This window comes from Laspinema olomoucense D3b (genome assembly GCF_025370785.1).
GTDB lineage: Bacteria > Cyanobacteriota > Cyanobacteriia > Cyanobacteriales > Laspinemataceae > Laspinema > Laspinema olomoucense.
Genome location: NZ_JAMXFA010000030.1, coordinates 1 through 57,671, shown reverse-complemented (window position 1 = coordinate 57,671; position 57,671 = coordinate 1). Strand labels below are relative to the sequence as shown.

Annotated in this window: 47 protein-coding genes and 1 pseudogene (1 of these 48 running past the window's edge); 27 read left to right on the top strand and 21 right to left on the bottom strand. The window is 47.6% G+C overall.

Annotated features, from left to right (window positions below; all coding sequences use genetic code 11):
* Nucleotides 1-377, top strand: partial view of a tetratricopeptide repeat protein gene (locus NG792_RS20115; protein WP_261236566.1) — the 3' portion only. 493 nt of this gene lie to the left of the window's left edge; the window shows 377 of its 870 coding nt (coding positions 494-870); the start codon falls outside the window, past its left edge; the stop codon is at nt 375-377.
* A 99-nt stretch (nt 378-476) separates the two neighbouring features.
* On the opposite strand, the gene NG792_RS20110 is transcribed toward NG792_RS20115, so the two are convergent.
* Nucleotides 477-881: a response regulator gene (locus NG792_RS20110; RefSeq protein WP_261236565.1), complete on the bottom strand. Its 405-nt coding sequence runs from the start codon at nt 879-881 to the stop codon at nt 477-479.
* Nucleotides 882-1,054: 173 nt separating this feature from the next.
* Between NG792_RS20110 and NG792_RS20105 the strand changes: the two genes are divergently transcribed.
* Together NG792_RS20105 and NG792_RS20100 are read left to right on the top strand one after the other, a co-directional pair.
* Nucleotides 1,055-3,655, top strand: coding sequence for a DNA gyrase/topoisomerase IV subunit A (locus NG792_RS20105; protein ID WP_261236564.1), 2,601 nt, complete (start codon nt 1,055-1,057; stop codon nt 3,653-3,655).
* A 141-nt stretch (nt 3,656-3,796) separates the two neighbouring features.
* Complete coding sequence (locus NG792_RS20100; RefSeq protein WP_261200379.1) at nt 3,797-4,144, top strand: hypothetical protein; 348 nt, start codon at nt 3,797-3,799, stop codon at nt 4,142-4,144.
* A 127-nt stretch (nt 4,145-4,271) separates the two neighbouring features.
* On the opposite strand, the gene NG792_RS20095 is transcribed toward NG792_RS20100, so the two are convergent.
* The 3 genes from NG792_RS20095 to NG792_RS20085 all read right to left on the bottom strand — a co-directional run bounded on the left by NG792_RS20095 (nt 4,272) and on the right by NG792_RS20085 (nt 6,512).
* Nucleotides 4,272-4,547 carry a ubiquitin-like small modifier protein 1 gene (locus NG792_RS20095; RefSeq protein ID WP_261236563.1) on the bottom strand — a complete coding sequence of 92 codons (276 nt, stop codon included), beginning with the start codon at nt 4,545-4,547 and terminating at the stop codon, nt 4,272-4,274.
* A 123-nt stretch (nt 4,548-4,670) separates the two neighbouring features.
* Nucleotides 4,671-5,990, bottom strand: coding sequence for a threonine synthase (gene thrC / locus NG792_RS20090; RefSeq protein WP_261236562.1), 1,320 nt, complete (start codon nt 5,988-5,990; stop codon nt 4,671-4,673).
* 261 nt (nt 5,991-6,251) lie between these two features.
* The gene (locus NG792_RS20085; protein WP_261200381.1) at nt 6,252-6,512 is read right to left on the bottom strand and encodes a MoaD/ThiS family protein; all 261 of its coding nucleotides are present in this window, start codon (nt 6,510-6,512) and stop codon (nt 6,252-6,254) included.
* A gap of 124 nt (nt 6,513-6,636) precedes the next feature.
* Between NG792_RS20085 and NG792_RS20080 the strand changes: the two genes are divergently transcribed.
* From NG792_RS20080 to NG792_RS20065, 4 genes and pseudogenes are all read left to right on the top strand, one after another.
* Nucleotides 6,637-7,215 (top strand): plasmid pRiA4b ORF-3 family protein, encoded by a 579-nt coding sequence (locus NG792_RS20080; protein WP_261236561.1) that lies wholly within the window; start codon nt 6,637-6,639, stop codon nt 7,213-7,215.
* A 250-nt stretch (nt 7,216-7,465) separates the two neighbouring features.
* On the top strand, nt 7,466-7,786 hold the full coding sequence (locus tag NG792_RS20075) for a DUF4258 domain-containing protein (protein WP_261236560.1): 321 nt from the start codon (nt 7,466-7,468) through the stop codon (nt 7,784-7,786).
* Nucleotides 7,777-7,995, top strand: coding sequence for a DUF2283 domain-containing protein (locus NG792_RS20070; protein WP_261200384.1), 219 nt, complete (start codon nt 7,777-7,779; stop codon nt 7,993-7,995). Before NG792_RS20075 ends, NG792_RS20070 begins: the two co-directional genes overlap by 10 nt.
* 65 nt (nt 7,996-8,060) lie before the next feature.
* Nucleotides 8,061-8,387 (top strand): annotated as a pseudogene (locus NG792_RS20065) (DUF2887 domain-containing protein); the annotation flags it as partial.
* 217 nt (nt 8,388-8,604) lie between these two features.
* On the opposite strand, the gene NG792_RS20060 reads toward NG792_RS20065, so the two are convergent.
* The 9 genes from NG792_RS20060 to NG792_RS20020 form a co-directional block, all read right to left on the bottom strand.
* Nucleotides 8,605-14,556 (bottom strand): WD40 repeat domain-containing protein, encoded by a 5,952-nt coding sequence (locus NG792_RS20060; RefSeq protein ID WP_261236559.1) that lies wholly within the window; start codon nt 14,554-14,556, stop codon nt 8,605-8,607.
* A gap of 148 nt (nt 14,557-14,704) precedes the next feature.
* Nucleotides 14,705-15,358 (bottom strand): Uma2 family endonuclease, encoded by a 654-nt coding sequence (locus NG792_RS20055; protein WP_261236558.1) that lies wholly within the window; start codon nt 15,356-15,358, stop codon nt 14,705-14,707.
* Between the two features lie 24 nt (nt 15,359-15,382).
* The gene (locus NG792_RS20050) at nt 15,383-16,036 is read right to left on the bottom strand and encodes a Uma2 family endonuclease (protein ID WP_261236557.1); all 654 of its coding nucleotides are present in this window, start codon (nt 16,034-16,036) and stop codon (nt 15,383-15,385) included.
* Nucleotides 16,036-16,650, bottom strand: a complete 615-nt coding sequence (locus NG792_RS20045) for a J domain-containing protein (protein WP_261236556.1) — start codon at nt 16,648-16,650, stop codon at nt 16,036-16,038. Before NG792_RS20045 ends, NG792_RS20050 begins: the two co-directional genes overlap by 1 nt.
* Nucleotides 16,651-16,798: 148 nt before the next feature.
* Nucleotides 16,799-17,392 (bottom strand): ATP-dependent Clp protease proteolytic subunit, encoded by a 594-nt coding sequence (locus NG792_RS20040; RefSeq protein WP_261200324.1) that lies wholly within the window; start codon nt 17,390-17,392, stop codon nt 16,799-16,801.
* 77 nt (nt 17,393-17,469) lie between these two features.
* Entirely contained in the window at nt 17,470-18,123 is a 654-nt protein-coding gene (locus NG792_RS20035) for an ATP-dependent Clp protease proteolytic subunit (protein ID WP_261200323.1), read from the bottom strand.
* Between the two features lie 276 nt (nt 18,124-18,399).
* Nucleotides 18,400-19,440 carry a GTPase ObgE gene (gene obgE / locus NG792_RS20030; protein WP_261200322.1) on the bottom strand — a complete coding sequence of 347 codons (1,041 nt, stop codon included), beginning with the start codon at nt 19,438-19,440 and terminating at the stop codon, nt 18,400-18,402.
* A gap of 91 nt (nt 19,441-19,531) precedes the next feature.
* Nucleotides 19,532-20,251: a Mo-dependent nitrogenase C-terminal domain-containing protein gene (locus NG792_RS20025; protein ID WP_261236555.1), complete on the bottom strand. Its 720-nt coding sequence runs from the start codon at nt 20,249-20,251 to the stop codon at nt 19,532-19,534.
* Between the two features lie 175 nt (nt 20,252-20,426).
* The gene (locus NG792_RS20020; RefSeq protein ID WP_254567253.1) at nt 20,427-20,726 is read right to left on the bottom strand and encodes a 30S ribosomal protein PSRP-3; all 300 of its coding nucleotides are present in this window, start codon (nt 20,724-20,726) and stop codon (nt 20,427-20,429) included.
* Nucleotides 20,727-20,892: 166 nt separating this feature from the next.
* Between NG792_RS20020 and NG792_RS20015 the strand changes: the two genes are divergently transcribed.
* Together NG792_RS20015 and NG792_RS20010 are read left to right on the top strand one after the other, a co-directional pair.
* Entirely contained in the window at nt 20,893-21,045 is a 153-nt protein-coding gene (locus NG792_RS20015) for a hypothetical protein (RefSeq protein ID WP_261236554.1), read from the top strand.
* Nucleotides 21,005-21,814 (top strand): TIGR01548 family HAD-type hydrolase, encoded by an 810-nt coding sequence (locus NG792_RS20010; RefSeq protein ID WP_261236553.1) that lies wholly within the window; start codon nt 21,005-21,007, stop codon nt 21,812-21,814. The genes NG792_RS20015 and NG792_RS20010 overlap by 41 nt, the downstream gene beginning before the upstream one ends.
* A gap of 162 nt (nt 21,815-21,976) precedes the next feature.
* On the opposite strand, the gene NG792_RS20005 is transcribed toward NG792_RS20010, so the two are convergent.
* Both NG792_RS20005 and ruvB read right to left on the bottom strand, forming a co-directional pair.
* Nucleotides 21,977-22,840 (bottom strand): tetratricopeptide repeat protein, encoded by an 864-nt coding sequence (locus tag NG792_RS20005; RefSeq protein WP_261200319.1) that lies wholly within the window; start codon nt 22,838-22,840, stop codon nt 21,977-21,979.
* Between the two features lie 126 nt (nt 22,841-22,966).
* Nucleotides 22,967-24,079: a Holliday junction branch migration DNA helicase RuvB gene (gene ruvB / locus NG792_RS20000; protein WP_261200318.1), complete on the bottom strand. Its 1,113-nt coding sequence runs from the start codon at nt 24,077-24,079 to the stop codon at nt 22,967-22,969.
* 73 nt (nt 24,080-24,152) lie between these two features.
* Here ruvB and NG792_RS19995 point away from each other — a divergent pair, with 73 nt between their 5' ends.
* The 9 genes from NG792_RS19995 to NG792_RS19955 all read left to right on the top strand — a co-directional run bounded on the left by NG792_RS19995 (nt 24,153) and on the right by NG792_RS19955 (nt 35,296).
* Nucleotides 24,153-24,689 (top strand): sll1618 family protein, encoded by a 537-nt coding sequence (locus NG792_RS19995; RefSeq protein WP_261236552.1) that lies wholly within the window; start codon nt 24,153-24,155, stop codon nt 24,687-24,689.
* A gap of 474 nt (nt 24,690-25,163) precedes the next feature.
* Nucleotides 25,164-25,979, top strand: coding sequence for an ABC transporter permease (locus NG792_RS19990; RefSeq protein WP_261236584.1), 816 nt, complete (start codon nt 25,164-25,166; stop codon nt 25,977-25,979).
* 192 nt (nt 25,980-26,171) lie between these two features.
* Nucleotides 26,172-27,578 (top strand): ABC transporter ATP-binding protein, encoded by a 1,407-nt coding sequence (locus NG792_RS19985; RefSeq protein ID WP_261200316.1) that lies wholly within the window; start codon nt 26,172-26,174, stop codon nt 27,576-27,578.
* 137 nt (nt 27,579-27,715) lie between these two features.
* Nucleotides 27,716-28,762: a sulfotransferase family protein gene (locus NG792_RS19980; RefSeq protein WP_261236551.1), complete on the top strand. Its 1,047-nt coding sequence runs from the start codon at nt 27,716-27,718 to the stop codon at nt 28,760-28,762.
* Between the two features lie 12 nt (nt 28,763-28,774).
* The gene (locus tag NG792_RS19975) at nt 28,775-30,160 is read left to right on the top strand and encodes a glycosyltransferase family 2 protein (RefSeq protein ID WP_261236550.1); all 1,386 of its coding nucleotides are present in this window, start codon (nt 28,775-28,777) and stop codon (nt 30,158-30,160) included.
* A 137-nt stretch (nt 30,161-30,297) separates the two neighbouring features.
* The gene (locus NG792_RS19970) at nt 30,298-32,175 is read left to right on the top strand and encodes a glycosyltransferase family 2 protein (RefSeq protein ID WP_261200313.1); all 1,878 of its coding nucleotides are present in this window, start codon (nt 30,298-30,300) and stop codon (nt 32,173-32,175) included.
* A 192-nt stretch (nt 32,176-32,367) separates the two neighbouring features.
* Nucleotides 32,368-33,114, top strand: a complete 747-nt coding sequence (locus NG792_RS19965) for a sulfotransferase domain-containing protein (protein ID WP_261236549.1) — start codon at nt 32,368-32,370, stop codon at nt 33,112-33,114.
* Nucleotides 33,115-33,201: 87 nt separating this feature from the next.
* Nucleotides 33,202-33,945, top strand: coding sequence for a class I SAM-dependent methyltransferase (locus tag NG792_RS19960; protein ID WP_261200311.1), 744 nt, complete (start codon nt 33,202-33,204; stop codon nt 33,943-33,945).
* Between the two features lie 103 nt (nt 33,946-34,048).
* Nucleotides 34,049-35,296 carry a glycosyltransferase family 4 protein gene (locus tag NG792_RS19955; protein WP_261236548.1) on the top strand — a complete coding sequence of 416 codons (1,248 nt, stop codon included), beginning with the start codon at nt 34,049-34,051 and terminating at the stop codon, nt 35,294-35,296.
* Between the two features lie 90 nt (nt 35,297-35,386).
* Here NG792_RS19955 and NG792_RS19950 read toward each other — a convergent pair whose 3' ends face one another.
* From NG792_RS19950 to recN, 5 genes are all read right to left on the bottom strand, one after another.
* Entirely contained in the window at nt 35,387-37,495 is a 2,109-nt protein-coding gene (locus NG792_RS19950; protein ID WP_261236547.1) for an ABC1 kinase family protein, read from the bottom strand.
* Nucleotides 37,496-37,523: 28 nt separating this feature from the next.
* Nucleotides 37,524-37,670, bottom strand: coding sequence for a hypothetical protein (locus NG792_RS19945; RefSeq protein ID WP_261200308.1), 147 nt, complete (start codon nt 37,668-37,670; stop codon nt 37,524-37,526).
* 94 nt (nt 37,671-37,764) lie between these two features.
* Complete coding sequence (locus NG792_RS19940; RefSeq protein WP_261200307.1) at nt 37,765-38,607, bottom strand: adenylate/guanylate cyclase domain-containing protein; 843 nt, start codon at nt 38,605-38,607, stop codon at nt 37,765-37,767.
* Between the two features lie 121 nt (nt 38,608-38,728).
* On the bottom strand, nt 38,729-41,404 hold the full coding sequence (locus NG792_RS19935; RefSeq protein ID WP_261200306.1) for a GAF domain-containing protein: 2,676 nt from the start codon (nt 41,402-41,404) through the stop codon (nt 38,729-38,731).
* A 692-nt stretch (nt 41,405-42,096) separates the two neighbouring features.
* Nucleotides 42,097-43,908: a DNA repair protein RecN gene (gene recN / locus NG792_RS19930; protein ID WP_261236546.1), complete on the bottom strand. Its 1,812-nt coding sequence runs from the start codon at nt 43,906-43,908 to the stop codon at nt 42,097-42,099.
* A 233-nt stretch (nt 43,909-44,141) separates the two neighbouring features.
* On the opposite strand from recN, the gene NG792_RS19925 reads away from it, so the two are divergent.
* From NG792_RS19925 to NG792_RS19890, 8 genes are all read left to right on the top strand, one after another.
* The gene (locus tag NG792_RS19925) at nt 44,142-44,333 is read left to right on the top strand and encodes a TLTLP motif-containing protein (protein WP_261200304.1); all 192 of its coding nucleotides are present in this window, start codon (nt 44,142-44,144) and stop codon (nt 44,331-44,333) included.
* A gap of 436 nt (nt 44,334-44,769) precedes the next feature.
* A complete protein-coding gene (locus NG792_RS19920; protein WP_261200329.1) occupies nt 44,770-45,285 on the top strand; it encodes an inorganic diphosphatase in 516 nt (171 codons plus the stop codon).
* Between the two features lie 369 nt (nt 45,286-45,654).
* Entirely contained in the window at nt 45,655-46,044 is a 390-nt protein-coding gene (gene panD, locus NG792_RS19915; RefSeq protein WP_261200303.1) for an aspartate 1-decarboxylase, read from the top strand.
* Nucleotides 46,045-46,145: 101 nt separating this feature from the next.
* On the top strand, nt 46,146-46,997 hold the full coding sequence (locus tag NG792_RS19910; protein ID WP_261200302.1) for an MBL fold metallo-hydrolase: 852 nt from the start codon (nt 46,146-46,148) through the stop codon (nt 46,995-46,997).
* Between the two features lie 289 nt (nt 46,998-47,286).
* Entirely contained in the window at nt 47,287-48,081 is a 795-nt protein-coding gene (locus NG792_RS19905; protein WP_261236545.1) for a pentapeptide repeat-containing protein, read from the top strand.
* 127 nt (nt 48,082-48,208) lie between these two features.
* Complete coding sequence (locus tag NG792_RS19900) at nt 48,209-48,391, top strand: SAM-dependent methyltransferase (protein WP_261200300.1); 183 nt, start codon at nt 48,209-48,211, stop codon at nt 48,389-48,391.
* A 153-nt stretch (nt 48,392-48,544) separates the two neighbouring features.
* A complete protein-coding gene (locus NG792_RS19895; protein ID WP_261200299.1) occupies nt 48,545-53,839 on the top strand; it encodes an AAA family ATPase in 5,295 nt (1,764 codons plus the stop codon).
* Nucleotides 53,836-53,961: a hypothetical protein gene (locus tag NG792_RS19890; protein ID WP_261200298.1), complete on the top strand. Its 126-nt coding sequence runs from the start codon at nt 53,836-53,838 to the stop codon at nt 53,959-53,961. The genes NG792_RS19895 and NG792_RS19890 overlap by 4 nt, the downstream gene beginning before the upstream one ends.
* A gap of 85 nt (nt 53,962-54,046) precedes the next feature.
* Here the strand turns inward: NG792_RS19890 and NG792_RS19885 are convergent, their stop codons facing one another.
* Entirely contained in the window at nt 54,047-56,038 is a 1,992-nt protein-coding gene (locus NG792_RS19885) for an alkaline phosphatase D family protein (RefSeq protein WP_494337303.1), read from the bottom strand.
* A gap of 175 nt (nt 56,039-56,213) precedes the next feature.
* Here NG792_RS19885 and NG792_RS19880 point away from each other — a divergent pair, with 175 nt between their 5' ends.
* Nucleotides 56,214-57,623, top strand: coding sequence for an IS5 family transposase (locus NG792_RS19880; protein ID WP_261236543.1), 1,410 nt, complete (start codon nt 56,214-56,216; stop codon nt 57,621-57,623).
* The last annotated feature ends 48 nt before the right edge of the window (nt 57,624-57,671 follow it).

The window sequence follows — 57,671 nt, the reverse complement described above, 5'->3', positions numbered from 1 at the left end:
CGATCGCCCAATATGAACGCGCTGTTGCCCAGGATGAAACCTTTTGGCCTGCTATTAACAATATCGGCTTAGTCGAATATGAACAAGGGAATGCGACTGCGGCGATCAAGCAGTGGGAAACAGCCCTCAGCATCGACTCTGAAGCTGCGGAACCCATGATGGCGATCGCTGTTGCCATGTACGCTCAAGGGAATCAAGAAAAGGGTCTAGCCCTCGGAGAAGCGGCATTGCGGATTGATCCGCGTTATGGGGAAGTGGACTTTCTGCTGGAAAACCTCTGGGGTAGTCGCCTTGTGGAAGATACCAAAAAATTCTTGGAAACTCCCCGCATTCAAGCTACCCTCGCGCAATTGGATCCCACGCCATCCAGCCCTTAATCCTGGACTGGATTGCCTAAACGTGGAAGGATAAAGGCTCAAGGATGAAAATCACCCCATCAATCTATCTCCCATCCCTGAGACCCTATCCTTCATCCTTCATCCCTCATCTTTGGGCAGTAGGGCCGCAATCTGGTCAACGAACTCCTGATGATCTACCACAGGTTTAGAAATGTAGCCATCGGCCCCACTTTGTTCGAGAAAAGCTTCCTTGTCCCCCGCCATCGCGTGTGCCGTTACCAAAATAATCGGCAAATAGGACGTTTTGGGGTCAGCTTTGAGCATTTGAGTAATTTTGATGCCATCCACTGCCTTGCCTTGGTAAACGCTGCGCGACAGGGACACATCCATTAAAATCACATCCGCCTCACCGGCTTGGGCAATTTGCATCACCTCTTCCACATTTTCGGTATGCTTGACATTGAGGCCACCCCGCTTGGTGAGGATTTTAGAGAAAACCCTAGCGTTGACCAGATCGTCCTCCACAATTAGAACGGTTCTCATATCCCTTTCCTTTTCATTTAATCAATCGGATGCGCTTGATCGTCAGACTGTCAGAAATGATAGTACGCTGACAAAGTGTCCTCCGATCTTCTTCTCTTCGCTAACGATAGCGTTATTGAGCGCAAAAAAGCAGGACACTGTTGGAAGTTGGTTTGGTTTAAGGAACGAAACTCATGGCTAAACAATTGAACCTACTGTCTACTGGACAGGTTATCCCGACTGCTTTGCACGTCGAAATGCAACAGTCCTACCTTGAATATGCCATGAGTGTGATCGTGGGGAGAGCGTTGCCCGACGTCCGAGATGGCTTAAAGCCCGTCCACCGGCGGATCATGTACGCGATGCACGAATTGGGATTATCTCCCGATCGCCCTTATCGGAAATGTGCTCGGGTGGTTGGGGATGTCCTTGGTAAATATCACCCCCACGGCGATCAATCCGTTTATGACGCGATGGTCCGGATGATCCAGGACTTTTCCAGTCGGTATCCCCTCCTCGCGGGTCATGGCAATTTTGGTTCGGTAGATAACGACCCGCCTGCGGCAATGCGTTACACGGAAACGCGCCTTGCCGAAATTGGCAGCGATGCCATGCTTCAGGAAATCGGCGAAGCGACGGTTGATTTTATCGGAAATTTTGATAATTCCCAGCAAGAACCGATCGTTTTACCGGCACAATTACCCATGCTACTGCTGAATGGCAGTTCCGGAATTGCTGTGGGTATGGCAACCAATGTCCCTCCCCACAATTTAGGGGAGGTGGTGGATGCACTGGTTGCTTTGATTGATAATCCGGATTTGTCCGATGAGAAATTATTTACCCTGATTCCCGGTCCCGATTTCCCCACTGGCGGGGAAATTATTGACACGGAAGGCATTCGATCGGCTTACACCACGGGACGGGGAATTATCCCGTTGCGCGGGGTGGCAAGGGTGGAGGAAATCCAAGGGGGACGTGGCAAACATCGGCGTCAGGCGATCGTGGTGACGGAGTTGCCGTATCAGGTGAATAAATCCGCCTGGATTGAAAAAATCGCGGAGTTGGTCAATCATGGGCGGTTAGAGGGAATTTCCGATCTGCGCGATGAGAGCGATCGCGAGGGGATTCGCGTTGTCATTGAACTCAAACGGGAAACAAATCCCGAAGTGGTTCTGCAACATCTCTACCACCAAACCGCACTGCAAAATAATTTCGGTGCGATTCTGTTGGCACTGGTGGAGGCACAACCGCGCCAGTTATCCCTACGGCAAATGTTGCAGGAGTTCCTAACCTTCCGGGAACAGACGCTGAATCGTCTTTACACTCATGAACTGGAACGCACCCAGCAGCGTTTGGAGATTGTCGAAGGATTACTCAAGGCGCTGAACAACTTAGATGCACTCATTGAGATTTTGCGGAATGCGCCGGATGGCACCACGGCAAAAGCAGAATTGCAAAGCGAGTTAGAACTCACGGAGAACCAAGCGGATGCAATTTTAGGGATGCCGATGCGCCGGATCACGGGGTTGGAACGGCAAAAATTGCAGGATGAACGGGATCAGCTAAATACCCGTAGGGAGGAGTTGGAACGGTTACTGGGCGATCGCCGGGAATTGCTCAAAGGGTTGAAGAAAGAGTTGCGATCGCTCAAAAAGAAATATGGCGACCCTAGGCGGACCCGGATTTACAGTGTCTCGCGGGATCATGAGACAGTGCTGGTGGCAACTCCTGAATCTGGGGAAGAAACCAGCAAAACTAAATCCCGCAAAGGCAAAACCACAGCGATTCCCGAAGAAGTTGCGCCTTCTCTGCCGCTGTTTGCTACACCCCCAGAACCGGAAGAAACGGTTTTGGAGTTTACTCGACGCGGGTATGTGCAACGGTTATCTCCTTCGACTTATGAGCGTCAGCAACAGAAACAGGAGGAAAATTCCGAGATTCAAACCCTAGAAGCGGGTGCGGATTTTGTGGTAGAAACCCATGTTGCGTTTACGGATCAGGATGTGCTGATTTTGACCCGGGATGGGAAGGGATTCTCGATTAAAGTTGGGGATATTCCGGCGAATAAACGAGGCGCGAAGAAAACGCCGTTCGTGAGTTTGTTTCCGCCTGCGGTACATGGGAATCCTGATGCGATCGCCACGCAGTTTATCCTTTCAGATTATCCTGAAACTTTGGATTTAATCTTCTTGACGGAACGGGGGAGAATTAAACGCTTACCCCTGTCAGAATTTGCCAATTTGACGGCGCGAGGATTAACAGCAGTTAAACTAAAAGAGGGAGATGCTTTAGCTTATGCCAATTTAGCGACAGTGGGACAAGATATTGCGATCGCCACTTCTGGGGGACGACTACTCCGATTTGCGATCGATGATGACAATCTGCCGATTACCAGTCGCGCCTCTATGCCACAGCAAGCATTGCGCTTAGGCAAGGGTGAGAATTTGGTGGGATGTGTCGCACTCAGTCAGAGTGAGAAACTCTTGCTGGTGTCTAAATTGGGATATGGGAAACGCTTGCCGATGGATTTAGTGCGACTGGCGAAACCGGGGGATTTGGGTACTCAGTCGATGACGTTTAAAAATAAAACCGATGGGTTAGTGGGAATGGTGGCGGCGCTTCCGGATGCCGAGTTAAAGTTACTCACCAGTAGCGATCGCTTCTTGCGGTTGCCGGTAAACTCAGTCAAATCCAAGCGCAAAGATGACGCAGGCGATCGGTTAATCAAACTCGAACCCAAAGAAACCCTCGTTTACCTGAGTGTTTCCTCTCCCGAAGCGGAACAATATGTCTAAGGGATTGCCAGACAACAAGTTCTGGAAAATTCCCTCTTGTGGGGTGCATCAGTAGAATAATGGATGCCTGAAAGCAATCAGTTACTTTGCTGATGCCCCTTTATCCTCCGACTCCTTTAATTATTTTCAGGCGGTAACCGTATGAAACTCAATTTAACGGACGATACATTACAAGTTGAATTAAATTTTTGGGAGCAATTCTGGTCATTCAGCTTTAAGAAAATTTTGACAATTCCCCTCAGTCATATTGTCCAGGTTTCCCCTGCTGAACCCACAAGTAATTGGGCCCAAGTGCGCGCACCGGGAACGTTTTTACCCGGTGTGATTAAAGCTGGAACCTACTACAATTCTGAAGGAAAAGAGTTTTGGTATGCTACCCCCGGAAAAGATTATCTCACTGTAGAGTTACGAGATGAACCCTTTAAGCGGATAGTTTTAACAATAGATAATGCCTGGGATTGGGTAAATCGAATTCAGGGAGAAATTTAGGGTAACCGGCGGGGGTTTCACAACCCCGCCAATAAAAACCCGCACCCTAAAGGGTGGGGCTATACAGACAAAGCCCGCCTGCGCGGGCTATATAGAGAAAACCGAATTGTTACAACCAGATTTGGTATTAACCACCGGCAACAGCGGGGACAATGCTGACTTCATCCCCTTCATTGAGAGGCGTATCAGTCCCCTCTAAAAAGCGGATATCTTCTTCATTAACATAGACATTCAAAAAGCGGCGAAGTTGTCCTTTTTCATCACAAAGACGCTCTTTAATACCGGGACAGTTAGCCTCTAGGGAGTCTAACAATTCCGCAACATTACTACCACTGCAATCAACAGTAGCCTTATCATTGGTAAACTTCTGGAGAGGAGTCGGGATTAAAACTTTAACGGACATAGTTCGTAAGTAGAGAGGATAGGGGAGATGGGGGAGATGGGGGAGATGGGGGAGACTGTTCGTAGTAACGACTTCAGTCGTTTCCGGATGTTCATCCCCCATTCCCACAACATCAAACCCATGTTAAACTAAAACTTGCTGCCATTCTAGGCGATCGAGGGTGCGAGAACGCTCTAATGCCCGCTCAAAACTCTCTAATTTCGGCTCAATGGTCAGGGGTTCACCGATGTAACCCTGAACCGCTTCCTGGGTTTTTAAGCCATTCCCAGTAATATAAACCACCGTTGTTTCATCCGGGTCAATTTTTCCGGCTTCTAGGGATTTCTTCAAAACAGCGATCGTAGTCCCGCCAGCGGTTTCGGTAAATATTCCTTCGGTTTCTGCCAGCAGCTTCATCCCTTCAATGATTTCTGCATCGCTAACAGATTCGATATTGCCATTGGTTTTGTGAGCAATTTCTAAGGCATAAACTCCATCAGCAGGATTCCCGATCGCAATGGATTTCGCTACGGTATTCGGTTTAACTGGCTTAATAAAATCCCGTCCTTCGTGGAAAGCAGCGGCGATCGGGGAACAACCCTCCGCCTGTGCACCTGTAAACCGGACCGCTTTCTCGTCAACCAATCCGACTTGAATAAACTCTTGAAATCCTTTATAAATCTTCGTAAACAGAGAACCAGAGGCTAACGGCGCAACAATGCGATCGGGCAATTGCCAACCCAATTGTTCTGCTACTTCATAAGCCAGGGTTTTAGACCCTTCAGAATAATAAGGACGGAGGTTAATATTAACAAAACCCCATCCATGAGTATTGGCGACTTCCGAACAGAGGCGGTTTACTTGGTCATAATTCCCTTTAACAGACATCAGGGTGGGATTATAGATGAGGGTTCCCAACACCTTGCCAGCTTCCAAATCCGAGGGAATAAACACACAACAATCTAAGCCCGCATAAGCGGCGATCGCAGCCGTAGAGTTCGCCAAATTCCCGGTACTTGCACAGGAAACCGTCGTAAACCCAAGTTCCTTCGCCCGAGTCAACGCCACCGAAACCACCCGATCCTTAAAGCTAAGGGTCGGCATATTCACTGCATCATTTTTAATATAAAGATTTTTCATCCCCAGACGACGCGCCAAACGGTTTGACTTCACCAAAGGAGTCATCCCCGTTCCCACATCAATTGGGTTATCTGTCATCACCGGCAAAAAGGGACGATAACGCCAAATCGAATTAGGACCCGCCTGAATCGATTCCCGAGTCACCTGACGGCGAATTTCATCATAATTATATTTAACTTCCAGGGGTCCAAAACACAATTCACAGACATGAATCGCCTTAGTTTCGTACTCCGCACCACATTCTTTACATTTCAGTTGCTCAAACGTGGCCCCCTTAAGCGGGGTGTCATGACTATGGTTGTGCAATTCTGTCGCCTGGATCATGGTTCAAACCTCTGGACTCTCTATAAATAGGGGCTTGGAAGTCACCTTCCCTCATCTGTTGGGACGATACTAACACAGAGAAAAATACTCGTCAACCAATCCCGACTTTTTTTGTCGGGATTTGTCATGGGTCATTGGTTAGAAACCGGGTTTCTTCACAAAATCTCTAGCAATCAGCAACAAATCTGGGCTAGAAACCCGGTTTCTTGTCCTTGAGTTCTAAAACTCTCCCAAGGACAAATGACCAAGGACAAATGACCATCACCCCCCACTTACCGGCGGAATCAACACCACTTCATCCCCAGCTTGTAAGGGAGTCTGGGGGTCAACGAAATCGAGATTAATTCCAAAGCGGGTGATATCGCGCCAGCAGTCGAGTTCCGGGTGTTCAGCAATCAGGCGATCGCGCACTGCCACCACCGGAGTCCCCGGAGGAAATTCCAGCACTAACTCAGGAACGCCATAAGCTTCTTGATAAGCAGCAAATAGTTTTACCGTAACGGCGATCGTTGGTTCAGACATGGTAAAAAAAACACAAGAGGGCTAACTCTAATAAAATACCCTGAACTTGTTAAAGTGACTCAATTCACTTATGATCATGAAACCTAAGAGTTTTTAGACTCCTGATGTTTATCGCCTATTTAAAATGCCAACTCGAAAAAAACCTCAATACATCTATCAACTGAAAATCACCCTCAGCGACATCAAACCCCCAATTTGGCGGCGATTGCAAGTAAGCAGCGATTACACCCTGGCAGATTTACATGAAGTGATTCAAGTCGCAATGGGTTGGGGTAATTGCCATCTCCATTCATTTAACATTGACGGGGAAGAGTATGGAATGCCAATGGATGATGATTTCGGCTTTAGTGACATGAAAATCAAAAATGAAACCCGGGTCAAACTGAGCAAAATCATCCCCGGAGAAAAGTTTAAATTCTCATACCTTTACGACTTCGGCGACTCCTGGGAGCATCAAATCCTCGTCGAGAAAGTCCTGCCACCGGATCCGGATGCCACCTATCCAATCTGCATCAAAGCCAAAAGAGCCTGTCCCCCTGACGACTGTGGCGGTCCTTGGGGATATCCAGATTTCCTAGAAGCAGTCCAAGATAAAAACCATCCGGACCATGAAGAAATGCTCGACTGGGTAGGGGGTTCTTTTGACCCCGAAGAAGTCAATCTGGAGCAGATAAACGCCCAGTTCGAGCAATATTTCAAATAACCTGAATCGTCTCCCCAGCTAAGAAATTGTTACAGGGTTGAAGAAGCAGGACCAGAAACCGGGGTTTTTGAAACAATATCGAGTAATTACCAATCGATTCAAGTCAGAAACCCGGTTTCTCATCTTATCTACTTAATAATGCTCTACTAACAGATTAAACTCGGAGGTTGAGTCTCCCGTCCACTTAACTATTTCGCCGGGTATAAGAAAATTTGACGAGAGTCAAAGGAGAGGGAAGTCGTTAACTAGCGTGAGTTCACTGCTTATGGAGAGATTAACCGACTATCAGGGGCGTGAGGTACGGCTAACTGATGAACGCTTGGCCCACATTTTACTGCATCCGGAAATGGCGAATATGGAAAAAGAGATCGCCGTAACCTTACGAAACCCCGAAGCCGTTCGGAAATCGCGGAACGATGAAAATGCTTGGTTAAACTACCGCTACTATCTAGGAACGAAGGTCGGGGACAAGTGGCTGTGTGTAGTGGTAAAATATACAGAAGCAGACGCTTTTATTGTTACAGCTTATTTAACGGACAAACAGAAGAAAGGAGAACAAGTATGGCCCTAAATTTGAGGATTTGGTATGATAAAGAAGCTGATTTTTTAGAAGTTATTTTTTCCGATAAAGCCGGTTATATGCGAGAAACGGATAACGATTGCATTATGGAACGGGTAGATGAAGAGGGGAATATTCTAGGATTTTCTGTGATGCAGGTAAGTCATTTATCAACTGAAAAACCACTGATTGCAGAGTTAGTAGGAAAAGTCCAGGGTTGAGGGAGTCTATCCCTGACGGAGATTTATGAAACAAACCCGGTTTCTCACCCCCCACAAGTGCAGCAACAGAAAGAGCGAAACAATTAATTGCGCGCTCTGAATCTCAAATCACCTCGGACGAGGTGCGACGGCAGTTTATCGAGTTAATAGAAACCATCATTGTCTACAAATTACCGCAAAAAAGCTGGGAGGAAATTGAAGCTATGCTGGGATTGAGTGAGTTAAGACAAACCCAAGTCTATCAAGAAGCCTTTAGCGAAGGCAAGATTGAATCGATTCCGAAAATGATTCAGAAAGGAATTAGCCTGGAAGACATTGCCAATATTTTAGACTTACCGTTAGAAACAGTTCAGCAAAACATCCCCGATTCTGAAGGAAAATCCTCAACTTAATGGAATTCCGAGGCAACAATCAGTTGTTCACAAGTGTACGGGTCTTCGCCATTGACGGGGACCCGAATCCTGATGCAATGATTCTGCCCGGGCACTCCAAAAACTGAATGTTCAGGGTAATCTAATTTTTATCAGGAGCCTGAGTGACTGGAAAACTTTAATGGACCCAGATTGAGAATATTAAATCTTGAGTGAGGGTGCATAATCACCCCGTTTCTCACACCCCCTCCAACCGCAAAAAAAGTACCTGTCCCGACTCTTCACCCGCCACCACTGTCACTCCATCCGGTGCAACGGCACAGGAACGGAATTTACTCACGCCACTAAAACTCGCTACCACCTCTCCTGTTGCCAAATCCCAGAGTTTTAGGGTCCTATCCCAGGATGCGGAAACCACTTGTTGGCCGTCGGGAGTGATGGCGACTGCGGTTACCCCCGAACCATGCCCGGTGAGGGTGACCACCGAGGACCCGGTGTCCAAATCCCATAGCTTCACGGTTCCATCCTTGGATGCAGAAACGACTTGTTTGCCCTCGGGAGTGATGACGACGGCGGTTACCCAGTTACTATGGCCCGTGAGGGTCGCCACTTCCTCTCCCGTTACCAAATCCCACAGTTTCAGGGTGTTATCCCTTGATGCGGAAACCGCTTGTTTGCCGTCCGGGGTAATGGCGACTGCATTTACCCAGTTACTATGGCCGGTGAGGGTCGCCACTTTCTCTCCCGTTGTTAAATCCCAAAGTTTCAGAGTGTTATCCCCGGATGCGGAAACCGCTTGTTTACCGTCCGGGGTGATGGCGACTGCATTTACCGAGTTACCATGCCCAGTAAGGGTAGCCACTTCCTCTCCCCTTGGCAAATTCCACAGTTTCAGGGTGTTATCCCGGGATGCGGAAACCGCTTGTTTGCCGTCTGGGGTGATGGTGACTGCTTCTACCCAGTTACTATGCCCAGAGAAGGTTGCCAGTTCCTCTCCCGTCGCCAAATCCCACAGTTTCAGGGTCTTATCCAAGGATGCGGAAACCGCTCGTTTGCCGTCCGGGGTAATAGCGACTGCATTTACCGAGTTACTATGCCCGGTGGGGGTCCGCAACAATAGCCCGCCTGCGGGGGTCAGACATGGAATTACCGGGCGAAACCCGAGTTTTCCCTGATAATTTTTTGCCTCAATGGTAACCTTACTAGAAAGACAGATTTCTTCGTTAAGTAGTGCAGTAACTTCCACTTCGCATGGGGTGTCCCCAGCAGTGAAACTACCATTTTCAATGCTGCCACCGGAGGAAGATTTCCACTTAACGTTAGTCTCTATTTCTATCTCTATCTCGTTAATCTGCTGATCTAACCCGATGACTGTAAAAATTTGTTTTTGCCCGGGTTGGAGGATTACGGATTCTGGGTTGAGCTTGAATTCTCTTAAAACAGGAATTACAGTCACTTCGACTGAATCAGTAATGATTTCAATTCCCTGATTAAGACAAATCTGAGCTACTCCCCTCAAAATCCAAGATAGTAAACGAGCTATTTGTTTAACAAACCACTGTTGCACCCAAAGATTGAGGTCAGTGGCAATAAGTAGTTCCGGGTCAGGATTCGGGTCATTCTCTTGGGTTATAAATTCCTCCCCTACTAAATCTTGCACCCAATCTAAAGAGAGCAACCAAGATATAACTATCAGATATAAACCCAACCTCGCTATCTTTAACCGCTGCTGCGATTTGGTTTCTCGGGTGACAGTAGCAGTTACTAAAAATTTTCCCTTGGCATCATGATCGGCTGTGAATTTGCCATGTTCATCAATCTCGCCACCTGTCGAATCCCAGTCTATTTTTCCCGTCTCTATCTCATCTCCATACTGGTCAAACCCCTTCACCGTAAAAAGATAAATTTCCTCGGGTTTCAGTTGTATCGGTGATTGAGGCTGTATTTCTAAAGTTTTTAACACGGGAAGCAAGGTTACTTGCACGGATTCAGTCAGGGTTCTTCTCCCGCAGGTTCCCGTTGCCTTAATCTCTACTTCTCGTTTTTTATAATTTCCAATGAAAACACCGTTTCGGTCAATTTTTCCGCCTTGGCTACATTCCCATTTAATACTTTGAAGTTCAATTGGCGCTCCAGTCTGGTCAAATCCCTTAACCGTAAATGCTTTTTCTTCTTGAGGTTCGACAGAAATTGAATGGTGCGGATGAATTTCCAGTCTTTTCAAGACAGAAACCACAGTCACCTCGACCGATTCGGTGCGCTTGGCTTGGGTTTCAGTGACTGTCACTGTATAGGTACCCTTAGCCTTGGAGTCAGGGATAAACATATTCCCTTGCATACTACAGCCGGTGCAACTCCATTCCACAGGTCCTATCTCGATTTCTTCACCGCGCTGATCTAAACCCTCAACTGTAAAGCATGGCCGGTCATCGGGTGTAATCTGATAGCCTGAAGATGGTGAAATCACCAGGTTTGTTAATCGCGGTGGTTCAATTACGTTAATTGTGATAGAGTCTGAAACCCCTTTTTCTCTAGCTGTAATGGTAACTGCTTCTTCGACGTGACCCGCGTAAAAGATTCGATTAGGTTTATCAAGCTTACCCCCGCCTTTAACTGCCCAATCGATTTGTCTCGGTTCTCTTGGATTGTTAAAGTTATCCAAGCCTCTGACGGTCAACTTGACGGAATTGCCAAACTCTACAGTTGTCAGGGACGCTGTTAATATTAATTTCTCAAGTTTTTCAACAAAAACAACAGCCTCAACCTGACAATCTCTCCCTCTTGCAGTGACTATAACTTCTCCGCCATTTTCGCCAGGGGTAAATTTACATTCATTATTGCCTTGCTTGTAGATACTTCCGTCCGTTGCTTCCCACCGCACCTCTGGTAAAGGGATGATTTCTTGCTGATGCTGGTCCAATCCCTTGACTTGGAACGTACAAGATTCGTAAGGTTCCAGCCGGACCTGCTCAGGGAAAATAGTTAATCTTCGCCATACTCCAACGATGGTCACATGAGCAGTAGCACTGTATTGTTCTACCCCAGTGGCCGTGTATTGTTCTAATGTGGCCGTGACGTAGAAAGATCCTTTTTCATCGTGACCTGCGATGAACGTCTTGTGTCCCTCTATCCTGCCAACGTTTTTCTGCCAGCTAATTTTGTCCCAATCTATCTCTATCGATTCATTGGCTTGATCGAAGCCTAGAATCTCGAATTCCTGGCTTTGGTTAGGTTCTAGGGTACAGATCTGAGGGTGAATTTCAAGGCGTCTCAAGACGGAACGCACGATTACATCAACCGATCGCTCAATATTTATTTGAGTGGCAGTGGCAGTTACAGTAATTTTCCCCTTAGCATTGGGGTCGGGGATAAACCGATTCTCGTCCATCCTACCACTGGATACACTCCAGTTTATCGGTCCTGTTGCTATAGGATTTTCACGCTGATCTAAACCCTCAACTGTAAAGCAGGGCTGATCATCGGGTGTAATCTGATAACCTGAAGACGGTGAAATCACCAGATTTGTTAATCGGGGTGGTTCAATTACGTTAATTGTGGTAAAAGCTGGAACACCTTTTACTCTAGCGGTAATGGTAACTTGTGTTTCGACGTGATCGGCGTAAAAGATTTGATTATGCTCATCAATCCTCCCTCTGCCTTCACTGTCCCAATCGATTTGTTTCAGTTCTATTGGATGTCCAAAGTTATCAAATCCTTGTAATGTCAAGTTTACCGGCTTGCCAAACTCTACAGTTGTGGGGGAAGCTTCTAGTCTTAATCGCTCAAGCTTGCAAACAGAAATAAGGGCATTATCACTACAATCTCTTGCTGTTGCGGTGATTTTCATATTTCCGCCATTCTCGCCAGCGGTAAATTTACATTCATTAGGGCCTTGCTTTTCGATACTTCCGTCCGTTGCTTTCCACTGCACCTCTGGTAGGTCGATTATTTCCTGCTGATGCTGGTCTAATCCGGTGACTTTGAATGTATAAGGTTGGTAAGGTTCAAGTCGGACTTCCTTAGGGCAAATGGTTAATGTTCTCAATACTGGAATGATGGTAACATCCGCAGTCGCTCTGTATTGTTCTATGTGGGCAGTTACCTGAAAAGAACCTTTTTCATTGTGACCGGCGATGAAAGTCTTCTGTCCCTCTATCCTGCCACCGTTATTCTGCCAGATAATTTGGTTTAGATTTATCTCTATCTCTTCATTGGCTTGATCGAAGCCCTTAATCTCGAATTCCTGGGGTTGGTTAGGTTCTAGGGTGCACTGCTGAGGGTGAATTTCAATGCCTCTCAAGACGGAACGCACGATGACATCGACCGATCGCTCAATATTTGTTTGGGTGGCCGTGGCAGTTACAGTAATTTTCCCCTTAGCATTGGGGTCGGGGATAAACCGATTCTCGTCCATCCTACCACTGGATACACTCCAGTTTATCGGTCCTGTTGGTATTTTATTGTTATCCTGATCGAAACCCTCAATGGTAAATTCTGGATGTTGGTCCGGTGTAATCTCAAGAAAATTCGGTGAAATTTTTATAGTGGCTAGTTTGCGAAGGATGACAGAGACTTCTTTGCTCTTGTTTCCTATGGTAGCCTTGACGTTAAACTCACCGCTCTCTTGTCCGGCGTTAAAATTTCCGTTGTCCTCAATTGTGCCACCTGTTGCTGTCCAAGTCACTTGATTAAGAGGAAAATCTTGACCGTATTGGTCAATTCCTTTCGCTTTAAAGTGGTACTGAGTCCCGCAGTAAATTACCCTTTGTGAGAGTCCAAAAATTTCCCATTTTTTTAACTGAGGTCTGGAACGACCCTCAAACTGATGAAGCTGTTGTCCGGTGGTTAAATCCCACAGTTTCACCCAATCATTACCGCCAGTAATCAGGCGTTTGGGATTCGGAACGATTCCCATAGTCCCCACAAAGGCATCTGAATCTGTGGTCAATTTCTGAAGGTCAAAATTCCATCCCTGAATGAAATCGCCTTCTCCACTCCAAATGACTTCGGGTTGATTACCCAAAACAACTAATCCATGAATATTAAGGGTTTGACCCTGGATAACTTCGCTACACTTGAATTTAGCAAACTTGGATTTTAAGTTCTTTTCTGAATTAATCCCCTTAACTAGGAGTGCGACAACAGGAGAGAGTCCAAATACGGAAAGAAATTTAATTACCAACCCCCACAATATTGGATGAATTCCCGATTCACTCAAATTCATAGAAGAAATGATTTCCTCGCTTCCGGAATTAACCGTTTGGGGAGTTTCATCAGCGTTCCAAATGCGGATTTCGCCATCTCGACTGCCACTGACGAACGTTTTGCCATTGGGAGCGATCGCCACTGCCTGTACCCAGTCTGAATGGCCTTCCCAAGAGGCGATCGCCTCACTCCCATTCACATACCATAACTTAATCGTTTTGTCTGCACTCCCACTGGCTATAATTTTTCCATCAGGACTGATTGCCAGGGACATTACACTGCCAGAATGTCCTTCAAGGGTGCGAATCAATTCGCCGGTTGTTACATTCCATAACTTGAGGGTGCGATCGGCACTTGCGCTCACCAGGGTTTTCCCATCTGGCGTGATGGCAACAGCATTCACCCAGCTTGAATGACCTTGGAGAGTATGTAGGAGTTCGTCGGTTTCTGCCTGCCACAGATTAATCGTGCGATCGGCACTACTACTGGCGATAATCTTGCCATTTGGACTAAACGCAACAGACAAAACCCAATCAGAATGTCCCTCAAGAGTCCGCAATTTATGGCCGGTTTTTAAGTCCCAAATTCGGATAATTTTCCAACTTCCACCGGCCAAAATTTTACGATTAAGACTAACAGAACCAGACGCCAGTGATGAAATCGTATCTGTTGGAAAAGCAAATTCTGTAGGGTGTCGCTCATCCGGATAAGCAAGATAAGGGTGATGGCCATGAAGCACCCAATAAGCTGCTTGCTTTACCTGTTCTGAATCATCTTGCAACGCTTGCTGGATAAATAAGTCTAATCCCTCCGTCCCAAATTGTAGCGATTGTATCAGTCCGGCGACTCTTTCCTCAACTTGAGCGCTTTCCCAAGATTTCTTAATGTTTTCTAAATATTTCCCGCGATCGAGTTCGGCTGGAGTAGGATTTTGTCTAAAACCTGTTTTATCGCTATCTGGGGGCTGATTAGAAGGTTGAGTCATGGCCTGATACCGGACACTACCTTTTATTTTTGCATGAATTGAGCCAGTACGTCAAGAAAAAACGAATAATCCAAATATAATACTCAATGCCGCCATGTTTAGAAGTGTTCGGTTGCCCTATAATGGGGGATAGAAGCGAGCCTTTTTTCTAAGAGTTTTCTGATTGAATTTGCTCTTTCACCCAAGCGCGAAAGGCTTTTAATAACGTTGTTTCTCCTAGGGTTTGGCTTTGTTCTAAAAACTTGGCCACTTCGGTAACGGGTAATACGGGAAAGGCTAGAGAATGCTCAGTTTCTACATAGTTGCCCGATCGCAATTGTAAAAACTTGACCTCACCGCGATCGCATCTCCAGATTTCCGGTACTCCCATTGCCGCATAAATCCCTTCTCGGTCAATGGAACTGCTGGTGACATCCACTTCGATTACCAAGTCAGGTGGTGGATCAGTTTTTAGGTCGATGGTGCGCTTGCCTCGGATTAACCTTTCATTTTTAATATAAAAACTAGAGTCGGGTTCAGACCCTTTTTCTAAATCAAGTCTGTTCAAAGTCGTAGAACCAGCACTCAAAATTTCTACGTTTAGTTGTTCGGCGATTGCCTGAACTACTCTTGCTAAAAGTCGGTTCGGTTGTTCATGTTCTAATAATGGGGTCATGATTTCTAATAATCCTCGGTCATAATTTAGGCGAGTGTTGCGATGATCTCCCATTTCATTTAATAAGCGTTCGTAAGTCTCCCAGCTAATATTCTGGAGTAAAATTCTGCCCGGGGTGAGGGGTTTGGTTTTAGGGGTAGTAATCATGATAAAATTTTCTCCAACGATCGCTTACTGAGGTTCTGCTTTAATTTGCTCTCTCACCCAAGCACGAAAGGCTTTTAATAAGGTAGTTTCCCCTACGGTTTGGCTTTGTTCTAAAAACTTGGCGACTTCGGTAACGGGTAATACTGGAAAAGCGAGAGAATGCTCAGTTTCTACATAGTTGCCCGATCGCAATTGTAAAAACTTGACCTCACCCCGATCGCATCGCCAGATTTCTGGTACTCCCATTGCCGCATAAATCCCTTCTCGGTCAATGGAACTGCTGGTGACATCGATTTCGATAACTAAATCCGGTGGGGGGTCGGTTTCTAGGTTGATGGTGCGTTTGCCTTTTATCTGTTGTTCATTTTGGATATAAAAGCCTGAATCTGGTTCTGAACCGCGAGCTAAATCTGGCCGATTGAGGGTAGTTGAACCGGCACTCAAAATTTCGATATTGAGAACATCCGCTAACGCATCTACGAATTTCTCCAATATTCGCTTGGGGTTCTCATGTTCTAATAATGGAGTCATGATTTCTAATAATCCTCGGTCATAATGTAGGCGAATATTGCGCTGATCTCCCATTTCATTTAATAAGCGTTCGTAAGTCTCCCAGCTAATATTCTGGAGTAAGACTCTACCTGCGGTGGGTGCTTTGGTTTTGGGGGTGGTAATCATTAGAAAATTTGCTCCAAACGACGAAAATCTCGTTCGACTTCTATCCACAGCGATCGATTATGTGGATCGATGCGGAGGGCTTTTTTTAAGTATATTCTAGCTTTATCTAGATCTCCGGCGGCGATCGCATGGCGTCCCCAGCGTTGATAGGCGATCGCCTGCCATTGTCGCACTTCCGGGTCCTGGGGTAGTCTTTGTGCGAGTGCATCGACTAATGCGACCGCACGGGGAAAGCGTTGTGCTTTCAAAAATCCCTGTAATTGTAAATACCCTCGCTGTTTGAGGAGTTGTTCCAGGTCCGTTAACCTGGGATTGTTCCGAAACTCAGGTTCTTTGGGAGTGACGCGTGTCTTGACGGTGGTTTCTGGCGCAGTGACGGGGGTTGGTGATGGTGGGGGTGTGCTGGGTTGCCTAACTTGGGCCGCAGGTGGGGCAATTTCTAGCAAGCGGTGATAGGCTTGATTAAGCTGGATAAATCTGTCATGCGATCGCGCGTCCCCGGGATTAACATCCGGATGATATTGCCGCGCCAATACGCGGTACGACGTCTTGACCTCTTCTAGGGTCGCACCTACTTTCAGACCTAATACGCTATAGCATTCTTCGATAGTCATTCTGATTAAAAATGGCACAGTGGGATAGAAATTCTGCCATTTTTCCACAAGTTTAGGATAGTCAGGATATTACCCAATCTGGAGTAAGGATAAGGGGACAAGGATAAAATTTTACCCTTGTCCCCCCAGAAAATCCCTACCCTTGCCGTTAAGGACGTTCTTCAATCACGCGATCGATGAGGCCATAGTCTTTGGCTTCCTGTGCGGACATGAAAAAGTCACGGTCCATGTCTTTTTCAATTTTTTCCAGGTTTTGATGAGTGCGATTAGCGTAAATTTGGTTAAGCTGGCGGCGAATTCGCACGATTTCCCTCGCTTCGATTTCAATATCCGAGGCTTGACCCCTGACACCCCCAGAGGGTTGATGGATCATGATCCGGGAGTGGGGGAGTGCCAACCGTTTCCCCGGTGCTCCAGCAGCTAAGAGGAAGGAACCCATTGACGCCGCTAGACCCACGCAAATCGTGACCACATCGGATTTAATGTGCTGCATGGTATCATAAATTGCCATACCAGCAGTGACGGAACCTCCGGGAGAGTTGATATAGAGAATGATATCTTTGCCTGCTTCCTCAGAATCAAGATAAAGCATGATGGCAATTATTTTATTTGCCAGTTGGTCCTCGACTTCGCTACCCAGGAAAATAATACGTTCTTGATACAACCGGGTTTCTAAATCAATCCACTGTGTATAAGAATCTCCCGGCAGACGATAAGGAACTTTTGGGTAACCGATAGGCATAATGTGAGACTCCGATGTTAGATATGAGAGTTAAGCGGTGAGAGTTTAGAGTTCTCAAAATCTAAACTCTCAAGGGATTAGACAATGGCGGGTATAGGATGGGCTAAGTCTTTGGCTTCCAAGACGCGATCGATGAGTCCGTATTCTACCGCTTCGTGCGGGTTGAGATAGAACACCCGATCCATATCTTTGATAATCTTCTCGTGGGGCTGACCCGTATTTTCGGCGAGGATATCGATCATGGTCTGGCGATTGGCCAGAACTTCCTTGGCTCGAATTTGAATATCTGAGGCTTGACCCCGAGTATAACTCTTGGGTTGATGCAGCACGATTGTGGCATTGGGTAAACTGGTGCGGCATCCTTTGGTCCCCGCCGAGAGGAGCATCGCTGACATTCCCACTGCCATGCCGATACAGATGGTGTTGACTGGCGGCTTGATGTATTTGATGGTGTCGCAGATGGCAAAGGCTTCGGTTTCAAAGGCTACGGGTTGGCCGCTTTCGTTTGAGGTGCCGGTGGAGTTGATATAGATGTTGATTGGTTTTTCTGGGTCATCATACTGCAAATACAGCAGTTCAGAGATGATGAGTTCAGTAACCTGCGGCACTAGGGGCATCCCCAGATAGACAATCCGTTCCTTGAGCAACAAGGACGGTAAATCTGGGGGGGGTGTCCGTTGATATCCATCTCCGTAGTAGGGAGATTGAACTGCCTGTATGGGTGAGTTCATGTCAAGTTTCAGCTCGAATTCATGGCGGTTTCTCTATCAATAGTAGCGTGTTGCTGGACGGGGCGCGGGGGTAGATTCTCGATTATTGATTCGTAATTTTACGAGTGGGGAGGTTCGGAGTAGGGGCCGGGGCTTTGGGGTGGGGGCTGGGGTCTGTGGGGTGAAGCCCTTGGGAATTGCGATCGCCTCAGCAAGTGGGGAGGTTAAATAGCCGAAAATGATGGTAGAGACGCGAAAGGGGCGTCTCTACCATTGGGTGAACGACGGAAGTTGTTACTACAAACTGAGATTGTGAATGAGATCGCGTTCTTCTTTGAGGCGATCGATGGTGGTCCAGATTTCTTGGAGGAGGGGGTCGAGTCCCTGTCTGGAGACTCCGGAGATTTGAAAGATGGGGGTGGTGGACTGGGAAAGTTCACTTAAGCGAGTGGCGATCGCCTCGATTTCTTCTTCAGTGCGATCGCTCGCATCCATCTTATTTAACGCCACAATTTGGGGGCGATTCAGCAAATCCCGCCCATAAGCAGCCAACTCCTGCTGAATCATCTCATAGTCTTCAATCGGATCCGGTGCAGTAATATCCACCAGATGCAACAACACCCGAGTGCGTTCGATATGGCGTAAGAACTCATGACCCAAACCTGCCCCCAGATGCGCCCCTTCAATTAATCCGGGAATATCGGCGAACACCGTGCCATCTCCACTAGGTTTTCTGACAACTCCTAAGTTAGGCACTAAAGTCGTGAAGGGATAATCGGCAATTTTCGGACGGGAAGCAGACAGGGCGGAGATTAGGGTAGATTTGCCTGCATTAGGTTTACCGACAATGCCGACTTCAGCTAACAGTTTCAGTTCGAGACGTAAAAAACGCTCTTCTCCATCAAGTCCCGGTAAGGCATATTCGGGAGCACGGTTGCTGTTGCTGAGGAAATGTTTGTTTCCGAGTCCGCCTTTTCCTCCTGCTGCAACAACGAGGGTTTGTTCAGGTTCGATCAAGTCCCCGATGACTTCTTCGGTATTGGCGTCATAAACCATTGTACCGACGGGGACCTGAACGATGCGATCGCCGCCAGAAGCCCCAGTACGATTGTTAGGGCCGCCTCGTTGTCCGTTTTCTCCTTCAATTCGGCGGTTGTATCTAAAATCTAACAGGGTTTGCAGGTGTTCTACTGCCTTAAGAATCACAGAACCGCCCTTACCGCCATTGCCTCCAGCGGGGCCACCCGCCGGGACATATTTTTCCCGGCGGAAAGCGACGATGCCATCGCCACCCTTGCCACCAGCCACTTCTATTTCTACGCGATCGATAAATTGCATGATTGTCCTTGGTCCTTTGTCAAAAGTAAGTTCGTTCTACACCCTGAACCCCTCAACAAAGGACTCTGGAGTCATTAGCGAGTGGTCGGGATTATTGGCAATACGGGGTGACATCTTCCCCGCACTCATCCGCTAAGTAGGATAAAGCGCGGAAGCGTAAACCCACCATTTGCTCATAAAGCGGATTGATATGGCACAGGGGGGGAATATGGACCACCTTATTGCCGAATAGATGAATATCTCGTTCAAATGGGCATTGCGGTGGAATCATTTTGCACAGAAATCTAGCCAGTCGGGGGTCATGGATTTCCAGATCATCGAGCCAATGGCGCACTGGGGAGAGGACATCCCCTTGATGTTTGTGACCCGGGTGCAGACCGACTGCCCCTTCCCCGTGACCGGAGGTAGTCGCCTCGGAAGGGTTGAATTGAGAATTTCTTCCATCCCAGAGGGTATGGCGGAGGGCTTCTAAAACTTTAGAGTTTTGTCCTAGTGCGTGGCAAAACTCATATAATTTTTCCTCTTCAGTGACGGAATAAACTCCATCAGCTATGGCCACCATGACCGCCGTTCTTAAGAAGTTTTCGGCAATGATGGGTTCGTTGCCTAAAACCGCCGCTAAATCTTGGGGTTTGATGGGTTCGAGTTGACCCAAGTTAAGGCAGGGCGCTACTTCTTCCTGAGTCAGTTCCGCAATTAAGTCTTGTTCTTCTTGGTCGAAGTGACCATCTGCCCAGGCAATCGTTAATAGTCCCCTCAGCCAGACATAAACTTGCTCGGCATTGAGAGGAGATTGAACAACACCAGTCATAAACTGTCAACCTGTGGAGTGTAAGTGCTCAATTCTATGGTAACTGCTCTTTTTCCGATGGGGTTGATTCTTTAGCCCATCTCGGGTGATTTTGATCACTAGCGTTGATCAAAAACAATCAGCGGATATCTTTTTAGAGATATCCGCTGCTGTGAAGGTTTGATAACTCAGGGCTTCAGCTGCTACCTGTAAAGGCCACTTCCGGAAATTTGGACTGAGCTTCCATCATGGGCTGCCTTCGGCCTTCTTCTTGCCAGTAATTAATGACTTCAGTGGCTTTGTTGAGCAACTCTACGCGGTCAGTTTCGGAGATCCAGTGCTTCGCTTCTAACTCATTTTTTAGTTCTTCCCAGGCATCATTTCGAGGCCAGAAGAAGTAACGGGTTAAAGGGCTGGTTCCCTTACCCACAACTTGATCAACTGCGATCGCGACGTTGTCCTCTAACCAGAGAACTTTTAAAATGAACTTTGACAATCACACCTCCTTGAGGTTTGTGTAATCTTCTGGTAATGGTACAACGCTTTATTGTAGCGCATATTTGGGCTACTTGGGCGATGATTGGAAAAATAAAGGCTCAAATAAAATCTCAATTTTTCCGGGTCCCCTTCTTTGGGAATAGGCCAGTTTTTAATTATAGCTGATGTTTAACGAAAGGCGATCGCAATCTTTTTTCTTTTGGGACTATCGATGCTCTAGGGCCTATATCCTGAATAACAGCACTTTAAAGCTGTTATGGAGGGGACCTACTTACGATGGATACGAATATGACAACGACGGCGATCGCAGTTTTTGATATTGATGGGGTGATTCGGGATGTCAGCGGTTCTTACCGCAGGGCGATCGCTGATACGGTAGAACACTTTACCCAAACTGCCTATCGTCCTTCCTCGGCAGACATTGACAGGCTCAAGTCAGAAGGCGTCTGGAATAATGACTGGGATGCCTCTTTTGAGTTAGTTTGTCGCTACTTCGAGAGTCAAGGTCAAAGTCGCGATCGCCTGTCATTGGATTACGATACCCTGGTTAACTTTTTTCAATCCCGCTATCGCGGTCCCGACCCTCTTACCATGACAGGCTACATTTGTCAAGAACCCTTGTTAGTTAATCCCGCCTATTTGGACAGTTTGACCCAAGCGGGAATTCCCTGGGGCTTTTTTAGTGGGGCCATGAGAGCAGAAGCCGCTTATGTCTTAGAAGGTGCCCTGGGATTAACGGATCCAGTTGTAATTGCGATGGAAGATGCACCGGGGAAGCCGGACCCGACAGGACTTTTTGCCACCCTGGAGCAATTACAAAGTCGATATTCCAGTGTTGAGAATGCCCCGGTGGTGTATGTGGGAGATACCGTAGCGGATTTGTACACAGTTACCCAAGCCAAGCAACAGGATCCGAAGCGAACCTGGGTCGGGGTGGGGGTTTTACCGCCTCATGTGCAAGAAAGCGAAGAGAGAAAAAACGCCTACAGTGCCACACTGAAAAAAGCAGGTGCAGCGATCGTCTTAGGGAATGTTAAGGAGTTGACACCAGCCTTGATTGCGGAGTTAGTTAGAGGCAATACCTGAAGGCTCAAACGTGATGGCAAAGACTGCGAGGGATAACAACAGCAAGTCATTACTACAAACATCTCCCCCATCCCCCATCCCCCATCCCCCATCCCCCAATGACAAATGACCAATGACCAATGACAAATGACCAATGACCAATGACAAATGACCAATGACCCCTCACTCAATCTTAAGAAACTTCTCCAGGGCGCTGACCATTGCAGGGGGCCAGCGGCGGATATTGGCAACCCAGTCTAAATCTTTATAGCGGGTGTCTAAACCGACGGCAGCAACCCAATTGCTTTCGGCTTCACCGCGATGTCCTTGGGTCCAGAGGGCGGCGGTGAGGGCGGCCCGCATATCGGCAAATTTGGGATATTTGCGGAGGATATTTTTCATCGACTGGATAGCGGCTGCTTCTTCCCCGGTTTGATAGAGGGCGAGGGTGTAATTGGCGCGGGCGAAGGCATAATCTGGGGCGAGTTCACTGGCTTTTTGATAGTTGGCAACAGCTTCGGTCCAGTTTCCGCGTCCCGCTTCGGCATTGCCACGATTATTGTAGGCGGCAGGGTCTTGGGGGTCGAGTTCGAGGACATGATTGTAGTCGGCGATCGCATCGTCCCAGCGTTTTAACCCCTCATAGGCAGTTCCGCGATTGAGGTAGGGGTCGGGAGCATCTGGTGCCAGTGCGATCGCCCGATTATAGTCGGCGATCGCCTCTTCGAGTTTATTTAAACTCACCTTGATATTCCCGCGATTACTCCAGGCAGCCGCATTATCCGGCACCTGCTCTAAAAACTGAGTCCAGTACCTTTCTGCCCCTACTAAATCCCCAGCATTCATCGCCGCAAAGGCTTGGGTTCCCAGTTCTTCCAGTTGTAAAATTGCTTCAGCCCCCAGTCCCCGCGTTTCCGCTTCCTCCGATTGAGCATAAGCTGGACTAAACGTTCCGATCCAAGTGAATAAACAGACTAAACAGAGCAATGCGATTCTGATTACCTGCCGTTGCCAAAGGTTCGCTGTTGTTCTCAATCCTTTCTCCATTGGGTATGTTTTTTTTTAAATTAGATTGATACCAAATCCAGTTGTCAAAAGTCTGTTTTTTCTCTTAGCCTGCGCAGGCAGGCTTCGTCCGTATAGCCCCACCCTTTAGGGTGCGGGCGATTAAATCTAAATCTTCAAAGACAATTGTTCCGGGGGTGGGTTGTAACCGAAATGCCGCCAAGCGGCTGGGGTGGCGGTTCTGCCGCGATGGGTGCGATTCAAATAGCCGATTTGTAATAAATAAGGCTCATAAACCTCCTCAATGGTTTGAGAATCCTCTCCCGCTGCCGCAGCGAGGGTTTCCAATCCTACTGGGCCGCCGTTGAAATTTTCAATCAACATTTTTAATAAACGTTGGTCGGTCCAATCCAGACCGATCGGGTCTACGTTAAACAATTCTAAGGCTTGATTGGCCACGGAGGCGTTAATATCTCCGCATTCCTTGACTTGGGCGTAGTCGCGGACCCGTTTGAGGAGGCGGTTAGCGATGCGGGGAGTTCCCCTAGAACGACGGGCAATTTCTTCGCATCCATCAGGGGTAATGGGAGTTTGTAGGAGTTCGGCAGTCCGTTGGACGATCGCCGTTAGTTCATCCACCTCATAGAAGCGTAACCGTTGAATCAACCCAAAGCGATCGCGCAGGGGGGAGGAGAGATTACCTATGCGGGTTGTGGCTCCCACCAGGGTGAACCGTTGCAGGGGAATAGTCCGAGTTCGTGCACTTTGTCCTTTGCCGATGGTAATATCCACGCGAAAATCTTCCAATGCCGGATAGAGAATTTCTTCACTCATCCGACTGAGGCGATGAATTTCATCGATGAACAGTACATCCCCAGGTTGCAGATTCACCAGTAACCCGACGATATCTCGGGGGCGTTCTAAAGCAGGGGCTGAGGTGATTTTACAGCCCACTTTCATTTCACTGGATAAAATCAAAGCCATTGTGGTTTTGCCCAAACCGGGGGGACCATACAGCAATAAATGATCCAGAGCTTCCGATCGCGATTTGGCGGCTTTAATGGCAATATCTAGGACTTCTTTGAGGTCTTTTTGTCCAATATAATCCGCCAAGCGGTGAGGGCGAATGCTTTCTTCCTGCTGAATGTTGATTTGTTCTTCCGGGGTTGCTTGGGGTTCGAGCAGTCCAGGGGTTGAGGGGTGGTAGGTTGCAGCTTTTTCAGCGGTTTTACGCTCTTTCTGCGGTGGATCGGTGGGGTTATGGGAAGAGATGATTGCCATGAGTGCCTTTGTTCGTAGACAATAGTGCGAATGGCGCGAAGCGCCCTTTTTTAAACGGGCTATTTTATGACTTATGACTAATGTATCTTCTTTAACGGTACCGGACTCGGTGAGCTTTCCGGAGGCGATCGCCCTCACCCAATCGTTCCTAGAGCAAATGGCGACAGGGGCGCTTTCAGAAACAGAGATTGCTCAAGTTACTGAAAATTTGGTGCGAACTGAAAATGGGGCGCGGGGGTTTTTCGTGACTTACTTGAGTGATGAGGGGACTTTGGCCGATCGCCCCTCTCCTGGAATTTTCCAGGGATTAGGCTCCTCCGAGGAGATTGTTTCGGAATTAATGGTTAAAAATCTGGCGATGTCTTCGGCAATGGTGATTGCTCACCGCCGTTCGGGAGATGAAACGACGGCTCAAGGATCCGAGCGCGTGCGCGATCGCAGCACAGTGATTATTCAAACTCTAGCCTTACCGACGATGCACCGCAAGATTGAATCTCTGTTAGAAACCATCCGCAGTGGAACCGGAAGTTATCAGTCATTTTTAGAACGCTGGAAGTACGACGCGGAACAAAAAGCGGCGATCGCCACAGCGTTGCAAGCTGTTTTATAGGAAAAGCCCCACTTTGGATGAAATTAACCGACATTTACCCAACGCTGTAATCATTAAAGAAAAGATGAAGGGGCCTGTTGTTAGAGTGGAGCTCCAAAAGAAGAGTTAGTGTCGTGGGGAAATATTATGGCCGATGGTGTGGAGGCCCGTATCTGACAAGCTATCAGGATATACTGTTTTTGCAAAAAGACTAAGAAAATATGCTTATAACTTTCTCCGTTAGGCTATTCTGACAGGGGATTGGTTATCCTAAGCTCTAAGCGCGATCGCCATAGGAAGGGGGAACCCTCCAACGAGCGATCGCCTCTAAGTCTAGTTAATTCCCGGCTCATGGTGTCAGAGGATCCTCAAATCGAGCGATCGCCTGAGCGTTGCACCTGCAATCGCACCCATGTAGCCCCCTATCTGTAGTTGTGGGTGAGGATGTGAAAATTGGTCAGAACAATCAAAGGAGCCTTTCGCAAGGCAAACCCCATTTCCCAAAGGTCACTGCTCGATGAACAACTGTTAATCAAGCTCAACCTGCTCAAAACCCTGGTTCAACGAGACTTAGCCGCTCGTTATAAAGGGTCAGTTTTGGGCAATTTGTGGCCGTTGCTCAATCAGCTTTCCCAATTGTTAATTTACACCTATGTCTTCTCTGTTATTTTAAAGGTCAAGCTGCCCGACAATAACTTACCGGAAAATAGCTTTACCTTTGGTTTATGGTTGTTTGCCGGATTGGTCCCTTGGATTGCTTTTACCAGTGGCTTTATGCAAGCCTCTAATGTGGTGGTAGGACAACCCAATTTAGTCAAAAAAGTGGTTTTCCCCCTGAGTTTACTTCCCTGGGTCCCGGTGCTCTCCGCCTTTATCGAAAGTACCTTTGGACTCATGGCCTTAATTTTCATGTTAGCGATTTCTTCCGATACGCTACATCCCACTTTGTTCCTCCTCCCCCTAGTGTGGGTGACCCAACTGCTATTTACGGCTGGATTGGGATATTTAACCTCGGGATTCACCGTATTTTTGAGAGACATTCCCCAAACCTTAAGTGTCCTGGTAAATTTGTGGTTTTATGTGACTCCAATTTGTTACCCCGCTACCGTGATTCCTGAGCAATGGCGGGAGTTAGTATTTTGGTTGAATCCAATGGCGGCGATCGCAGAAACCTATCGAGATATTATCCTCGTTGGAGAAATCAACCACCCCGGAGAATGGGCACTTGCTACCGTGATTTCTTTAGTCATCTTCGCACTTGGTTTCTGGTCCTACCGACGCTTACGCCCCGCCTTTGCGGATGTCATCTAAATTAAGAATAAAGGATAAAGGATGGGGAAGATAACGACTTCAGTCGTTACTACCAACTCTTGTTACTAATTTCTCTACCCCATCTCCCCCATCCTCCCCATCTCCCCCATCCTCCCCATCCTCCCTATCTCCCCTATCCCTCTCCTTCCCTCCTCCACAAATTGACAGGCCGTTTCATACACCAGTAAACTCATGGGTGAAATTGCAATTTCGCTAAAAAATGTTTCCAAATGCTTCAAACGCTATCGGCATCCCGCCGATCGCCTGAAAGAAATTCTCCTCCCCGGCAAAGTCTGCTCCGATGAATTCTGGGCTTTACGCGATGTCTCCCTAGAACTTCCTAAAGGCAAAACCCTCGGCGTTGTCGGTCGCAATGGATCCGGAAAAAGTACCCTCCTCCAAACCATTGTCGGCACTCTATCTCCCACCAGCGGCGAAGTTGAAGTCAAAGGCCGAATTTCCGCTCTCCTCGAACTCGGCAGCGGGTTTAATCCGGAATTTACCGGACGGCAAAATGTCTTTTTTAATGCTCAATTACTCGGTCTCTCTCAACAAGAAGTAGAGAATCGATTCGATGAAATTGTCGCCTTTGCCGATATCGGCGATTTCCTGGATCAACCCGTCAAAACCTACTCCAGCGGGATGTTTGTCCGGTTAGCTTTTGCCGTCGCCACCAGCGTTGACCCGGATATTCTCATCGTGGATGAAGCCCTTTCCGTCGGCGATGAAGCCTTTCAACGCAAGTGCTTTGCGCGGATTGAAACCATCCAAGAACGAGGCGGGACGATTTTATTTGTCTCCCATGCCGCTGCAATGGTTATTGAGTTATGTGATTCCGCAATTTTTATGCATGATGGGGAATTGCTACTCTATCATACCCCAAAAATTGTGGTGGATAAATATCAAAAACTGATTTATTCTCCTCCTCATAAAGTCGAGGCATTATGCGATGAAATTCGCAAGTTAAATCAGGAAAAAGATGAGCCAGAAGACGCGCCCAAACTGCCGTTTTTTAAGGCTCCTTCCAGTGAATTTGCCCTGCCATCCTCGTCGGGTCCGGTCGAACAGGCAGCGCGCGCTTATTATGATGAAGACCTGCAACCGAGTAATACCCTACACTATGAATCCCGTGGGGCGAAAATTATTGACCCCCACATCATGACCCCCACCGGAAAAAAAGTGAACAACCTAGTGGGTCGTCACGAATATGTTTATACCTATACGGTGGAATTTTTGGAGTCTGCTTCTCAAATTCGCTGTGGGATGTTGGTGAAAACTATTAGTGGTCTAGACCTCGGTGGGGCGTCTCATTCATTTTCCGAACATTCTCTGCAAACGGTTGAAGCGGGGACGAAAGTTGTTGTAAAATTCCGGTTTAAATGTTTGCTCAATCCCGGGGTTTATTTTTTAAATGCTGGAGTTTCGGGGATTGTCAATGGGGATTTTACTTATTTAGCCCGTTGTATTGATGTGGCAATGTTCCGGGTTCAACAGGAACAAAGCTTATCCGCCACCGGCATTGTAGACTTACTGGTTAAACCCAGTGTTACGGTTGATGCAGAGGTCCCGGAAATGGTCAAAGAAATTGAATTGATTTAATTTGATTTAATTTGATTTAATTTGACTTGTGACTGAATGACCCAACAATTCCCGCCAACCTCCCCTCATTAAACCGGATTCAGGGGGGAGGATGGGACCGTGGAAATGTCCTTTAATTGATACGGATACAAGGAATCATGTCGTTGCCCCTGATCATAACCGGAATGCACCGTTCGGGAACTTCTCTGATCGCTTCGTTGATGAAAGTCATCGGGGTGGAACTTGGCGATCGCCTCTATAAAGCTGACCGTTTTAATGTGAAGGGGTATTTCGAGGATTTGGATTTTCTGGAGTTTCAGCGATCGCTTCTCCAGGAAAGTTGTCCCCCTGGGGACCCCGGTTGGCCCGATTGGGGTTGGACGGAACAGGAATCCCTCAATGTGGACCACTTTAAAACGGGTTTAACAACGGCACAAGGGTTAATTGACTCGCGAAATACTCAGGGAGGTCTTTGGGGTTGGAAGGACCCCAGGACCTCCCTAATGCTCGATTTTTGGCATGAGTTACTCCCTGAGGCGCGTTATCTATTCGTCTATCGTCTCCCCTGGGATGTGGTGGATTCCATTTTGCGTCTAAATAGCGGAATTTTTTCCCAGCGTCCTGATTATGCCATCCGCAGTTGGGCCTATTACAATCGCCATATTTTGGATTTTTATCGCCGCTATCCCGATCGCTGTCTATTGGTGAATGTTAATGCCCTTTTAGCACAACCGATTCAATTAGTCAAACTTTTAGAAACCAAGTTAAATCTTTCGGTCAAATCGGAATTAGATGACCGGGCGTTCCAAACTATTTATGACCCGAATTTGTTTCAGCAATTGCCCCCTGACCGCCCATTGGTACGGTTTCTCCAACATCCGGAACTGCCCTATCTTTCTATTTTAGAACAACTGGATTGGACGGCGGATATACCTAGTCATTTTACTCCACAGCCGCAGTCTGATTCGTTACCTTTAGAAATTTATCCCCTGTGGTTGCATCATGAAGCGGTGCAGGCCAAAATTCAGCTTGAAACCCAGGCGAATTCGGCTTCGGGGGTGGGTGAGATTCAGGCCGAATGCGATCGCCTCCGAGAACAACTCGCTTGGATGGAAACCTCGAAGTTCTGGAAACTCAAGGTAAAATGGTCTGAATTGAAAGGGGCAGTTGCCCGCACTATCAATCCCAAATCAAGCCAATTATAGGACCCGGGTAATATGTCGGAATCGGCAGCAGACTACAATGCAATATCCAAGATAGCGGTATCGGTGATTATTCCTTGTTACAACCAAGGAGAGTTTGTTTTAGAGGCGATCGCCAGTGTTGAAAGCTGTCAAGACTCAGTTTATGAAATTTTAATTGTTAATGATGGTTCAACCTCCCCAGTGACCCAAAAGGTGCTGGCTTATCTCCAACAAAAGGAATATCAGGTGATTGACCAATCCAATCAAGGACTCGCCGCTGCCCGCAATACCGGCATCACAAAGGCCCGAGGTCGCTATATTTTACCCTTGGATGCTGATAATAAAATTAAGCCGGATTACATTACTGAAGCAGTAGCTATTTTAGATGAACACCCGGAAGTGGGGGTAGTCTATGGCAATGCCGAATTATTTGGAGAAAAAACCGGCATTGTCGAGGTTCCGGACTTTGATATTAATCGCCTCGTGGCCGGAAATTATATTGATGCCTGTGCGGTGTTTAGAAGAACGGTTTGGCAAGACTGTGGGGGGTATGATTCCCATATTCCCCGAAAGTTAGGCTATGAAGATTGGGATTTTTGGCTGGGTGCGGCTGAAAAAGGGTGGCAATTTCACCATATTTCTGACGTAATGTATGAGTATCGCTTGCGGGCGAATTCAATGGTGAGTGCTTGTAATATCCCGGAGAATCGCCAAGAATTATTTCGCTATATTTGTAGCAAGCATATTGGATTATATGCGACGAATTTTGCGAATATTTTCGCTCAAAAAGAGTGCGAACGGTTAGCAGAACAGGAGAAAAACGAAGAAATTGCTGCAACGCTGAACAAAACCGAGGTGAAATTAGCGGTTTTGAGATCGCAACTGGAAGAAGCAGAAACCGAGTTGCAAGTCCTCCGCGCACGAGTACAAGAAACGGAGGCATTGGACCCAAGGGCAAAAATAGCCCAGTTGGAGGAGGAAATCCAGGAATTGCAAGGGGAACTGCGGCGATCTCAGGGGGAAAATCAATCGTTAGAGTCTCAAATCCTAGATTTACAGCAGCAGTTGGCACAATCTCGCGCTGACTTTGAGGTGCAATGCCAAGAAGCGGTGCGACCTTCTCAACTCCAACAGCAGGAACTTGAACAAACCCGGACCCAGGTGCAAGCACAACTAGACGCACTCACCCACCAGTCCCAACAGCAGACTGCCCAACTCCAGGCCGAGTGGGAGGCCCAACTTCATGAGCGCGATCGCATCCACCATCAACTCCAATCCCAGATTTTACAGACTCAGGCCACCCTGGAACAAGCTCAACAGGAAATTGCAGCAATGCACTCCAGTAAATTCTGGAAATTACGGACCCGATGGTTTAAGCTAAAACAAGCTTTCCGGATGACCAATCCGGTGAAGGGATGATGAATGTTAGTTCAAACCGCAGAGATGGAACATGAATTCATAAAAGTGTTGGTCAATTTTAGCGGGAAATTTTAATCGTTTTCCCCCTCCTACCCCGATTTTTGAAAACCCCTGCACCCTGCTCAAATCAAGAACGAATGCGAAACCATCCTCTGTCCCGAACCCTCGACAACTTATCCCGCGCCCAGCGGTTATCTAAGCGGTTTTATGAAAAAGTTAAAACCCAAGGCGTCCGCTATGCCCTAGCTCGATTATTTCGGAAACTTTATTTTAAACTTGATGATAATCCCCTTCCGGGCCCGGGCGCGCCGGAAGTCACTCATCCTTATTCGGATTATCATTTTTGGCTGGGGCAAAATTCATCTCGGGCAGCAGATTTACGGCACAAAACTCAAACGTTACAGGTGTTTCAATATCAGCCGTTAATTAGCATTATTATGCCGGTTTATAATACCCCGGAGTTCTATTTGAGAATGGCACTGGATTCGGTGACTTCTCAGATTTATCCCCATTGGGAACTCTGCATCGCCGATGATGCTTCCACCGCTGATCATATTAAACCTATTTTAAAAGAATATGCGGAACGCGATGAGCGAATTAAGTTAGTATTTCGCGAGAAAAATGGTCATATTTCGGCAGCTTCTAATTCCGCGATCGCCTTGGCTACTGGGGACTATATTGCCCTCGTAGACCATGATGATATGCTCAATGCCGATGCTTTATATGAAATGGCTTTATGGCTGAATCTACATCCCGATGCGGATATGATTTATAGCGATGAAGATAAAGTAGATGACAGCAATATGCTGCGGGACCCGTTCTTTAAACCCGACTGGTGTCCTGATTCTTTTCTCTCTCGAATGTACACCTGCCACCTGGGACTATATCGCCGTGCGATCGTGGAGGAAATTGGCGGATTTAGAATCGGCTATGAAGGGTCCCAAGACTACGATTTTGTCTTAAGATTTACGGAAAAAACAGATAAAATTTATCACATTCCGAAAATTCTCTACCACTGGCGCATTCATCCCCAATCCACTGCCAGCGACTTAGAAACCAAAAACTATGCCATTGATGCCGCTGAAAAAGCCCTCACGGAAGCATTAGTCCGACGAGGAGAACCCGGACGAGTCCTCCCCACTCCCGGAGGTCACTGGATTGTGCGCTATCATATCCAGGATTATCAGCGGGTTACGGTGATTATTCCCACCCGCAATTTGGGGTCAATTCTCAACACCTGCCTCACTTCAATTTTTGAGAAAACCACCTATCCCAATTATGAAGTATTGGTTATCGATAATGGCAGTGATGAACCCGATACCCTAGAGTTATTCAGTAAATGGGAAGCGCAAGAACCAGACCGTTTTCGCTGCCTGAAATACGACATTCCCTTTAATTTTTCTAAAATTAATAACTATGCCGTGACCCAAACTGAAAGCCAGTATTTGCTATTTTTAAATAACGATACAGAAGTGCTGGATGGAGAATGGATGACGGCAATGGTGGAACAGGTGCAACGGCCCACTATTGGGGCAGTTGGGGCGTTACTGTTGTACCCGGATGATACTATCCAACACGCCGGGGTGGTGATTGGATTAGGGGGAGTCGCGGGTCACAGTCATAAGCATTTTCCGTCCCAGGTTCCGGGATATTACTATCAACTCAAGACGGTGAATAATTATTCCGCTGTCACTGCCGCTTGTTTGATGTGTCGTCGGGATGTGTTTGACTCGGTGGGAGGGTTTAATGAGGAACATTTGAGCATCGCTTTTAATGATGTAGACTTATGCTTGAAAATGCTGGAAAAAGGGTATCGCAATCTCTATTTACCTCATGTAGTTTTGTATCACTATGAATCAAAAAGTCGGGGATTTGAGGATACCCCGGAAAAAATTGCTCGGTTTGCTAAAGAGATTGACTATATGCGGAATCGCTGGAAATCTATCATTAAGCATGACCCCTGCTATAGCCCAAATTTAACCCGCGATCGCGAAGATTATAGCATCGGGATTTAATCCAGTTTACTTTGAGCTAAAGAACCCACTCAAGAAGCTATATCAGAGGCTTTTGTGATTGTTAGTAGGTGGAGTGTGGGGAATGAATTCAGTAATATTGAAAGGTCATTCTCTATAATGAAACCAATGAGGTTCACCCCCGGCTTCCTAGTCCTTAAACGATGTTATTGGTGATCGTACCTAAACCCAATTATGCCAGATTTTCTGATTATCGGAACCCAAAAAGGAGGGACAACCTCTCTCTATCATTACTTAACTCAACATACCCAAATTCTTCCGGCTGCTCAAAAAGAAGTTCATTTTTTTGGCCTCAATTTTCATCACGGAATTGACTGGTATCGCCAACAATTTCCTCTCCCAGAAAGCGAGAAGCAGATGCTGACGGGAGAAGCCACTCCTTATTATCTATTTCATCCCTTAGTGCCGCGCCGGGTTAAAAATTTATTTCCCCAAGTTAAGCTGATTGTCTTGCTTAGAAATCCGGTGGAAAGAGCATGGTCTCATTATAACCATGAAGTGCGGTTGGGATTTGAGACCCTTTCTTTTGCCGAGGCGATCGCCCAAGAACCCGCAAGACTCGCAGGGGAAGTGGAAAAAATGTTAGCTGACCCCAAATATTATAGTTACAATCATCAACATTACACGTATTTATCCCGGGGAATTTATGCCAATCAACTCAAAAGTTGGATGGAACTTTTCCCTAAAGAGCAATTCTTAATCCTTTCAAGCGAAGCATTTTATGCCAATCCGGCGGCTACCCTAGCAAAAACCTTGGCATTTTTAGGCTTACCCCCGATGGAAATTGAGGACTATCCCAAGCACAATGCTGGAGAGTATGCCACTCTGCCGGATGGACTCCAATCCACCTTGAATCAATATTTTCAGCCGCACAACCAACATCTTTTGGATGAATTTTCCCTCAATTTTTCTTGGGATTAAATCACCATACTATGGTAAAAGAATGCGGTCGGATGGTCATCCCGGTATAGAACCGGGGTGGAGGATCGGTCCTCAAAGTTCGCTTTAATGTTGTCTAATTCGGAGGTGTACGACACCGCAATGGAAAAGACCAATCATGGCATTGACTATGAAGGGACCTGGGATGCTTACGCCGAAATCTGGCACGAGTTGCATCCCGAACTCGATCGCATTGGCGATGAATGGATAGGAAAAGGGGCAGGCGCTGCCCATACCCTAGGTGAATATGAAACCCTGATTGAACAGCGCTTCATTCAGCCTTATATCGGGCCGGAACATCGGGTTTTAGAAATCGGTGTGGGGGGTGGCAAAACCGGCGCATTGTTGCTCAAACACTGCAAAACACTAATTTGTGCGGACATTTCTAGTAAAATGCTAGAGGCCACGCGATCGCACCTTGGGGACGATCGCGTGACCTATCTCAAGCTTGATGGACTGACTCTCAGTGCGATCGAAGCCAACTCTGTTGATATTTGTTTCTGTTACGATACGATGGTGCATTTGGAACCTCGCGATATTTTCAATTATTTGACTCAAATTCCAGCTTTACTACGAGGCGATCACCTTTGTGTCTTCCACCATACAAACATTCTGAGCGAATTGGGTTGGCAAAAGTTTTTGAGTGAATGGCATCTCAATTTACGAGGACAACGGCATGGATCGGCCTTTTCTGTGATGAGCGATCACATCATGGAAAAATTTCTCACCCATCTCAATTATGAAATTCTAGTCAAAGACACTCAGTCGGTTCCCCGAGATTGCGTTTGGGTCTGCAAAGCCCCCATCGTTTAACTTCTCCCCCCTTAAGATTAGGAACAAAAAGTTAACCACATTTTGTTCCTAATCTTAATTTTTGCCCCCTTATTGTTTACCATAACCGTTGCAACTATAGCTCATGCGCATCCTCTTCCTGCATCCTAACTTTCCAGCCCAGTTTCGTCATTTAGCTACCGTATTAGGCAGCAATCCTAAAAATCAAGTTGTTTTTGGAACAAAAAATGAACGCCCTGAGTGGGTGATTCCTGGGGTCAAAAAAGCCTTATTTTCCCCCAGCCGGGACCCCCATCCTGCCACTCACCATTATGTTCGTCCCCTAGAAAGTGCCGTCATTTACGGACAAGCGGTTTATCGGATGGCGGAACAACTTAAAACCGAAGGATTTGTGCCCGATGTAATTTACGGTCATTCTGGGTGGGGTCCGACGACATTTGCCAAGGATATTTATCCTGAAACTCCCTTAATGTGCTATTTTGAATGGTATTATCATGCCTACGGGTCCGATGCCAACTTTGACCCCAATGACCCCTTAAATGCGGATGATGTGGCTCGAATTCGTGTTAAAAATGCGCCCATTTTAATTGATTTAGCCTCCTGCGATTGGGGGGTTTCTCCCACCTATTGGCAGCGATCGCAATTTCCCCCAGAATTTCATAGCAAACTCTCCGTCATTCATGATGGCGTCGATACCGAGTATTTTAAACCCGAACCAGGCGCCAAATTAGTCCTCCCCAACCTCGATTTATCCCATGTAGATGAACTCGTCACTTATGTGGCGCGAGGCATGGAACCCTATCGTGGATTTCCCGAATTTATCGAAGCGGTGGGTTATATTCAGGAACGCCGTCCTAATTGTCATGTTGTCGTCGTCGGTTCCGATCGCGTTTGCTACGGCAAATCCCTCCCCAACGGGGAAACCTACAAAGACTATATGCTCAAAAAAGTCCCCCTCGATTTAACGCGGGTTCACTTTGTCGGGTCCTTGCCTTATGGATTATATTTAAAAGTCATTCAAGCGTCTGACGTCCATGTTTATCTCACGCGACCCTTTGTCTTATCTTGGTCCATGATTGAATCCCTCTCCACAGGTTGCTTAGTCTTGGGGTCCGATACTCAACCTGTCCGCGAAGTGATCACCGATGGGGAAAATGGATTACTCGTAGACTTTTTCTCCCCCAAACAAATCGCCGATCGCGTGGATGAAGTCTTCAATCATCCCACCCGCATGGCACAGATTCGTAAAAAAGCCCGAGAAACGGCGATCGAACGGTATGCCATGCCAAGCTTACTCAAGCGGCATATCCAACTCATTGAAGATGTCGCCAGTGGGGTTTTAACCAACAAAAGTTTCACCGTACTGGGGTAACCCCTATAAACAGATAATTGGATAAAAATTAGCCCGCGTAGGCGGGCTTTATTTATATGGCGCAACCCTACAGGGTTGCGCTTGGGGGGGCTATTTCCTAACCGTTACATTGGGATAGGTGATAACTTTTCCATTGGTGCGGGAGGGGGGTAATTGTTGTTGGGGACGGGTGGGATAGGATGTTTTGCCATTGCCATTGGGCGGTTCTTCTTTGAGGAGAACTTCCCGAATCAGGCGGGCTAACATTCTTTGTGCTAAATCCCCAGCTATTTTTTGCCCCATGCGTTGGGTTTCAGGTTTGATCAGGAAGGGGGCGAGTTTTTGAATGAATTCGGTGGGATTGAATCCTTGGGTTTCTTGTAAAATCCCCCAAATTCGTTTAATTCGCTCCATTTTCTCTTGGTCACCACTGGTTAGGGCTGGGGCGGGTTTAGTTCCTTTCCAGCCGACCCATTCTCGGAGGACAGAGGTAGCATTATTAAAGGCATCCCGGGAGAGATGATCTAGACTCTTAACTAATTCTTCAACGAGGCGATCGCGGATGAATTCTCCCCGTTCTGAAAACAAAAATTCTAAGGCTTGATTTAATCCTTGGGAAAGGTCATAATCATCACTTTCTTTGGCATTTCTCAATAGGTTTTCTAATCGGTTCCACCGAAAGTCCCCATCTTTAAACAGCAAGTCTCTCAATGACCCGCGCAATTCCGGGGAGGGGTCGGTTAATAGGCGTTTAGCAACATAGGGATAGGCTTTACTCAGGACTTTAAAATTCGGATCAACGTTAATCGCAATCCCTTCTAAGGTGACTAAGGAGCGAATAATTAAGGCATAATAAGCGGGAACCCGGAAGGGGTACTCGTACATGATTTCCGACAGTTGGTCGGTAATGCTCTTAAAGTTGAGTTCGGCGACGCTGGCACCGAGGGCGTTATTAAAAACGTTGGCGAGGGCCGGGACAATGGGTGTGAGATCGGTTTCTGGGGTGAGGAATTCGAGTTTGACGTAATCTTTTGCGAGTCCTTCAAAGTCGCGGTTGACCAGATGGACGACAGCTTGAATCAGTCCATATCGTTGATAGGGTTTGACCTCACTCATCATGCCAAAATCGAGATAGGCGAGTTTCCCATCTTGGGTGGCGAGGAGGTTGCCGGGGTGAGGGTCAGCATGGAAAAAGCCATGTTCGAGCAACTGGCGCAGGGAACATTGCACACCGACTTCGATCAGGTATTTGGCGTCGATGCCTTGGGCGGTGAGGGCGGGGATTTGGGTGAGTTTGGTGCCGTTGATCCACTCCATTGTGAGAACTCGACGTCCGGTATATTCCCAGTGAATTTTGGGGACGTAGATATCTTTAAGATGGCCGTAGAGTTGGGCAAAGCGTTCGGCATTTTCTCCTTCTTTGTTGTAGTCCATTTCTTCATAGATGCGAGTGCCGAACTCGTCCATGATGGCAACTAGGTCGCTGCGAACTTGTTTGACATTTTTTTGCACCCAGATTGCCAGTTGCCGTAAGACGTAGACATCGAGTCCCATGCTTTCGGCGAGTCCAGGGCGTTGGACTTTGATGGCGACGGTTTCGCCGGTTTTGAGTTTACCTTTGTAAACTTGGCCGAGGGAGGCGGCAGCTACGGGGTCTGGGGTGATTTCGGCATAGATGGCAGAGGGCCGATCGCCGAGTTCTTCTTCGATAAATTGGTAGGCGAGTTCGTTGGGAAAGGGGGGTAGCTGGTCCTGGAGTTTGGCGAGTTCTTCTAAATATAGGGGCGGCACTAGGTCGGGGCGAGTGGAGAGGGCCTGTCCGACTTTAATAAATGCGGGGCCTAATTTAGTTAGGGTAATTCGCAATTTTTCGGCGCGTTTTCGTTCGTTTTGTTTGACGCGACCCAGTTTCTTATCCCGCCAAATTCCAAAGGCGAGGGTGAGAAGGGGCCATAAAATGGCAAATCTGCGCCCCCAGACTAGAAAGGGGCGATCGCGATAGAGTTCGGTGATGGCAACGGGGTCGTACAACAGAGTATTGCTGTCTGAGTACGGTGCGCCGGATTTGAGGGGGACCAGTTCGGTGGAGGCGGAATCAATGTCCACGGTGAGTGGAGGATTGTTGACCCGTTCCGGAAAGGGGGTTAAACCCGGAGATTGTTCCAAAACGGTATCGGGCTGAATTTTGACGGAGGGAGGAGAAACGGTCTTTGTATCCATGTCTTCGGGACCCACTTACGGAACCATGTTAACTATTGTAACAATTCCGTGCGTTATGCTGAGAACTGCCTCGGGATCTCAGTCTGAGGAATGAGGGGGTCCAGGTTGCGATCGCCTCAAATCGTTCGCAGGTATAACGACGGAACGCCAGGGGAGATTCAAGAACGTACTGCACGGTTGTAGAGCATCCGATGGCAAGAACGCTAATCCCTATTCCGTCGAAACCCACTCACTCAAAAATAGGATGCCATTGTCTGGTTGTTTTGGTTCTAATGTTCAGCCAGTTCCCAAGATTTTTTAGCCACCCAGGACCCATCCCACTCTTCCGTAGGTGGTTCTTTGAGCAATCGCTGACAGCGCTTTAGATGCAACCGCGCGGCGCGATCGTGGCTGTTGATTTCCAAGACGGTGGCAAATTCTCCCATTGCGATCGCAAACTTGCGACTAAGATAATATTGCCGTCCGAGGTCATAGTGTTCCATCACCTTTTTACTCTCGTCGGAAATCCCTTCTCCCTTGAGTCCCAGATATTGATATAAAGCCACCGGGGGATAGTTCGATCGCATCCGAATCCGGTCCAGTTCTCTGGCCCAAATTCGTTCCTCACAAGCTCGATAAGTGTTTTCTCCCAAGACGATATTGCAGCCATATTGATTGCTCACTCCTTGGAGGAGATTGCCCAGATTTACACCATCGCCTACCGCGCTAAATTGCAAGGACTTGTTTTCAGCAATATTATTGCTAATAGTCCAATCGGAATTAATCCCTATTCCCATCTGAATCACGGGTTTATTTTGCTCTTGGCGATGATGATTAAATTCATCGAGTTTTTTGTGCATGGCGATCGCCGTTTGCAATGCCATCCACCCATGATTTTCTAGGAACTGGGGTGCACCAAAGACGACAATCAGTCCATTGCCAATACAAGCCACTTCTATTTGTTGCTCGTGATTCTGCCTGTAATGATTTACAGCTTGCAGCATCGACTCAAAATAGTCTTGAAGCAGACAGGCGACCTCGGAGGCTTCTAAATTTTCCGTCAAGCTACTATAGCCTGAAATTTCAGAGAATAAAACTGAAACTTCTTGGCGATCGCCGCTAGAATTTACCATATTCCATACACATTGTCAACTACGAATTCACTCTTTCTTCAAGCCATCAGGAGTAAGAACGATGCCAAAGCAGAATTCTGACTCCTGACTTGTCGGTTGTACCCTGGCTCTGTTTAGGATACTACTTTTCGGTGAGCTTCCAGACCCCATTCCAGTCATCCGGTGGGGGTTCCACCACAAAATGTTGACAGCGATCCATCTGTAAGGATGCCGCCTTATTATTCTTATCAAGTTCCAACACTTTACCAAACTCTTGGAGAGCTTTCGCAAATTGCCGAGACAAATAAAACTCCCGTCCCTTCGTGTAGGATTCGATAATTTGCACATTGTGGTCAGAAATTGGGTCCGATCGCAATCCCACCAATTCATAAATTTTGACGGGTTCGCTTTTCCCTTTTACGGTAATAAAGTCCAACTCCCGAACATAAACCTTGTCTGCACAAGGATTATATGTTTTTTCACTAATTACGATATCGGTCCCATACATTTTGCTCGTGCCTTCTAACCGAGACCCGAGGTTAACCCCATCTCCAATAGAGGTCAATTCCATCCGTTTGCTGGACCCGATATTCCCACTGACTACTTCATCAGAATGGATCCCGATCCCGATACTCAGGGTTTGCTTACCCACCGCTGTGCGATGCGTGTTGAATTCAATCAACCGCCGCCGCATTTCCACCGCCGTCTGCACCGCACACCAGGCATGGTCCTTGAGGGGGAGGGGAGACCCAAACACGGCCATGATTGCATCCCCAATATATTTATCCAGGGTCCCTTTGTACTGAAACACCGCATCGACCATCGACTCAAAATATTCATTGAGCATGATCACCACATCTTCCGCCTCCATGCCTTCGGTGAGGGTGGTGTAGCTGCGGATATCCGAGAACAAGACCGAGACTTCCTTGCGCTTGCCTCCGAGTCCCGTGTCCCCAGAGGCGAGTAACTGTTCTGCCACTTCCTGGGTCATGTAACGATACATGGTGCTCTTGAGTCGTTTCTCATCGCTGATATCTTCCATGACCACCAGGGCCCCATAAACGTTATCCCGGTCCGAGGCATCAGCAATGGAGTTAATCGACAAGTTAATGCTGTGTTGCTCTTTGTCGTCTTTGGCAATCAGGGTTTGATCGGGATAATACTGCTGACGGGATTTATCATCTTTAGCCGTCAATGCTGCATCAAACCACTTAGAAAAGTCCCCATCTTTAATTTGGATCAAGTCCCGCACGGATTTGCCTTCTATGCGATCGCTCGGTTCCAGACCGAGTAATTGACGCGCACTATCATTAGCGGCGATCGCATTTCCGGCCTTATCCGTCGAAATCACCCCATTGCTCAAGCTGCGCAAAATATCCCGTTGCATTTGCTCTTGCTGCTTGACCGTGGCAAAGAGTTTGGCATTTTGCAACGCCACTCCCGCTTGGGTATTAAACGCCTGCATAAATTCCTGATCGGACCGATTGAAACTGGCTTTCCAGCAATCTGGGGCTTCCGGCCATTGGGTCGGTTCGTAGGCGGGATGTTCCCCTTGTTTTTTCTTGTTCACCAACTGGGTCACCCCAATCAGTTCCCCATCGGCGTTGAACACCGGCATACATAATAAACTGCAAGTCCGATACCCGCTTTGTTGATCAACCCGCTTACTGGTTTCGCACCCGGGATGATCGTACAAATCAAAGGGGATATTTAGGGGTTCTCCAGTTTTCCCCACGGTTCCGGCATAGCCGACCCCCATTGGAATGCGGATTTCCTTTAACTCTCCTCTCGGACCGATCGGGATCTTGGTCCATAGGTCATTTTTATCGCGATCGATCAGCCATAGGGTGCTGCGATCGGCGTTCATCAGTTGTTTCGCCTCATCCATCACCTTTTTGAGGGTTTCTTCCAGGTCGAGGCTACTCTTGCTCAAAGATTGGGTCGCTGCCATGAGCGCTGCTGCGGCACGTTGCCGCTGAGTTGCTTTATAGAAGGACTTCGAGGATTCCAGAATCAGACGAATTGAGGGGGCAAACTCTTCAAATACCCGCTCATCTTCTTCGGTAAAGCCCTTGGCATTAATCCGTTCGGACAATTCCGCGTCCGCATCATGGATTTTTTTTAACTTATTGAGTAACTGCACCACTGCCACTAATGCCCCTTGTTCGTTCAACAGGGGTAAACAGAGCATCGTATAGGTGCGGTAACCCGTTTTTTTGAACTGTTCCTTAGCTGCACCGGACCGAGAATCGTCAAAGAAATCAAAGGGGATATTAACAACTTTCTTAAACGTAGCGACTTCCCCAGCAATTCCTTTGTCTGCTGGAATCCTAATCTCTAACGGCTTACCCCCTGCACCTTTGGCTATGATGGACCAGAGTTCGTTCTTTTCTTCATCTAATAAAAATATCGTGGTGCGGTCCGCGCCGAGGAGTTCCCCGGTTTTCAACGTGATGGAACGCAACATTTCATCGAGAATCGAGTCAAACCCTTGGGCATCGAGGAGGCTGTCGAGCATCGACAGGGTTTGATTAACGACTTCGAGCTTCCCTTCCACATCTTTGACAACTTGGGTAAAGCTGTCTTTATTGAGGGGGGCGAGAAAGCTGGTGAAGGTCCCCTTGGACTGAACTAAAGACCCCCCGCCGCCACTGTTACTCGGAGGGCTAGATTCAGGTTCGCTTACCGATGGGGATGTGGACCTGTGATGATCGGACTTGCCGCCGTCAACGATTTGAGGGGTCACATCAATCACGGCACCAGCACTACTATTATGGTTATGGTCCCAAGCCTTTGGATTTGGAGATGCAGCTGTCATAAGATCTATAACTCTTTACTTCAGACCAGGAGTCAGCGAATTTCTGGGATTATGTGAGTGTCCTGCGGAGAACGCCGTCGCGGATTTGTTGCACAAAGCCTAGCCGATCCGGTAACTATCTCTTTAAGTTTACTCTGTCCATAAATAATTAGACATTTGGGAATTAATTTTCGATCGCTTCATTTCAGCCCTCCTTGGGCGCTTTTTTGGGGTCCTCGGGGATGTCCGCATCGAGTTGGGACCGGAGTAACAGGGAGAACGCTAAGGAGATTCTGACACTACCTGCTGAAATTCAATGTGACCCTTTCTACTATTTCCATCTTTTTTCAAAAATTTTTGATAAATGTTCAAGGGATTATTCGGTTGGGATCAGGTTAGATGGCAGCTTCACAGATGGGATTGAACCGTGAGGCGCTTGGACGAATCGCCTCGTTGTTGTAACATTTTTGACAAGCAATGGTGATCCCGGCAAAAGTGTTAGTCGCTCTAAGGGTCAGCCCGTCATAAAGTTTGAAATTCGCTTTTATAGTTGTAACATTTTTTGGAAAATTGGGAACCCGGATTTTGAACTTTACAGGAGCTAGGTATCACCCCGATCGTTTCTAGAGGGAACGGATTAGAGACTGTTATCATATCGGGTTCCGTCTGCTTTGTTTCGGTTAGTCGGATTGGGGCAGAAAATCAAGGATTGTTTAAGAACTGCGGGTTTGAATTTTTCGGACGGAGGCGGCTTGGTTGAGCAAAGATTGCGCCCAGGCGATCGCCTCGGATGCCCCTTGTCCTCCCGCTAGTTGCGCCAGTTCTTCTCGTCGTTGTTCACTGGAAAGCGCCGTTACCCGGACGACGGTGCGTTCTTCCGGTGCAATCGGTGCAGGTGGGGTTGAACCGTTGCCTGGGGTGTTGGTGGGTTGGAGTTCCGGATCTGACGCCTCGGGGGTTTCTTCAGAACTGCCAATGACTTGTTTATTCACCCGAAAATGAAAGTCTGCCATTGCTGCAACAATCGGTTGATGGGTGACAAATAACACCTGTTGACCCTGGGAGAGTTGGTGGAGTTTTTGGGCGATCGCCCCGGCGACTCGTCCCGAAACTCCGGCATCAATTTCATCAAAGACAAGGGTAGCAGCACTATCCACTTGCACAAAACAGGATTGCAGGGCCAGCAAAAACCGGCTCATTTCCCCCCCGGAAGCGATTTCGGCCACAGGTTGCAAGGGTTCCCCAGGATTGGGACTAAACAGGAACATGATGCGATCGCTGCCGGTACTGGTGGGCGCTACGGGTTCAATTTGCACCTGAAACTGGACATTATCCATCGCCAGAGGTTTGAGTTCCTCAATCAGGCGTTGTTCTAACCGCAAGGCAGCAGTCCGCCGCCGAAGGGTTAATTTTTGACAGCTTTGGATGAGTTCGCCTTGACGGGCTTGATAGAGGCGTTCTAGCACCTCTACGGCGCGATCAGCTTGGGTGAGTTCTTCCAGTTCGGCTTCGATGCGATGGAAGTAGGCGATCGCCGCACTCAGGTTGGGTCCGTACTTGCGGCAAATTTGCTTAAGTTGAGCAATCCGTTGTTCTACCTCCGCCAATCGGTCAGGATCAGCTTCTAAACTGGAACTGTAGCTGCTCATCTGCCTTCCTGCCTCGATCGCTAGGGCTAAGGCATCGTTAACCATATCTAAAACGGCTTGCAATTCGGGGTCATAAGCCACCATATCCCGCAGGGTTTGTTCCACTTCTCCCAACAGGTCCGCCGCCGCAAAAGAGCCATCATTCTGCTGATAGAGGGCTTGATAAACGCGATCGCTTTGTTCCTGAAGTTCCACCACATGGGACAGGCGCTGCCGTTCCTGTTCCAGTTGCTCTAATTCCTCCGCTTCATGGAGATTAGCTTCGGAGAGTTCTTTAACTTGATAATCTAGTAAATCAATGCGTTGTAAGCGCTGTTGTTCCGATTGCCGACTATCTTCTAAAGCTTGTCGGGCGGCATTGGCTTCGGCATAATGGGTAACAACGGCTTGGCGGACTGCCAGGACCTCGGGACCGGCAAAGGCATCCAGCCAATCGCGCTGACGTGCCGGTTGTCCCAGTTGGACGGTTTGCCCTTGGGCGGTGATTTCCACCAGGCGATCGCGCAGTTGTTCCATGAGTTGCCGATTCACCAGCACCCCATTCAACCGCGATCGGCTCCTCATGGCTCCTCCTTTCCCAAACACGAGTTCCCGACTCACGACGAGAAGAGTGCCGTCTAACAGTTCAATTTCTTGGTCTCGGACCCAGGCAGCCACCGGGGGTTCTAGTTCAAACGTGGCCTCAATCAGCGATCGCCCGGTTCCGGTGCGGATAGCCCTTCCCGTACATTTGCCCCCCAAAACGGCATCCAGGGCGTCCAGAATAATGGATTTTCCCGCTCCCGTTTCCCCGGTTAAGACATTGAGACCCCTACCAAAGTCCAGATCTAAGCAGTCAATTAAGGCAAAATTTTCTATCCGCAGGGACAGCAACATAGCAATTCTTATCCTTGTGGAACTATACAGGGGAAAAGCCCCGCCTTCTTGGGGAAGGTTGGCCCTCCGGTCAATTTCCAGGGTTTTGAGTACAATAGAAATGTCCCAGATTGTTTGCTTGATGACAATCTTACCGCGAAAAATATTTAATACTGATGATAGAGGCTCAGTGCGAGAGCTTTGGGTTAGATTGATTTCACAGCCACACTTAAAAAAATTCAATAGTTTTCTTTATGGAATCCGGTAGTCCCTCTGCCCGGTCTTCTGAACCCGTTCCCCAAAATACTTTATCTAATTTATTTGGTGCGGCGATCGCCTTACTCACCCTCTTGCTCCCCCTCCTGGCGATCGGGACTTTTTCGGCCAATCCTCTCCCCACCCTCCCCTCCCCCTCATCCTATCCCCTCAGCGGGGTGAGCAGGTGACCCCAGAGCAGGGATATCCCCGGGCCCAAAAACTGGGTTTTTCACCCTTGCTTTCGGCAAAAACCCAGGCCCTTCCGGGTCTGGCTCCACAGCCGTAGACGCGTCTGCGCGGGCTAGTGGTCACAGGTTTTCCCTGAACAACCTAATTCCGGATGATACCAAATCCCCATATCAAAAGTCGTTGTTATGGAGTAGCCCGCCTGGGCGGGCTTTGTTCTTGGATCCCCACCCTTTAGGGGGCGAGTCTGGGCAGCAAACCGATGGTGTGTGGGTTCCAGGTTTCTGGTACGATGGCTGACGGACTGTCATGGGGTATTCAAAGCCCGATCGCGAATCCGAGCGACGGCGTTGTACACCCTGGGCTGACCCAAATTTAACCCTGCTGAATCGGCAAGATTCGGATAGGAAAACGACCCTCGCCATCCAAGGAGTTATTGTGGATTTAACGAAGATTCCAGCCCAACCGAAACCTGGTCTGATTAATGTCTTAATTGAAATCGCAGGCGGCAGCAAGAATAAGTACGAATTTGATAAAGAGTTAGGCGCTTTGACCCTCGATCGCGTCCTGTATGCCTCGGTTCAGTATCCTTTCGATTATGGCTTTATCCCGAATACCCTAGCTGAAGATGGAGACCCCCTCGATGGTATGGTGATTATGGATGAGCCAACCTTTCCCGGTTGTGTGATTGCCGCCCGTCCCGTCGGGTTTTTAGAAATGATTGACGGGGGGGACCCAGATGAAAAAATTCTCTGCGTTCCGGATAAAGACCCCCGCTATGCTCATGTCAGATCCCTGAAAGATATCGCCCCTCATCGACTAGAGGAAGTTGCGGAATTTTTCAGAACCTACAAAAATCTGGAAAAGAAGAAAACCGAAATTCTCGGCTGGCATGATGTAGAAAAGGTAATGCCTCTGGTTGAGAAGTGCGTTAAAGCCGGTCAAAAAGCCTAATAAAGACTGAATTGAGGTTCCCCAAAATTGGGGGCCCAGTCTACAGCGTAAAAACGGACAATCCTTGTATCTTGTAAGGGCGCAATGCTTGCGCCCCCTTACACCCCTCCATTGCCAAGGGAAGCTCCTCTCGAAAGGTTCCCTGGATGTTGATTCCGTCGGCGATCGCGGACTAAAACAACCAACTCCCGCTACACTGTAAATTCAATGGTGCTAACAACTTCAGGGCTATCACTCGCATCCATCCCGTGGGACCCCCTGCAATCCGTCGCGATCGCAAAGCCAGCCCGCACTTTCTGGGTTTTAAGGTCCTGATGTTCTAACATTGAGGCAGCAATCTGCCAACCTCCTTAGAAACAACTCCGCATCATGCAGCGAACTCTTCTATTAGCAAAAATCCATAACTGCACTCTCACCGATGCTAATTTGAATTATGTGGGAAGCATTAGTATTGATCAAAAGTTAATGGAGGCAGCAGGTATCTTGCCTTACGAGCAGGTGCAGGTTGTCAACAAATCCAACGGAGAACGGTTAATCACCTATGCGATTGAGGCCCCTGGCGAGTCCGGGGCGATCGAACTCAATGGTGCAGCAGCGCGTCTGGGTGTACCGGGCGATCGGCTAATTATTATGACCTATGGACAATTCACCCCAGAAGAGGTTACAACCTATTCGCCTCGGGTTGTTCTGGTTGATGAGCAAAACCGTCTGTTGGAAGTGCGACGGTATGAAGAATTGCATACCTTTAGCCTCGTTTAGGTGCAATCCCCCTAAACCGCGCCTTTGCTTATTACCCTAAACCCCCGCCTTTTTTTTGACCTAAAGTAGCCAGCCCACCGCCTTGCGATCGGATAGTCTCTATGGAAACCAGCCTGGATTCTGCGTTTTTTATCTACTTTTGGGGAGTGCGCGGCAGCGTTGCCACACCCGGAAAAGAAACCGTTCACTACGGTGGCAATACCTCCTGTGTGGAAATGCGCGTCGGTGGTAAACGCCTGATTTTCGATGGGGGAACCGGCTTGCGACTCCTTGGCACCAGTTTAATGCCCCAGATGCCCGTGGAGGCTCATCTGTTTTTTTCCCACTCCCACTGGGATCACATTCAAGGCTTCCCTTTCTTCGTCCCCGCCTTTATCCCCGGCAATCTCTTTCATGTTTACGGTGCTGTCGCCCCCAATGGTGCAACCATGAAACAGCGTCTATCCGACCAAATGCTGCATCCTAACTTTCCCATTCCACTTCAGGGCATGAGGTCTGAGTTGAAATTCTACGACTTACACCCCGGGGATGTAGTCACCATTGATGATATCACCATTGAAACCGCCCATCTGAATCATCCCAGTGAAGCCCTCGGCTATCGCGTCACCTGGCAAGGACATACCGCAGTTTACTGTACCGATACCGAACATTATCCCGATCGCCTCGATGAAAATGTCCTCTCTCTCGCCCGGAATGCCGATATTTTCATCTATGACGCCACCTACACCGATGAAGAATACTATCACCCCATCACCCCGAAAGTAGGCTGGGGCCACTCCACCTGGAAAGAAGGCATCAAACTTGCCAAAGCTGCTGGAGTTAAGCATTTAGTGATTTTTCATCACGACCCCTCTCATGATGATGAGTTTCTAGCTGATGTTGAATCTCAAATTCAAGCCGAATTCCCCGACGCCTTCCTAGCGCGAGAAGGCATGAAGTTAAATCTAATTTAAAGTCACCACTCCATCACAATTCCCCTGTTTGTAGTAACGACAGCAAGTCGTTACTACAAACATCCCCCCCATCTCCCCATCCTCCCCACCCTCCCCACCCTCCCCATCCCCCCCATCCCCCCCATCTCCCCATCCTCCCCATCTCCCCATCCTCCCCATCCTCCCCATCTCCCCCATCCCCCCCATCTCCCCATCCTCCCCATCTCCCACCCTCCCCATCTCCCACCCAGGGGAGTAAGATGAGAAGAATAATTTTCCATCAGAAAATCATCTATCCCTTAAAAACTATATGGCTGCTAATAATGCCCACATCAAACGGTTACTCGAAACCAAGCAGTGTCAGGGAGGCATCCTCAATGAGGCAAACCTAGGTCGTTTTAATCTAAATAAAGCGGACTTAAGCGGTGCTAAATTGCTGTTTGCCAATCTCAATCAAACAAATCTCAGTCATGCAAACTTGAGCGGCGCTGACTTGAGTTTTGCTAATTTAGTCGATGCCAACCTCACCCACTCGGATCTGAGTGGATTGGATGGCAAGGGGATGAACCTGTTTGAGGCGAAGCTAAATCATGCCAACCTCAGTGGGGCGGATTTAACGTTTGCCAATTGCGTGAATACAAATTTCACGGATGCAAATCTCAGTGGTGTGGATTTCAAAGGCGCGAATCTGATTGGGGCTGTTCTCAATCATGCCAATCTCAGTGGGGTGCAATGTGCCGGGGCGAATCTGGGGAATGCACAATTGGTGGAGGCAAATTTGACCAATGGGGATTTGAGTGATACCCGGTTGGTGGATGCGGACTTGCGAGATGCCAATCTCAATGGGGCGGATCTCAGAAATGCGAATTTGTTTAATGCCAATCTCAGTGGGGCGAATCTCACTGGGGCGAACTTGGGAGGTGCAAATTTGGCTCATGCCAAGCTGGATGGGGCGATCGGACTCTATGGCAGTGGCATGGGAATGTCTGGCGATCGCCACTCTGGGATGCATCAAGCGTCTATGGCTTATATTCCCTTGGGTCACCCTGGGGCTTATCCCGGAGGCGGTAGCGGTTTGGCCCTTCCCCGTCCGGGGATGCAGTAACCGGCGATCGGCTCAGTTTAGGGGGTATATTGTGGGAATTTCTCTCACAATATACCCTTTATTTTTTAAAACCCTTAAATATGTTATACTTAGTGTTGTCAAACTCTAGAAATTCAGGAGGAAACCGTTGCACTGGGGTTCATTAGCTATAGTGGGAAGCGGCATTCAACCGGGAGAATACCTCACATTGGCTGCTCAAGCCTGGATTAAATATGCGGATAAATTGTTGTTTTCCGTGGTTGACCCCGTGACAGCCTCATGGTTGCCAACCTTGAATCCCACGGCTGAAGCATTCCTGGATTCAGACTGACGGCCTCAATGCTAAGTAGACTCTATAAGAATCGGCTAACATTAGAGGGTAAAGGGAATATCTTACCCAAGGCGGGGTTAACCATCCGTCCGGATCGGGAACTTTGGATGCGGGTAGGTATCCCCTGTAGACCCTGAACGAGGACAGAATCTGATGGCGATCGCAATTTTAAACTACCAAATCGGCGAACTACTCCACGAAAGCAGCAACTCCCGAATCTATCGCGCCGTGGGTCTATCCGATAACCAACCCGTTATCCTCAAGCTACTCAATCAAGCCTACCCCTCCCCCGAAAAAATCGCCCAGTTTCAGCGCGAGTATGAAACCACTCAGTCTTTAAATTTTCCCGGAATTATTAATGCCTATCGCTTAGAAAGGTCGGATCGCCAGTGGGTGATGGTGATTGAAGATTTTGGCGGAGTTTCCCTAAAGACAATCATTCAAAATCAACCTTTAACCCTGAGTCAATTTTTACCCATTGCCATTAACATTGCTGAAATCTTGGATCTTGTCCATCAGCAACAAATTATCCACAAAGATATTAACCCCACCAACCTGGTTTTCAACCCCAACACCCAAGAACTCAAACTTATCGATTTTGGCATCTCTACCCAACTGAGTCGAGAAAATCCCACCTTTCGGAATCCTAATCTCTTAGAAGGAACCCTCCTCTATATTGCCCCGGAACAAACCGGACGGATGAATCGCAGCGTAGACTATCGCAGTGATTTTTATTCCCTCGGGGCGACCTTTTACGAACTACTTATCGGCAGAGTTCCCTTTCCCAGCGATGACGCCCTGGCCCTGGTGCATTCCCATCTAGCCCAACAACCCATCCCACCCCATCAGATTAATCCAGAGATTCCTGAAGCAATTTCGCACATCATCTTAAAATTGATGTCCAAAAATGCTGAAGACCGCTATCAATCCGCTTATGGATTAAAGAAGGATTTAGAAGAATGTCTGCGCCAGTGGCAAAGCACTGGAGAGATTATACTTTTTCCTCTCGCGACTCAGGATAGTTCGGACCGATTCCAACTGCCGCAAAAACTGTATGGACGACAGCAAGAAATCGCCGAACTGCTCTCCGGTTTCGAGCGAGTTTGTAGCGGGGGACACACTGAACTGATGCTCGTAGCGGGATATTCTGGGATTGGGAAATCGGCCTTAGTCCAGGAAGTTTATAAACCGATTACCCGTCAACGAGGTTATTTTATCTCCGGCAAATTTGACCAACTGCAACGGGATATTCCTTATGCTTCTCTGGTGCAAGCCTTTCGGTCTTTAATATTGCAATTGCTCACAGAAAGCGCGATCCAAATCGCCACTTGGCGGGAGAAACTGCTGACGGCACTCGGGCCTAATGCACAAATTATCATTGATGTCATTCCCGAACTGAAAGCCATCATTGGCGAACCACCCAATGTACCGGAACTTCCGGGAACGGAAGCTGAAAATCGCTTTAAATTAGTCTTCCAAAACTTTATTCAAGTCTTTACCCAAGCCGAACATCCGCTAGTTGTCTTTTTAGATGATTTACAATGGTCTGATAGCGCTTCCCTGAAATTGTTAGCACTTTTGATGACGACCCCGGCGAGTCAGTATTTATATCTCATCGGGGCCTATCGCGATAACGAAGTTTCCTCAGCGCATCCCTTGATGCTCACCCTAGAGGAACTTCAAAAAAACCAAGCAACCGTGAATCAAATTTTTCTGACTCCGTTGAGTCTAAGTGATGTCACTCTGTTGGTGGCCGATACCCTAAATGCGGCTGAAGAAATTGCCCGACCCCTTGCAGAGTTAGTAGAGGCCAAAACGAAGGGAAATCCGTTTTTTGTCAACCAATTTTTAAATTCTCTCTATAAAAATAAAGTCTTAAATTTTGAATCTTCCCGTCGCTGTTGGCAGTGGGATATTCATCAAATAGCGGCCCAAAATATTACAGACAATGTGGTAGATTTGATGGTAGAGCAAGTTCAAAAACTACCCGAAACTACCCAAAATTGCTTAAAATTAGCGGCTTGTATGGGCTATCGCTTTGACCTAGAAACTTTGGCCCTCGTCTCTCAGAAATCCCGTTCAGAAACGGCAGCCGCATTATGGGATGCCATCTCCGAGACTTTGATTTTACCCCTTGGGGACGACTATAAGCTAATGGAATTGGATATCCCCGAGATTGCACAGGGGGTAACTGTGGAGTATAAATTTGCTCATGACCGCATCCAGCAAGCGGCTTATTCTTTAATTCCAGAAACTGATAAACAAGCGGTCCATCTAAGAATTGGTCGCTTATTAAGACAATATCAAAACCCCGAAGAAGGGAAAAAGCAAATATTTAATATTGTCAATCAATTAAATTTGGGTAAAAATTTAATTCAAACACTAGAAGAACGAAATGATTTAGCTGACCTAAATTTACAAGCGGGCATAAAAGCAAAAAAATCAGCCGCTTATCAGCCTGCTTATAATTACTTAAAAGTGGGTTTAGAATTACTCTCTCTGCAATCTTGGCAAACTCACTATCGCCTTACCTTAAATTTATATGAAGAAGCCGCAGAAGCTGCTTATTTATGCGGTGACTTTGAGGCAATGAGACAGCTAATTGAACAGCTACAGGAACAGGCACTCAATGTTTTAGATCAAGTAAAGGCTTATGAAACACGGATTTTAGCTTATAATGCTCAAAACCAATTGAGAGAAGGCATCACCATAGCATTAGAAGTATTAAAACTTCTGGGAGTAGACTTTCCCGAACAGCCCACCGATGAAGATGTGATGCAAGCACTCCAGCAGACTCAGGAGAATTTAGCAGAACGCGCCCGCACCGCCGACAATTTGCTAAATTTCACCCCCATGAGCGACCCCTACAAAGGGGCTGCTATGAAAATTATGGCGATGTCCTATAATGCTTCTTATTCAATTTATGGATTATTTGCCCTGTTCGTCTGTAAGCAGATTGATTTATCCGTTCACTATGGATATGCACCCCTATCAGCAGATGCCTTTGCCTTTTATGGATTTATTCTCTGCCGTTCGGGACAATTAGAAAGGGGTTATCAATATGGTCAATTCGCTATCCAGTTAGCTAACCACTTAAATGATAGACAGGTTCAAGCCCGAGTCTATGCTCGGAGTTACTTTTTCACCACTCACGCCAAAGAGCATTTACACCTGAGTTTAAATCCCTTTTTAGAAGGATATCAAGCCGGATTAGAAAGTGGAGACTTTGAGATTGCAGCCAATAATTTATGTTCTTATACCGTCAATGCTTATTTAGGGGGTAAAAGTTTAGAAAACCTGGAAAAGCAGGCCCAAAATTATAGCCTTTTAATGCGTAATTTAAAGCAAGAAAGCCCGTTGAATTGGCACGAATCCTTCCGACAAGCTATTTTAAACCTTCGCGGAAATTCCGAAACTCCTTGGCGATTAATGGGAGAGGCTTTTAATGAAGAAATCATGGCCCCACTTCGCCTCCAAGCGGGAGATGTCAGTTCATTACATAATATGTATTTGAATAAACTGATTTTAGCCTATCAGTTTCAGGAATTTCAGGATGCCATCACTACAATTGCTGAGTTAGAAAAATATGTGATAAACGCCCTAGGAACACCCCTTGCTTTAGTGTTCCATTTCTACGATTCCCTCACGCACCTCGCCCTCTATCCCGACGCCTCCGAACCCGAACAACAGCGGATCCTAGAAAAAGTCACCGCCAACCAGGAAAAAATGCAACTTTGGGCGCAACAGGCCCCCATGAACTACCTGCATAAATATTATCTCGTCGAAGCCGAACGCGCCCGAGTCTTGTGCAACCCGTCCGATGCGCGAGACTACTACGATCGCGCCATCAGCCTCGCCAAAGAAAACGAATACCTCAACGAAGAAGCCCTCGCCTACGAACTCGCCGCCCGTTTCTACATCGCGCGCAACATCCCTCACTTAGCCCGCTTCTACCTCCAAGAAGGCCACTATGCTTACCAACGCTGGGGGGCCACTGCCAAAGTCCAACAGCTAGAAACCCGTTATCCCCAACTCATCGAATTACGCACCTCCACCAGCAGCAAACTCTCCACCACCTCCACCAGTGGCAGCAGTTCCGGGGAAACCCTGGATATCGCCACCGTGCTCAAAGCCTCCCAAGCCATCAGCAGCGAAATCCAACTCAATAAACTCCTCGCCCAACTTCTGACTCTCGCCATAGAAAACGCTGGTGCACAAAAAGGTGTGCTGATTTTATCTGACAACAACCAACTCAAAATCGAAGCTGCCAAACTCCCCAATGGGGCAGTCCAAATCCTGGAATCCCTCCCCTTAGAAAGCGGCAACTTCGTCCCACCGGCTATCATTAACTATGTCGCCCGGACCCAAGAAAATGTCATCCTCGCCAACGCCACCGAAGAGGGAATTTTCACCTCAGAACCTTATATTCTCCAACAGCAAACTCAATCCCTTCTTTGTGCCGCTATTGTCAACCAAGGCAAACTCATCGGTATTCTTTACCTAGAAAATAACTTAGCAACTGGCGCATTTACCCCGGAACGCATCGAACTGTTACAAGTCATCTCCGCCCAAGCGGCAATTTCCCTAGAAAATGCCCAACTGTATCGCACCTTAGAAGATAAAGTCATCGAACGTACCGCCCAACTCGCCGAAGCCAACGAAGAAATCAGCGCATTGAATGAACTGCTCAAATCCGACAACCTGCGGATGAGTGCCGAACTGGATGTCACCCGTCAACTCCAACAAAAAATGTTGCCTCGCTATGAAGAATTGCAGGCGATTCCTGGGTTAGAAATTGCGGGATTTATGGAGCCAGCCGATGAAATTGGGGGAGATTATTATGATGTGTTGAACCATGAGGGACATATCAAAATCGGGATTGGGGATGTCACGGGACATGGATTAGAAGCCGGAATGGTGATGGTGATGGTCCAAACGGCTGTGCGGACTTTGTTGGTGAACGATGAAAGGGATTACGTGAAGTTTTTAAATACGATTAACCGGATGATTCATGACAACGTAGCCCGGATGCGGACGGATAAGAATCTAACTTTAGCGTTGTTGGATTATGCTGATGGCGTGTTACGGATTACGGGACAACATGAGGAGGTTTTGGTAGTCCGAGGAACGGGAGAAATTGAGCGACTGGATACGGTGGATTTAGGATTTCCTGTGGGGTTAGAGTTGGATATTTCTGATTTTATTACTCAGGCAGAAGTGGAGTTAAATCCCGGGGATGGGGTGGTGCTTTATACCGATGGGATACCGGAGGCGGAAAATATGGCGGGAGAGTTCTATGGGATGGACCGATTGTGTGAGGTGGTGTCGCAGTATTGGCAGGAGTCTGCGGAGGCGATTCGTTCCGGGGTGATTCAGGATGTGCGGGAGTTTATTGGGGAACAGAAGGTGTTTGATGATATTACTTTGGTGGTGATGAAGCAGCGATGATGGAGGATGGGGAGGACCGCCATCGGGATGGGGAGGATGGGGAGGATGGGGAGGATGGGGGAGATTCTAACTTGCGATCGCCCCAGAAGAACCCCACCCTAACCCTCCCCTTGCTAAGGTGAGGGGACCGGAGGTGGCGATCGCCCCAGGGGAACCCCACCCTAACCCTCCCCTTGCTAAGGGGAGGGGACCGGAAGGAAGGGGATTTTACAATTGGGAGGATTGGCGATCGAGTCTGACTTGGGACCCGGTGTCATCGGTGCGGTAGACTAAGGTGCGATCGCCACTTTGGACCGTTACCTGCCACCCCTCCACTAGGGCCAGCAAACAGCTTTCATTGGCTTCTCCTAACCCTAAACAGCCATCAGACCAGGTTTGTTTTTGTGAGGAAACTAGCGTAAAATTACCCGGTTGCAGTCCGAAATCTCGGGCTAGATTTTCCTCTACGGCAGTGGTGATATTTGAGGGTAATAGCACATCCCCAGTCTGCGGATTCACCGTAAATTGTAAGCTAACGGTGGGGGTGCGATTGGCAACTTCTGCCGGATTCGCTTCCATGTTCCCCTGGGTATAAGGTTCAACGCCAAAGGTTGTCACTGTTAGCTGTTGAGTGTCTGGGGCGATCGCAAATTCAGTCCAGCCATAATTGTGTCCATTAAAATAGGAACCCTGGAGTAATTGCGCGTCAATTTCTGACCCTTCTAACCCCACGGGATCATATCCTAATGGCAGAATCCGATTATCAATCACCTGGCGCACAAAGGCATTCTTTTCCGCCTCATTGGTCATTGCCCGATAGCGGTCTTTCTCTGCGGGAGACAGCAGTGCATCGGGGGTAAAGGCGACGGTTGCCGGTCCAAATGGGGCCGCAAAAGGTCCTTGGCCGATATTTAACTGAATCGCCGCAGGACCAATCATCACATCAAAAGCGCCGGTGGGTTTTTGCGGTTGACCCAATCCCTCCTGGTAGGTCACATTGTTGACGACATTGCCATGAAAATCTCCACTGACAAACACCACATTGCTAATATTGTTCTCATCAATAAACCGTAATATCTCGGTTCGTTCCGCCTCAAATCCCTCCCAACGTTCCCCAGAAACTGCGATTCCAAAATGTTGCATCGGGACCGTAGACATGACAAACTTCCAGGTAATTCCAGCGTTTTCAGCGGCGAGTAAATCGTTTTTGAACTCCTGTAACTGCGCTTGACCTAAGACTGTGCGGTTGGGGTCAAATGAGTTTTGCAAATAGGCGTTGACGGCTTCTGGGGAAGCGGTTTCCGGGATAAAGGGCAAGGGCTTATCGCGGAACGATCGCAGGTCTAAGACAAAGCTGGCGGCATCGCTGCCATGAACATTGTACCGATACAGTTTCTCTTTGTTAGCGGTCCGGGGGTCGCCGGTTTCCCCATACTGTTGTTCCGTCATGGGTTTGTAATCCAGGAACGCTTCCAATGCCTGATTAAATACGGGAGTTTCATTGACAAACCGGCCTTCGGTCCCGAAAATCCCATTCCGTTGGGGGGATGCGGCTGGGGCGGCACCTCCGGCAAAATCATTGGTGATTTCGTGGTCATCCCAGGTGTTATAGGTAGCGGTAGAGGCGCGCAAATCGGCCCAGGGGTTGAGTCCAAATCGTTCGCTGAAAATTTCGTTATATTTAGTGCGAAATTGGTCTATATTAGCGGATTGGCGGACACCGGGGAGGTCTGGGGATATACTGTCCATTTCCACCGTATCTCCCAGGAGTACAAAAAAGTCTAGGTTGCGATCGGGGACATTGCTAATGGAGGGATAGGGGGCGAGTTCTCCCTGCCAGTCTCCGGTGACGCCAAACCGTAATCCCGTCTGTGTTCCCAAGGGGGCGGGAGTGCGAAACTGTCCGATTGCGGAAGTGCCTGCGGCATCAGTGACGCGATAGTAATATTGGGTTTGCGGGGCCAAGTCACTCACTTGCACCTGGACTGGGACCGTGGGGTCGGTGACAAAGTTGGTAGTTCGTCCGGCGATCGCCCCAAAGTTGGCATCGGTGGCATACTCAAAAATCACCGGACCTACTTCTGTACTGCGTGTCCACAACACAGCACTATTTTGGGTCACATCCCCGGCAGCCACTCCATTGGGGAGGGTGGTATTGCCTTCCCTAAATGGAGTAAACTCCCGGCCTTCGGTGACACCAAACGTGAGATAATGTCCAATCCCGGTGATTTCATCCCGTTCTACGGCAGCCGCAACGTCAGGATTTTTTGCTAAATAGGGCTTGCTGAAAAAAAGTGAAACGCTGACTATTCAAGGCTCCCAGAAGTGTGGCTCGGGCCCAAACGACCGGAAAAAGAGGTAAAATAGGAAATTGTTGTGCATCGGTTGAGGGAAAATGTATCGAAAATCACAAAACACCCTGGGGCCAGAAGAAGCCTTTGAACTTCCTTTTGAGGGCCAACTGTGTGAAGACAATCGGTGGATAGTTCTGTCGAAGCTCATTCCTTGGTCAGAATTTGAGGCAGAATATGCCCAAAATTTTTCAGAAGAAATGGGAGCACCCGCTAAATCTTTTAGGATGGCACTGGGCGCTTTAATCATCAAAGAAAAGTTGGGTATGAGTGACCGAGAAACTGTAGAACAAATACAGGAAAACCCTTACTTACAGTATTTTATTGGACAGAACAGTTATCAGAACGAAGCGCCCTTTGACCCCTCAATGATGGTTCATTTTCGGCAAAGAATTACTCCGGCTTTGCTTCAAAAAATTAATCGTAGAATTGTCCAAAAAAGTCTAGGATTCACTCCGGAGGACCCCAGCACAAAAAAGTTAAAAGAAGCCGAAAACCCAAAAGAAAATAGAGGTCGGCTATTAATGGATGCAACGGTTTCCCCTGCGGATATCAAATACCCCACGGATGTGGAGCTATTAAATCAAGCCAGAAAAACTACCGAAAGCATCATAGATACCTTATATAAATTTCTGAAGGATAACCTGGACAAAAAACCAAGAACTTACAGAAATAAAGCCAGAAAAGATTATTTAAAGTTCGCTAAAAAGAGGAACCCCTCTGGAAACCAAAGGAAAGAAGCCGTTAAAAAACAACTGCAATATATCAAACGGAATTTGGGACATATTGACAAGTTAATTGAAAAAGGAGCCAGCTTAGAACTCTTAAGCAGAAGGCAATACAGGAATTTATTAGTCTCCGCAGAAATTTATCGTCAACAGGATTTGATATGGTCGAATAATCAAAAAAGAATCGACAATCGGATTGTCAGTTTAACACAACCTCATGTCCGTCCAATCGTCCGAGGTAAAGCAGGAAGTCCTACGGAATTCGGAGCGAAGTTATCAGTCAGTTGTGTAGAAGGATATGTATTGCTAGAAAAAATTAGTTGGGAAAGTTATAATGAAAGTGGAGATTTTATTAGTCAAGTAGAGGCGTACAAAGAATTGACGGGAGTTTACCCGGAATCGGTTCACGCCGATAAAATTTATCGCACCCGAGTCAATAGAGCTTGGTGTAAAGAAAGAGGAATTAGACTCAGCGGTCCTCCATTAGGGAGACCGCGAACCCAAGTTAGCCTTCAAGATAAAAAACAAGCACAGGAAGACGAGCGCATTCGCAACGAAATTGAAGGGAAATTTGGACAGGGTAAACGAAGATTCAGTCTGAATCGAGTCATGTCTAAACTATCTAATACTTCCGAAACTTCTATTACTCTTACGTTTTTAGTGCTCAACCTTGTGAAACTGCTCAGGCAGTTTTACTGCAGGGCAAGCTCATCTAATTTGGTATAAATTGTACTTGACAAAAAAGCAATTATAGGGTTTGCCCCATTTAATGAT

Excerpts from the sequence above, each read along its gene's own strand:
- NG792_RS20015 (WP_261236554.1), top strand. The coding sequence starts at position 20,893 with ATGTTTAACGAAAGGCGATCGCAATCTTTTTTCTTTTGGGACTATCGA.
- NG792_RS19935 (WP_261200306.1), bottom strand. The coding sequence starts at position 41,404 with ATGACAGCTGCATCTCCAAATCCAAAGGCTTGGGACCATAACCATAAT.
- NG792_RS19995 (WP_261236552.1), top strand. The coding sequence starts at position 24,153 with ATGACTAATGTATCTTCTTTAACGGTACCGGACTCGGTGAGCTTTCCG.
- NG792_RS20085 (WP_261200381.1), bottom strand. The coding sequence starts at position 6,512 with ATGTCTGAACCAACGATCGCCGTTACGGTAAAACTATTTGCTGCTTAT.
- NG792_RS20070 (WP_261200384.1), top strand. The coding sequence starts at position 7,777 with ATGGCCCTAAATTTGAGGATTTGGTATGATAAAGAAGCTGATTTTTTA.
- NG792_RS20055 (WP_261236558.1), bottom strand. The coding sequence starts at position 15,358 with ATGATTACTACCCCTAAAACCAAACCCCTCACCCCGGGCAGAATTTTA.
- NG792_RS19925 (WP_261200304.1), top strand. The coding sequence starts at position 44,142 with ATGGAATCCGGTAGTCCCTCTGCCCGGTCTTCTGAACCCGTTCCCCAA.
- NG792_RS19950 (WP_261236547.1), bottom strand. The coding sequence starts at position 37,495 with ATGGATACAAAGACCGTTTCTCCTCCCTCCGTCAAAATTCAGCCCGAT.
- thrC (WP_261236562.1), bottom strand. The coding sequence starts at position 5,990 with ATGATCCAGGCGACAGAATTGCACAACCATAGTCATGACACCCCGCTT.
- NG792_RS20010 (WP_261236553.1), top strand. The coding sequence starts at position 21,005 with ATGGATACGAATATGACAACGACGGCGATCGCAGTTTTTGATATTGAT.
- obgE (WP_261200322.1), bottom strand. The coding sequence starts at position 19,440 with ATGCAATTTATCGATCGCGTAGAAATAGAAGTGGCTGGTGGCAAGGGT.
- NG792_RS20110 (WP_261236565.1), bottom strand. The coding sequence starts at position 881 with ATGAGAACCGTTCTAATTGTGGAGGACGATCTGGTCAACGCTAGGGTT.
- NG792_RS20095 (WP_261236563.1), bottom strand. The coding sequence starts at position 4,547 with ATGTCCGTTAAAGTTTTAATCCCGACTCCTCTCCAGAAGTTTACCAAT.
- NG792_RS19970 (WP_261200313.1), top strand. The coding sequence starts at position 30,298 with ATGCGAAACCATCCTCTGTCCCGAACCCTCGACAACTTATCCCGCGCC.
- NG792_RS20060 (WP_261236559.1), bottom strand. The coding sequence starts at position 14,556 with ATGACTCAACCTTCTAATCAGCCCCCAGATAGCGATAAAACAGGTTTT.
- NG792_RS20035 (WP_261200323.1), bottom strand. The coding sequence starts at position 18,123 with ATGAACTCACCCATACAGGCAGTTCAATCTCCCTACTACGGAGATGGA.
- NG792_RS19955 (WP_261236548.1), top strand. The coding sequence starts at position 34,049 with ATGCGCATCCTCTTCCTGCATCCTAACTTTCCAGCCCAGTTTCGTCAT.
- NG792_RS20005 (WP_261200319.1), bottom strand. The coding sequence starts at position 22,840 with ATGGAGAAAGGATTGAGAACAACAGCGAACCTTTGGCAACGGCAGGTA.
- NG792_RS19960 (WP_261200311.1), top strand. The coding sequence starts at position 33,202 with ATGTTGTCTAATTCGGAGGTGTACGACACCGCAATGGAAAAGACCAAT.
- panD (WP_261200303.1), top strand. The coding sequence starts at position 45,655 with ATGCAGCGAACTCTTCTATTAGCAAAAATCCATAACTGCACTCTCACC.
- NG792_RS20105 (WP_261236564.1), top strand. The coding sequence starts at position 1,055 with ATGGCTAAACAATTGAACCTACTGTCTACTGGACAGGTTATCCCGACT.
- NG792_RS19965 (WP_261236549.1), top strand. The coding sequence starts at position 32,368 with ATGCCAGATTTTCTGATTATCGGAACCCAAAAAGGAGGGACAACCTCT.
- ruvB (WP_261200318.1), bottom strand. The coding sequence starts at position 24,079 with ATGGCAATCATCTCTTCCCATAACCCCACCGATCCACCGCAGAAAGAG.
- NG792_RS20100 (WP_261200379.1), top strand. The coding sequence starts at position 3,797 with ATGAAACTCAATTTAACGGACGATACATTACAAGTTGAATTAAATTTT.
- NG792_RS20080 (WP_261236561.1), top strand. The coding sequence starts at position 6,637 with ATGCCAACTCGAAAAAAACCTCAATACATCTATCAACTGAAAATCACC.
- NG792_RS19890 (WP_261200298.1), top strand. The coding sequence starts at position 53,836 with ATGATGGAGGATGGGGAGGACCGCCATCGGGATGGGGAGGATGGGGAG.
- NG792_RS19905 (WP_261236545.1), top strand. The coding sequence starts at position 47,287 with ATGGCTGCTAATAATGCCCACATCAAACGGTTACTCGAAACCAAGCAG.
- NG792_RS20050 (WP_261236557.1), bottom strand. The coding sequence starts at position 16,036 with ATGATTACCACCCCCAAAACCAAAGCACCCACCGCAGGTAGAGTCTTA.
- NG792_RS19895 (WP_261200299.1), top strand. The coding sequence starts at position 48,545 with ATGGCGATCGCAATTTTAAACTACCAAATCGGCGAACTACTCCACGAA.
- NG792_RS20045 (WP_261236556.1), bottom strand. The coding sequence starts at position 16,650 with ATGACTATCGAAGAATGCTATAGCGTATTAGGTCTGAAAGTAGGTGCG.
- NG792_RS19980 (WP_261236551.1), top strand. The coding sequence starts at position 27,716 with ATGTCGTTGCCCCTGATCATAACCGGAATGCACCGTTCGGGAACTTCT.
- NG792_RS19940 (WP_261200307.1), bottom strand. The coding sequence starts at position 38,607 with ATGGTAAATTCTAGCGGCGATCGCCAAGAAGTTTCAGTTTTATTCTCT.
- NG792_RS19975 (WP_261236550.1), top strand. The coding sequence starts at position 28,775 with ATGTCGGAATCGGCAGCAGACTACAATGCAATATCCAAGATAGCGGTA.
- NG792_RS19910 (WP_261200302.1), top strand. The coding sequence starts at position 46,146 with ATGGAAACCAGCCTGGATTCTGCGTTTTTTATCTACTTTTGGGGAGTG.
- recN (WP_261236546.1), bottom strand. The coding sequence starts at position 43,908 with ATGTTGCTGTCCCTGCGGATAGAAAATTTTGCCTTAATTGACTGCTTA.
- NG792_RS20040 (WP_261200324.1), bottom strand. The coding sequence starts at position 17,392 with ATGCCTATCGGTTACCCAAAAGTTCCTTATCGTCTGCCGGGAGATTCT.
- NG792_RS19880 (WP_261236543.1), top strand. The coding sequence starts at position 56,214 with ATGTATCGAAAATCACAAAACACCCTGGGGCCAGAAGAAGCCTTTGAA.
- NG792_RS20025 (WP_261236555.1), bottom strand. The coding sequence starts at position 20,251 with ATGACTGGTGTTGTTCAATCTCCTCTCAATGCCGAGCAAGTTTATGTC.
- NG792_RS19985 (WP_261200316.1), top strand. The coding sequence starts at position 26,172 with ATGGGTGAAATTGCAATTTCGCTAAAAAATGTTTCCAAATGCTTCAAA.